The sequence below is a fragment of the Pseudomonas sp. Marseille-Q1929 genome, from assembly GCF_017316265.1.
Lineage (GTDB): Bacteria > Pseudomonadota > Gammaproteobacteria > Pseudomonadales > Pseudomonadaceae > Aquipseudomonas.
Genome location: NZ_JAFLWU010000036.1, coordinates 1 through 49,615 on the forward strand (window position 1 = coordinate 1; position 49,615 = coordinate 49,615).

At 62.1% G+C, this 49,615-nt stretch carries 34 protein-coding genes and 1 pseudogene; 26 read left to right on the top strand and 9 right to left on the bottom strand.

Annotated elements, in window-relative coordinates; genetic code table 11:
* Window positions 1-167 precede the first annotated feature (167 nt).
* Window positions 168-815: a two-component system response regulator NarL gene (narL, locus tag J1G37_RS25820; RefSeq protein ID WP_207046311.1), complete on the bottom strand. Its 648-nt coding sequence runs from the start codon at window positions 813-815 to the stop codon at window positions 168-170.
* Window positions 812-2,614, bottom strand: coding sequence for a HAMP domain-containing protein (locus J1G37_RS25825; protein WP_207046313.1), 1,803 nt, complete (start codon window positions 2,612-2,614; stop codon window positions 812-814). The genes narL and J1G37_RS25825 overlap by 4 nt, the downstream gene beginning before the upstream one ends.
* A gap of 310 nt (window positions 2,615-2,924) precedes the next feature.
* Here J1G37_RS25825 and J1G37_RS25830 point away from each other — a divergent pair, with 310 nt between their 5' ends.
* The 13 genes and pseudogenes from J1G37_RS25830 (at window position 2,925) to J1G37_RS25895 (ending at window position 20,439) form a co-directional block, all read left to right on the top strand.
* A complete protein-coding gene (locus J1G37_RS25830; protein WP_207046315.1) occupies window positions 2,925-4,175 on the top strand; it encodes a nitrate/nitrite transporter in 1,251 nt (416 codons plus the stop codon).
* A 2-nt stretch (window positions 4,176-4,177) separates the two neighbouring features.
* Entirely contained in the window at window positions 4,178-5,575 is a 1,398-nt protein-coding gene (locus J1G37_RS25835) for a NarK family nitrate/nitrite MFS transporter (RefSeq protein ID WP_207046317.1), read from the top strand.
* A gap of 57 nt (window positions 5,576-5,632) precedes the next feature.
* Window positions 5,633-9,406 (top strand): nitrate reductase subunit alpha, encoded by a 3,774-nt coding sequence (locus tag J1G37_RS25840; protein ID WP_207046319.1) that lies wholly within the window; start codon window positions 5,633-5,635, stop codon window positions 9,404-9,406.
* Window position 9,407: 1 nt separating this feature from the next.
* A complete protein-coding gene (narH, locus tag J1G37_RS25845; protein WP_017735786.1) occupies window positions 9,408-10,946 on the top strand; it encodes a nitrate reductase subunit beta in 1,539 nt (512 codons plus the stop codon).
* A 3-nt stretch (window positions 10,947-10,949) separates the two neighbouring features.
* Window positions 10,950-11,705: a nitrate reductase molybdenum cofactor assembly chaperone gene (gene narJ / locus J1G37_RS25850; RefSeq protein WP_207046321.1), complete on the top strand. Its 756-nt coding sequence runs from the start codon at window positions 10,950-10,952 to the stop codon at window positions 11,703-11,705.
* Window positions 11,698-12,378 (top strand): respiratory nitrate reductase subunit gamma, encoded by a 681-nt coding sequence (narI, locus tag J1G37_RS25855; protein WP_017735788.1) that lies wholly within the window; start codon window positions 11,698-11,700, stop codon window positions 12,376-12,378. The genes narJ and narI overlap by 8 nt, the downstream gene beginning before the upstream one ends.
* Window positions 12,379-12,388: 10 nt before the next feature.
* The gene (locus J1G37_RS25860) at window positions 12,389-13,282 is read left to right on the top strand and encodes a peptidylprolyl isomerase (protein WP_207046323.1); all 894 of its coding nucleotides are present in this window, start codon (window positions 12,389-12,391) and stop codon (window positions 13,280-13,282) included.
* 1 nt (window position 13,283) lies between these two features.
* The gene (moaA, locus tag J1G37_RS25865) at window positions 13,284-14,270 is read left to right on the top strand and encodes a GTP 3',8-cyclase MoaA (protein ID WP_207046324.1); all 987 of its coding nucleotides are present in this window, start codon (window positions 13,284-13,286) and stop codon (window positions 14,268-14,270) included.
* An 879-nt stretch (window positions 14,271-15,149) separates the two neighbouring features.
* Window positions 15,150-17,324 (top strand): annotated as a pseudogene (locus tag J1G37_RS25870) (ribonucleoside triphosphate reductase); the annotation flags it as partial.
* Window positions 17,324-18,019 carry an anaerobic ribonucleoside-triphosphate reductase activating protein gene (locus J1G37_RS25880; RefSeq protein ID WP_207046331.1) on the top strand — a complete coding sequence of 232 codons (696 nt, stop codon included), beginning with the start codon at window positions 17,324-17,326 and terminating at the stop codon, window positions 18,017-18,019. The pseudogene J1G37_RS25870 and the gene J1G37_RS25880, both read left to right, overlap by 1 nt.
* Before the next feature lie 67 nt (window positions 18,020-18,086).
* Entirely contained in the window at window positions 18,087-19,706 is a 1,620-nt protein-coding gene (locus tag J1G37_RS25885) for a methyl-accepting chemotaxis protein (RefSeq protein WP_207046333.1), read from the top strand.
* 232 nt (window positions 19,707-19,938) lie between these two features.
* A complete protein-coding gene (locus J1G37_RS25890; protein WP_124529372.1) occupies window positions 19,939-20,148 on the top strand; it encodes a DUF3079 domain-containing protein in 210 nt (69 codons plus the stop codon).
* A gap of 84 nt (window positions 20,149-20,232) precedes the next feature.
* Window positions 20,233-20,439 carry a PLDc N-terminal domain-containing protein gene (locus J1G37_RS25895; protein WP_017737271.1) on the top strand — a complete coding sequence of 69 codons (207 nt, stop codon included), beginning with the start codon at window positions 20,233-20,235 and terminating at the stop codon, window positions 20,437-20,439.
* A gap of 60 nt (window positions 20,440-20,499) precedes the next feature.
* On the opposite strand, the gene J1G37_RS25900 is transcribed toward J1G37_RS25895, so the two are convergent.
* Entirely contained in the window at window positions 20,500-21,285 is a 786-nt protein-coding gene (locus J1G37_RS25900) for a DeoR/GlpR family DNA-binding transcription regulator (protein WP_207046335.1), read from the bottom strand.
* Window positions 21,286-21,406: 121 nt separating this feature from the next.
* Between J1G37_RS25900 and J1G37_RS25905 the strand changes: the two genes are divergently transcribed.
* Window positions 21,407-22,567, top strand: a complete 1,161-nt coding sequence (locus J1G37_RS25905) for an alpha-hydroxy acid oxidase (RefSeq protein WP_207046337.1) — start codon at window positions 21,407-21,409, stop codon at window positions 22,565-22,567.
* Between the two features lie 192 nt (window positions 22,568-22,759).
* Here J1G37_RS25905 and J1G37_RS25910 read toward each other — a convergent pair whose 3' ends face one another.
* Window positions 22,760-23,686, bottom strand: a complete 927-nt coding sequence (locus J1G37_RS25910; protein WP_207046339.1) for an alpha/beta hydrolase — start codon at window positions 23,684-23,686, stop codon at window positions 22,760-22,762.
* 162 nt (window positions 23,687-23,848) lie between these two features.
* On the opposite strand from J1G37_RS25910, the gene J1G37_RS25915 reads away from it, so the two are divergent.
* Together J1G37_RS25915 and J1G37_RS25920 are read left to right on the top strand one after the other, a co-directional pair.
* Complete coding sequence (locus tag J1G37_RS25915) at window positions 23,849-24,706, top strand: SDR family oxidoreductase (protein ID WP_207046341.1); 858 nt, start codon at window positions 23,849-23,851, stop codon at window positions 24,704-24,706.
* A gap of 11 nt (window positions 24,707-24,717) precedes the next feature.
* Complete coding sequence (locus J1G37_RS25920; protein WP_207046343.1) at window positions 24,718-25,305, top strand: NUDIX domain-containing protein; 588 nt, start codon at window positions 24,718-24,720, stop codon at window positions 25,303-25,305.
* A 61-nt stretch (window positions 25,306-25,366) separates the two neighbouring features.
* Here the strand turns inward: J1G37_RS25920 and J1G37_RS25925 are convergent, their stop codons facing one another.
* Window positions 25,367-25,681, bottom strand: coding sequence for a hypothetical protein (locus J1G37_RS25925; protein WP_207046345.1), 315 nt, complete (start codon window positions 25,679-25,681; stop codon window positions 25,367-25,369).
* 1 nt (window position 25,682) lies between these two features.
* A complete protein-coding gene (locus J1G37_RS25930; protein ID WP_242551736.1) occupies window positions 25,683-30,386 on the bottom strand; it encodes an RHS repeat-associated core domain-containing protein in 4,704 nt (1,567 codons plus the stop codon).
* A gap of 201 nt (window positions 30,387-30,587) precedes the next feature.
* Between J1G37_RS25930 and lexA the strand changes: the two genes are divergently transcribed.
* The 7 genes from lexA (at window position 30,588) to J1G37_RS25965 (ending at window position 41,096) form a co-directional block, all read left to right on the top strand.
* Window positions 30,588-31,205 carry a transcriptional repressor LexA gene (lexA, locus tag J1G37_RS25935; protein ID WP_207046347.1) on the top strand — a complete coding sequence of 206 codons (618 nt, stop codon included), beginning with the start codon at window positions 30,588-30,590 and terminating at the stop codon, window positions 31,203-31,205.
* Window positions 31,205-31,819 carry a translesion DNA synthesis-associated protein ImuA gene (gene imuA / locus J1G37_RS25940; protein WP_207046349.1) on the top strand — a complete coding sequence of 205 codons (615 nt, stop codon included), beginning with the start codon at window positions 31,205-31,207 and terminating at the stop codon, window positions 31,817-31,819. The genes lexA and imuA overlap by 1 nt, the downstream gene beginning before the upstream one ends.
* Before the next feature lie 7 nt (window positions 31,820-31,826).
* Window positions 31,827-33,242, top strand: a complete 1,416-nt coding sequence (locus tag J1G37_RS25945) for a DNA polymerase Y family protein (RefSeq protein WP_207046350.1) — start codon at window positions 31,827-31,829, stop codon at window positions 33,240-33,242.
* Complete coding sequence (locus J1G37_RS25950; protein WP_207046351.1) at window positions 33,218-36,310, top strand: error-prone DNA polymerase; 3,093 nt, start codon at window positions 33,218-33,220, stop codon at window positions 36,308-36,310. The genes J1G37_RS25945 and J1G37_RS25950 overlap by 25 nt, the downstream gene beginning before the upstream one ends.
* Window positions 36,311-36,419: 109 nt before the next feature.
* Window positions 36,420-38,120, top strand: a complete 1,701-nt coding sequence (locus J1G37_RS25955) for an ATP-binding protein (protein WP_207046352.1) — start codon at window positions 36,420-36,422, stop codon at window positions 38,118-38,120.
* Between the two features lie 8 nt (window positions 38,121-38,128).
* The gene (gene uvrA, locus J1G37_RS25960; RefSeq protein ID WP_207046353.1) at window positions 38,129-40,636 is read left to right on the top strand and encodes an excinuclease ABC subunit UvrA; all 2,508 of its coding nucleotides are present in this window, start codon (window positions 38,129-38,131) and stop codon (window positions 40,634-40,636) included.
* A gap of 235 nt (window positions 40,637-40,871) precedes the next feature.
* Entirely contained in the window at window positions 40,872-41,096 is a 225-nt protein-coding gene (locus J1G37_RS25965; RefSeq protein ID WP_207046354.1) for a DUF465 domain-containing protein, read from the top strand.
* Window positions 41,097-41,247: 151 nt separating this feature from the next.
* On the opposite strand, the gene J1G37_RS25970 is transcribed toward J1G37_RS25965, so the two are convergent.
* Window positions 41,248-42,624 carry a VOC family protein gene (locus J1G37_RS25970; RefSeq protein ID WP_207046355.1) on the bottom strand — a complete coding sequence of 459 codons (1,377 nt, stop codon included), beginning with the start codon at window positions 42,622-42,624 and terminating at the stop codon, window positions 41,248-41,250.
* A 289-nt stretch (window positions 42,625-42,913) separates the two neighbouring features.
* Here J1G37_RS25970 and J1G37_RS25975 point away from each other — a divergent pair, with 289 nt between their 5' ends.
* Both J1G37_RS25975 and J1G37_RS25980 read left to right on the top strand, forming a co-directional pair.
* Window positions 42,914-44,323 carry an OprD family outer membrane porin gene (locus J1G37_RS25975; protein WP_207046356.1) on the top strand — a complete coding sequence of 470 codons (1,410 nt, stop codon included), beginning with the start codon at window positions 42,914-42,916 and terminating at the stop codon, window positions 44,321-44,323.
* Between the two features lie 68 nt (window positions 44,324-44,391).
* Window positions 44,392-47,028 (top strand): glucosidase, encoded by a 2,637-nt coding sequence (locus tag J1G37_RS25980; protein ID WP_207046357.1) that lies wholly within the window; start codon window positions 44,392-44,394, stop codon window positions 47,026-47,028.
* A 131-nt stretch (window positions 47,029-47,159) separates the two neighbouring features.
* Here J1G37_RS25980 and J1G37_RS25985 read toward each other — a convergent pair whose 3' ends face one another.
* Window positions 47,160-47,474 carry an SCP2 sterol-binding domain-containing protein gene (locus J1G37_RS25985; RefSeq protein WP_192300815.1) on the bottom strand — a complete coding sequence of 105 codons (315 nt, stop codon included), beginning with the start codon at window positions 47,472-47,474 and terminating at the stop codon, window positions 47,160-47,162.
* Window positions 47,475-47,530: 56 nt separating this feature from the next.
* Window positions 47,531-48,241 (bottom strand): histidine phosphatase family protein, encoded by a 711-nt coding sequence (locus tag J1G37_RS25990; RefSeq protein ID WP_207046358.1) that lies wholly within the window; start codon window positions 48,239-48,241, stop codon window positions 47,531-47,533.
* A gap of 194 nt (window positions 48,242-48,435) precedes the next feature.
* Between J1G37_RS25990 and sohB the strand changes: the two genes are divergently transcribed.
* A complete protein-coding gene (sohB, locus tag J1G37_RS25995; protein WP_207046359.1) occupies window positions 48,436-49,461 on the top strand; it encodes a protease SohB in 1,026 nt (341 codons plus the stop codon).
* The last annotated feature ends 154 nt before the right edge of the window (window positions 49,462-49,615 follow it).

Genomic DNA, 49,615 nt, shown 5'->3' on the forward strand with positions numbered 1-49,615 from the left:
CCCCCCAAATCCATGTCGGATTACGGGCATGCCGAGCCTAGGCGAGGCACCGAGTGTTGGGGCAAGAGCCCTTTGGTTACTTTGGGGCTCTTTTCCAAAGTGACCCGCCGTAAGGGCGGAACCAATATCAGCCGTTACCCAAATAACGGATATGTACCCAGGGCCACTCACCCCACCTGCCGCAAATGCTCCATAGCCCAAACCGCCGCCTCCACCCGCGACCTCAACCCCAGCTTGTGCAGCACATTCTTCACATGCACCTTCACCGTCCCCTCCGTAATCCCCAACTTATGCCCAATCACCTTGTTGCTATACCCACTGGCAATCGTGCGCAGCACCTGCCGCTCCCGCTCAGTCAATTCCACCGCCGCATGGGGCTGCGGCGAGCGCAACGCCTGAGCCAGCACACGGGTCAACCCGGGGCTGATCACCAGGGCGCCATGCAACGCATCACGAATAAACTCCACCACCAGTTCCGGCTCCATGTCCTTGAGCAAATACCCATTGGCATCCAGGCGCAATGCATCGCGCACATCGTCTTCAGCGTCGGACACGGTAAACAGCAACACCTTGCCCGCATAGTCCATGGCCCGCAGCCGACGCAGGGTTTCCAGGCCGTTCATGTGCGGCATGTTGTTGTCCAGCAACACCAGGTCCGGTTGCAGGCTGGCGATCTGGTCGAGGGCTTCCTGGCCGTTGCCGGCCTCGCCGACCACGTGCAGGTCGTCTTCCAGTTCGAGAATCTGGCGCATGCCGTGGCGCATCATCGGGTGATCGTCAACCAGCAGGATACGGTGGCGGGTGGCGGTGTTCATGGGGCGGTGCCTTGTAGGGAATGGCCGAGGAATTCCGGCTGGAAACGCAGCTGCACCCGGGTGCCCTGGGGCTCGCGGGGGCTGATGTCGAGGTGGCCGTGCAGGCTGCGCGCGCGTTCGTCCATGATGGTCAGGCCGTGGTGTTCGCGCCGGTCGACGTCGCCGCAAAAACCACGGCCGTCGTCGTCGATGCTCAGGCTGACGGTCTCGCCGACTTGGCGCAGTTGCAGCCAGGCATTCTGCGCATGGGCGTGGCGCAGGCAGTTGGACAGCGCCTCGCGGGTGATCTGCAACAGGTGGATCTGCTCGCTGGCCGATAGCTGGAACGCCAGCGCGTCCACATGCAGGTGCACCTGGAACTCGCCGCGCTGGGAGAATTCGGCGGCGGTGTCTTGCAGCTCTTGCACCAGCCCGGCGTCGTGGATCTGCAAGCGAAAGGTGGTGAGCAATTCACGCAGTTGGCGGTAGGCGTTGTTCAGGCCATCGCGCAGTTCGGCGGTGACGCTGGCCAGGCTCTCTACCGGTTCGCCACGGCGGATCAGGGTTTGCATGCGGCTCACTTGCAGCTTCATGTACGACAGCGCCTGGGCCAGAGAGTCGTGCAGTTCGCGGGCGATGATGGTGCGCTCATCCAACAGCAGCAGGCGGTGGTCCTGCTCGCGCTGGCGCTTGAGGGACAGCGAGGTGCCGATCAGGTTGGCCAGGGCCTGGATCAATTGTTGCTCCCAGTCCTGGGGCGCATGGCCGTCGAGGAAGTGCGCCTTGAGCTCACCCAGTTCGGCGCCCTGGTTGCTGATGCTGAACACCTGCGGCGGCGCGACGTGGGCGCGCTCGCAGGTGGCGCAATCGCCAATCGCGCAGACGTTGCGGCTGTGCTCGCCGTGCAGGGCGAGCATCTGCTGGGCCGGGGCGAGGAAGTGGCCTTGCAGGCACAGCGACAAGCGCAGCCCCGGCAAGCGTTTCTGGAAGCGCCGGATCAGTTCATCGAGGCCTTCGGCATTGGCCAGGCGCGTGGCCAGGCTGCTGCTGCTCTGGTACAGCAGTTCCAGGGCGGCGTTGGCTTGTTGCAGGTTGAGGGTCTTGAGCTGCACCTGGCTTTCGAGGGTGCGATGGGACGCTTCGATGGTCTCGGCCATGGCGTTGAAGCTCAGGGCCAGTTGGCCCAACTCGTCGTCGGAGCGGTGGTTGACCCGGGTCTTGTAGTCACCGTCACGAAAGCGCCGGGTGGCGTGCACCAGTTCTTGCAGCGGCGTGACCACGCCGTACTGCAACTCGTACAGGCCCAGCAGCAGGATGATCAAGGTGCTGAACAGCGCCAGGCCCTGGATCGCCTGCTGCCAGCCTTGCTTGTGCTCGCTCTGTTGCTGCAACAGGCTGACGAACCGGTTCAGTTGCTCGACAAACGCCGGTGCCTGGGCCTGGGACAGCGCCGCGTCGCCGCGCATTATCGCCGGGCGCAGTTCATCGTTCCAGCGTTGCTGGATCTGCTGGTAACTCTGCAACAGGGCGCTTTGCGGACCATCTTCGAGCACCGCCTTGAGGGATTGACTGTCGAGGCGCCGTTGCAGGCTCTGGCTGACCTCGGCGATTTCATCCGGGCGTGCGCCAGCGGCGAGTTTCCAGCTGAGGTGGTAGGTCTCCATGCGTACCGAACCGGCGGTGTTGATCGCGGCGGCGTCGCCCTGGCTGAACCAGGCGATCAGCCCGGCACTGAGGGAACTGGCCAGCGCCAGGATGGCGATCAGGATCACCGCCAGGCCGGCGCGGGCGGGCAGGGAGCTGCGCAGCCAGTCAAGCATGACGGCGCAATCGAACGGAGTGGGGGAGCAGCATGCTTGCACCTGGAGCGGGAAAGGGGGTTGAACGTGGCCTTCCCTGGCGCACTACCTCTAAAGAATTGCCGGCGAACCCTCCCACGGATAAAAGCCGGCACAAGAGAGCAATCCATTGATAAATAAAGGCTTTCTCTTGATTTTTTGACTACCTCCTTGGAGGTAGACGGGGCCAGCATAGCCCCATACCCACCCGGCCCACGTTGATCTGGGTCAAGTTCTGCGGGGGTGTCGCCCCTAACCTGCGCTCATGGAATCACTTTCTGGAGCGCATACCGTGACTCAACCCCGTCTGCGACAAGGCCTGGTGCTGGGCATGAGCACCTTGGCCTTCACCGTCTGCTTTATGGTGTGGATGATGTTCGCCGTGCTCGGCGTGCCGATCAAAGACCTGCTGCAACTCAACGAAACCCAGTTCGGCCTGCTGGCCGCCACGCCGGTGCTGACCGGTTCCCTGGTGCGCCTCCCGCTGGGCCTGCTGACCGATCGCTTCGGCGGGCGCATCGTGTTTTTCCTGCTGATGCTGGTCTGCGTACTGCCGCTGTACCTGATCACCTACGCCACCGCCTATTGGCAGTTCCTCGTGCTTGGCCTGTTTGTCGGCCTGGCGGGTGGCTCGTTTTCGGTGGGCATCGCCTACGTCGCCAAATGGTTCGACAAGGACAACCAGGGCTTCGCCATGGGCGTGTTCGGCGCCGGCAATGCCGGGGCGGCGGTGACCAAGTTTCTCGCCCCGGCGCTGATTGCCCTCGGTACCTGGCACCTGGTGCCCAAGGTGTTCAGCGCGATCCTGTTTATCACCGCGCTGCTGTTCTGGTTTCTCACCAGCGAAAACAAGGCGCACCGCAGTGCCGGTGGCGCGACCCTGCGTGAGCAGTTGGCCTGCCTGAAAGACCCGGCCGTGTGGCGCTACTGCCAGTACTACTCGATTGTCTTCGGCGGCTACGTGGCGCTGGCCCTGTGGGTGACCAAGTACTACGTGCAGGAATACGGTTTCAGCCTGCAAAGCGCCGCGCTGCTGGCGGCGTGTTTCTCCCTGCCCGGCGGTGTGCTGCGCGCGGTGGGCGGTTGGATGTCTGACCGCTGGGGCGCGCAAAGCGTGACCTGGTGGGTGCTGTGGGTGAGCTGGATCTGCCTGTTCCTGCTCAGCTATCCGCAGACCCAACTGCAAGTGATGACCGTCAACGGCCCCCTGGATTTCCACATCGGCCTCAACCCCACGCTGTTCACCGTGTTGCTGTTTGTGATGGGCATCGCCTTCGCGTTCGGCAAGGCCTCGGTCTTCAAATACATCGCCAATGACTACCCGCACAACATGGGCGCGGTGTCCGGCATCGTCGGCCTGGCCGGTGGCCTGGGCGGCTTTGTGCTGCCGATTATGTTCGGCGCCCTGGTGGACCTCACCGGCGTGCGCTCTTCCTGCTTCATGTTGATGTACGGCGTGGTCTGGGTGTCCCTGACCTGGATGTACCTCAGCGAAATCCGCAAACAGCCGTTGCTCGGCAAACGAGCCGGCAGAGGAGAATGATCATGTCTATCGCGCAAAAGCCCGACTCGGGCCCGGTGATCCACGACTGGCGCCCCGAAGACCCGGCGTTCTGGGGCGCCAGCGGCAAGAAGACCGCGACCCGTAACCTGTGGATCTCGATCCCCGCGCTGTTGCTGGCGTTTGCGGTGTGGATGGTGTGGAGCACGGTGATCGTGCGCCTCAACGCCATCGGCTTCAGCTTTACCACTGACCAGCTGTTCTGGCTGGCTGCATTGCCGGGCCTGTCGGGTGCGACGTTGCGGGTGTTCTATTCGTTCATGGTGCCGATCTTCGGCGGGCGCCGCTGGACGGCCCTGAGCACCGCATCCTTGCTGCTGCCGTCGCTGTGGATGGGCTTCGCGGTGCAAGACCCGAGCACCCCGTACAGCGTGTTTGTGCTGATCGCCTTGCTCTGCGGGTTTGGTGGCGGCAACTTCGCCTCCAGCATGTCCAACATCAGCTTTTTCTACCCCAAGTCCCAGCAGGGCACCGCCCTCGGCTTGAACGCCGGCCTCGGCAACCTGGGGGTGTCGGTGATGCAGTTCTGCGTGCCGCTGGTGATCACCTTTGCTGCGTTCGGCGCGCTCGGTGGCCAGCCGCAAACCCTGGCGGACGGCAGCCAGTTGTGGTTGCAGAATGCCGGGTTCATCTGGGTGCCGTTCATCCTTATCGTCACCGTGGCGGCGTGGTTCGGCATGAATGACCTGTCCAGCGCCCGCGCGTCGTTCAGCGACCAGGCGGTGATCTTCAAGCGCAAGCACAACTGGCTGATGTGCTGGTTGTACCTGGCGACCTTCGGCTCGTTCATCGGCTTCTCGGCGGCGTTCCCGTTGCTGATCAAGACCTCGTTTCCCGAAGTGGTCGCGCTGAAATTCGCCTTCCTCGGCCCGCTGGTGGGCGCCCTGGTACGCCCGTTGGGCGGCTGGCTGGCGGACAAACTGGGCGGCGCACGGGTGACCCTGTGGAACTTCGTGTTGATGATCGTGATGGTCTTCGGCGTGCTGCACTTTTTGCCGCAGCAGGGTGAGGCGGGCAACTTCTACGGCTTCCTGGGCCTGTTCATGCTGCTGTTCATTACCACCGGCATCGGCAACGGCTCCACCTTCCGCATGATCCCGGTGATCTTCCGCACCGTTCACGAAAACGCCAGCGCCGGCCAACCGGCCGCCGTGCGTGAACAAGCCTTGAAGGACGCCGGCAAGGAATCCGCCGCCGTGCTGGGTTTCAGCTCGGCCATGGGCGCGTTCGGCGCGTTTTTCATCCCCAAGACCTTCGGCACCTCCATGGCCGCCACCGGCAGCCCGGCCATGGCCTTCTACCTGTTTGTCGGTTTCTACCTGAGCTGCATCGTCGTGACCTGGTGGTGGTACGCCCGCAAAGGCTGCGCCACACCCTGCTGATCGACCACGAATTCGCGGGGCAACGCACCCCACGGCACGCCTGATGAGGAAAGCATCATGAGTCACTTACTGGATCAACTGCGGTTCTTCAACCGCAAGCAAGACGAGTTCTCCGACGGCCACGGCGAGACCCGCAAGGAGTCCCGCGACTGGGAAAACGTCTACCGTTCGCGCTGGCAGTACGACAAGATCGTGCGCTCCACCCACGGGGTGAACTGCACCGGTTCCTGCTCGTGGAAGATCTACGTGAAGAACGGCCTGATCACCTGGGAAACCCAGCAGACCGACTACCCGCGCACCCGCAACGACCTGCCCAACCACGAGCCCCGTGGCTGCCCGCGCGGTGCGAGCTACAGCTGGTACATCTACAGCGCCAACCGCCTCAAGTACCCGAAGATCCGCAAGCCGCTGCTCAAGCTGTGGCGTGAAGCGCGCCTGACCCTGGCGCCGGTGGAGGCCTGGGCGAGCATTGTCGAGGACAAGGCCAAGGCCGAGTCGTACAAGAGCAAGCGTGGCATGGGCGGGTTTATCCGGTCCAACTGGGAGGAGGTGAACGAGATCATCGCCGCCTCCAACGTCTACACCATCAAGCAATACGGGCCGGACCGCATTGTCGGCTTCTCGCCGATCCCGGCCATGTCCATGGTCAGCTACGCCGCCGGTTCCCGTTACCTGTCGTTGCTGGGCGGCGTGTGCCTGAGTTTCTACGACTGGTACTGCGACCTGCCACCGGCCTCGCCGATGGTGTGGGGCGAGCAGACCGACGTGCCGGAATCGGCCGACTGGTACAACTCCAACTACATCATTGCCTGGGGCTCCAACGTCCCGCAGACCCGCACCCCCGACGCGCACTTCTTCACCGAGGTGCGCTACAAGGGCACCAAGACCGTGGCCATCACCCCCGACTATTCGGAAGTGGCCAAGCTCACCGACCTGTGGCTCAACCCCAAGCAGGGCACCGACGCCGCGTTGGCCCAGGCCTTCAACCATGTGATCTTCAAGGAATTTCACCTCGACCACCCGAGCCCGTATTTCACTGACTACGCCAAGCGCTACACCGACTTGCCGGTGCTGGTGATGCTCAAGCCCGTCACCGGTTTTGCCCCGGGCGCAGGCTTCCAGCCCGACCGCTTCCTGCGCGCCTCGGACCTGATCGACAACCTCGGCCAGGACAACAACCCGGAATGGAAAACCATCGCCCTCGACGAAAGCGGCGCGCTGGTCTCGCCACAGGGCGCCATCGGCTACCGCTGGGGCGAGAAGGGCAAGTGGAACATCCTCGCCAAAGAGGGCGGTGAAGGCCGCGCCATCGACCTCAAGCTCAGCCTGATCGGCGACGACGTTGCCGAAGTGGCCTTCCCGTATTTTGCCGGTGAAGCCCACGAACACTTCCAGCACGTGGCCGGTGAAGCCGTGCAGTTCCGCCGTGTGCCGGTGCACAGCGTGGTGCTGGCCGATGGCAGCGTGGCCAAGGTCGCCACGGTGTTCGACCTGTCGGCGGCCAACCTGGCCATCGACCGTGGCCTGGGCGGCAGCAATGTGGCCAGGGACTACGACGACGCCAGCGTGCCGGGCACTCCGGCGTGGCAGGAGGCGATCACCGGCGTCAGCCGCGAGAAGGCGATCCAGATCGCCCGCGAGTTCGCCGACAACGCCGACAAGACCCGTGGCCGCTCGATGATTATCGTCGGCGCGGCGATGAACCACTGGTACCACATGGACATGAACTACCGTGGCCTGATCAACATGCTCATGCTCTGTGGCTGTGTCGGCCAGACCGGCGGTGGCTGGGCCCACTATGTCGGCCAGGAAAAACTGCGCCCGCAATGCGGCTGGCTGCCCCTGGCCTTCGGCCTGGACTGGAACCGCCCACCACGCCAGATGAACGGCACCAGCTTCTTCTACGGCCACAGCTCGCAGTGGCGCCACGAAAAAATGAACATGCACGACGTGCTCTCGCCCCTGGCAGACAAGTCCCAGTTCCCCACCCACGCCCTGGACTACAACATCCGCGCCGAACGCGCCGGCTGGCTGCCCAGCGCGCCGCAACTCAACCGCAACCCGCTGCATATCTGCCGTGAAGCGGCCGCCGCCGGTATGGACCCCAAAGACTACGTGGTCAAGTCCTGGCAGGACGGCTCCTTGCGTTTTGCCTGCGAGCAACCGGACAGCCCGGTGAACTTCCCGCGCAACATGTTTATCTGGCGCTCCAACCTGCTTGGCTCGTCGGGCAAGGGCCATGAGTACATGCTCAAGTACCTGCTGGGCACCAAGAACGGCGTGATGAACGAAGACATCGGCTTTGGCGGCGAAAGCAAACCCACCGAAGCCGAATGGGTCGACGACGGCGCCATCGGCAAGCTCGACCTGGTGACCACCCTGGACTTCCGCATGTCGTCCACCTGCGTGTATTCCGACATCGTCTTGCCGACCGCCACCTGGTACGAAAAAGACGACATGAACACCTCGGACATGCACCCGTTTATCCACCCGTTGTCGGCCGCCATCGACCCGGCGTGGGAGTCGCGCTCCGACTGGGAAATCTACAAAGGCATCGCCAAGACCTTTTCCGCCATGGCGGTCGGGCACCTCGGTGTGGAAAAAGACCTGGTCACCGTGCCGCTGATGCATGACAGCGTCGGCGAACTGGCCCAGCCCTTTGGCGGCACCGACTGGAAAAGCGCTGGCGTGGCGCCGGTACCCGGCAAGAACGCGCCGAACATGGCGGTGGTGGAGCGTGACTACCCGAACATCTACAAGCAATTCAGCTCCCTCGGCCCATTGCTGGAAAAACTCGGCAACGGCGGCAAGGGCATCAACTGGAACACCGAGGAAGAAGTCGAGTTTCTCGGCGAACTGAATCATCACGAAGGGGATGCGGGCATCAGCCACGGCCGGCCGAAGATCGACACGGCCATCGACGCGGCCGAGGTGATCCTGTCCCTGGCCCCGGAAACCAACGGCAAGGTCGCCTTGAAAGCCTGGGCCGCGCTGTCGGAATTCACCGGTATCGACCACAGCCACCTGGCGATTTCCAAGGCCCACGAAGCCATCCGTTTCCGCGATATCCAGGCGCAGCCGCGCAAGATCATTTCCAGCCCCACCTGGTCGGGCCTCGAAGACGAGCACGTGAGCTACAACGCCGGCTACACCAACGTCCATGAAAACATTCCATGGCGCACCATCACCGGCCGCCAGCAGTTCTACCAGGACCACCCGTGGATGCAGGCCTTCGGCGAGCAACTGATGAGCTATCGGCCGCCGGTCAACACCCGCACCATCGAAGGCGTGAAGGGCAAGCGCAGCAATGGCGAGCCGGAGATCGTGCTGAACTGGATCACCCCGCACCAGAAGTGGGGCATCCACAGCACCTACAGCGACAACCTGCTGATGCTCACCCTCAGCCGTGGCGGGCCGATTGTGTGGCTCTCGGAAATCGACGCCAAGCGCGCCGGCATCGAGGACAACGACTGGATCGAATGCTTCAACGTCAACGGCGCACTGACCGCCCGCGCGGTGGTCAGCCAGCGGGTCAAGGAAGGCATGGTGATGATGTACCACGCCCAGGAACGCATCGTGAACGTGCCCGGTTCGGAAACCACCAAGACCCGTGGCGGCCATCACAACTCGGTGACCCGCGTGGTGCTCAAGCCGACCCACATGATCGGCGGCTATGCCCAGCAGGCCTACGGTTTCAACTATTACGGCACGGTCGGTTGCAACCGCGACGAGTTTGTCGTGGTGCGCAAGATGGCCAAGGTCGACTGGCTCGATGGCTCCCACGGCGATGACCTGCCACGCCCATTGCCGACTGATATCGAGGAGAACTGAGATGAAAATCCGCTCACAAATCGGCATGGTCCTCAACCTGGACAAATGCATCGGCTGCCACACCTGCTCGATCACCTGCAAAAACGTATGGACCAGCCGCGAAGGCATGGAATACGCCTGGTTCAACAACGTTGAGTCCAAACCCGGCATCGGCTACCCCAAGGAGTGGGAGAACCAGGACAAGTGGAAGGGCGGTTGGGTGCGCAACGCCAACGGCAGCATCAACCCGCGTATCGGCGGCAAGTTCCGCGTGCTCGCCAACCTGTTTGCCAACCCCGACCTGCCGGGCCTGGACGACTACTACGAGCCGTTCGACTTCGACTATCAGCACCTGCATACCGCGCCGTTGGGTGAACACCAGCCCACCGCACGCCCGCGTTCGGTGGTGTCGGGCAAGCGCATGCAGAAAATCGAGTGGGGTCCCAACTGGGAAGAAATCCTCGGCACCGAGTTTGCCAAGCGGCGCAAGGACAAGAACTTCGACCAGATCCAGGCCGACATCTACGGCGAGTACGAAAACACCTTCATGATGTACCTGCCGCGCCTGTGCGAGCACTGCCTCAACCCGGCGTGCGCGGCGTCGTGCCCCAGCGGCGCGATCTACAAGCGTGAAGAAGACGGCATCGTGCTGATCGACCAGGAGAAGTGCCGTGGCTGGCGCATGTGCATCAGCGGCTGCCCGTACAAGAAGATCTACTTCAACTGGAAGAGCGGCAAATCCGAGAAGTGCATCTTCTGCTACCCGCGCATCGAAGCCGGTATGCCTACCGTGTGCGCTGAAACCTGCGTCGGCCGCATCCGCTACCTCGGCGTGTTGCTCTACGACGCCGACCGCATCAGCGAAGTGGCAAGTACCGCCAGTGAGCAGGACCTGTACGAGAAGCAGCTGGAGATTTTCCTCGACCCCAACGACCCCGCGGTGATCCGCCAGGCCCTGGCCGATGGCGTGCCGCAGTCGGTGATTGACTCGGCGCAGCGTTCGCCGGTGTACAAAATGGCCGTGGACTGGAAGCTCGCGCTGCCGTTGCACCCCGAATACCGCACCTTGCCGATGGTCTGGTACGTGCCGCCGCTGTCGCCGATCCAGAACGCCGCCGCTGCCGGCACCGTGGGCATGAACGGCGTGATCCCGGATGTCGACAGCCTGCGCATCCCCCTGCGTTACCTGGCCAACATGCTCACGGCGGGCGATGAAAAACCGGTCAAGCGTGCCCTGAAACGCCTGTTGGCCATGCGTGCGTTCAAGCGCTCCCAGCAAGTGGACGGCGTGCAGGACCTGCAAGTGCTCGAAGACGTCGGCCTGAGCGTGCCCCAGGTGGAAGAGATGTACCGCTACCTGGCCATCGCCAATTACGAGGACCGCTTTGTCGTGCCCAGCGCCCACCGCGAAGACGCCATGAGCGACGCGTTCGCCGAGCGTTCCGGTTGTGGCTTCAGCTTTGGCAGCGGCTGCAGCGGCAGTTCCGACACCAATATGTTTGGCGCGAAGAAGGCCAACCGCCGCGACGTGTTGAAAACCGTACAGATCTGGGAGGACTGAGCCATGCGCATTCTCAAAGTGATTTCACTGCTGCTGGACTACCCCACCGAACGCCTGGTGAACGGCCGCGATGAGTTGGAGCAGGCGATTATCGAATCGCGGGAAATCAGCCCCAAGCAACGCGGTGCGTTGTTCGAGTTGCTGGAGCTGATCTGCGCCAACGACCTGATGGACGGCCAGGAACACTACGGCGCGCTGTTTGGCCGTGGGCGCTCGTTGTCGCTGCTGTTGTTTGAGCACGTGCACGGCGAATCCCGCGACCGTGGCCAGGCCATGGTGGACATGATGGCCCAGTACGAGGCGGCCGGGTTTGCCATCGGCGTCAAGGAACTGCCGGACTACATCCCGCTGTACCTGGAGTTCTTGTCCACCCGCGAAGACATCGAGGCCCGTGAGGGCCTGGCGGATGTGGCGCACCTGTTGGCCTTGCTCGGCGCGCGTCTGGAAGAGCGCGAGAGCGCCTACGCCAGTTGCTTCCGCGCGCTGTTGCAGATCGCCGGCGCCGAGCCGCACCAGGCGGTGGCCGAGGTGCGTGCGCAGGTGGCCGCCGAGCCGCGTGACGACTCCCTTGAAGCCCTTGACAAGGTCTGGGAAGAAGAGGCGGTGGACTTTATGCAGGCCGAGCAGCAGGACCGTTGCAGCGCACTGCCGAGCACACCGGGCAAGGCCCGCGAAGAAAGCGCCGTGCCGTTGCACTGGGTGGATTTTCAGCAGCAAGGGCCGGCCGCCGTGCCGGCCGGGGAGGTGGGTAATGTCTAAGTGGAATTTGCTGGTATTCGGGGTTTATCCCTACGTCGCCCTGGCGATCTGCCTGTTGGGCAGCTGGGCGCGGTTCGACCTGGCGCAGTACACCTGGAAGGCCGGCTCCAGCCAGATGCTTAACAACCGTGGCATGCGCGTGGCGAGCAACCTGTTCCATATCGGCGTGCTGTTTGTATTGGCTGGGCATTTTGTCGGCCTGCTCACGCCGGCGTCGGTGTACCACCACGTCATCAGCACTGAGAACAAGCAGTTGCTGGCGATGGTCTCTGGTGGTTTTTTCGGCCTGCTGTGCCTGGTGGGTCTGTTGATGCTGGTCAAGCGCCGCCTCAGCGATCCACGGGTGCGGGCGACGTCGAGTGCGTCGGACATCCTCATCCTGCTGGTGCTGCTCGCGCAATTGCTGCTGGGCTTGCTGACCATCGTCGCGTCCACCGGCCATATGGACGGCTCGGTGATGGTGATGCTCGCCGACTGGGCGCAGAACGTGGTGCTGCTGCGGCCGGTGGAAGCGGCGGCGGCGATTGCGCCGGTGTCGCTGATCTACAAGGCCCATGTGGCGCTGGGCCTGACCTTGTTCGTGCTGTTCCCGTTTACCCGCTTGGTGCACGTGGTCAGCGCGCCGATCTGGTACCTGGGGCGGCGTTATCAAATCGTGCGGCAGAAGTCGTGAGGAGACGGTCATGACAACAGGATGCGGATGTGGCGGAGGTTGCGGTTCGTCGGTGCCAGTGCCGGACGTCGAGGTGGTGGAAGTGGCAGAGGTGGCGCCTGAATTGATCGCCAGCAGTGAACAGGAATGGCCCATCGTCAGCGTCAACGGCGTGCTGATCACGCCGGAGGCGATGGCCCTGGAGTTGCAATATCACCCGGCCGAAAGCCGCGAGTCGGCGGTGTACCTGGCCGCCCGCGCGCTGGTGATCCGCGAGCTGTTGCAGCAGCGCATCGGCGCACTCGGCCTGGCGGTGGACATTGCCCCCGGCGAGAACGAAGAAGAAGCGGCCACACGCTTGCTGCTGGAGCGTGAAATCAGCGTGCCGCAGTGCGACGAGGCAACCTGCCTGCACTACTTCGACAGCAATCGCGGACGCTTCCACAGCGCGCCGTTGCTGGCGGTGCGGCACATCCTCCTCGAGTGCGCTCCGGACGACGCCGAGGCGCGGCAGATGGCCCATGTGCAGGCGGAAATCCTCCTGCTGAGCCTGGCGCAAGCCCCCGGCAGCTTTGCCGAGTTGGCCCTCAAGTACTCGGCGTGTCCGTCCAAGGCCCAGGGCGGTTCGCTGGGCCAGATCAGCAAGGGCCAGACCGTGCCGGAACTGGAGCGCCAGCTGTTCACCCTGGCACCGGGCCTGGCCGACAAACCCCTGGAAAGCCGCTACGGCTGGCACGTGATCAGCATCGACCAGCGCGTCGAAGGCCAGCCGTTGCCTTATGAGGCAGTGGCTGGCGCGATCCGCACCCAGTTGCAGCAAGGCGTGTGGCAGAAGGCACTGGTGCAATACCTGCACACCTTGATTGGCGCGGCAGACATCCGTGGCCTCGCCTTGCAGGGCGCCGACTCGCCGTTGGTGCAGTGACATGAGCCTGGTGGATGGGCTTGGCCGTTCGATTGACTACCTGCGCTTGTCGGTGACCGATCGCTGTGATTTTCGCTGTGTGTACTGCATGGCGAAAACCATGACCTTCCTGCCGCGCCAACAGGTGCTGAGCCTGGAAGAGCTGGAACGCCTGGCTGCGCTGTTTGTGGGGCAGGGTGTGCGCAAGATCCGCCTCACCGGTGGGGAACCGCTGATCCGTCCGGGGATTGTCGGCTTGTGCCGCAACATTGCGGCACTGCCGGGCTTGCGTGAGCTGGTGATGACCAGCAATGGCTCGCAGCTGGCGCGGTTGGCGCAGCCGTTGGTGGAGGCGGGGGTCAAGCGGATGAATATCAGTCTCGACAGTCTTGATCCTGAGCGGTTTCGGGCGATCACTCGCAACGGTGATTTGCGCCAGGTGCTGGATGGGATCGATGCGGCCAGTGGGGCGGGGTTTGAGCGGGTCAAGCTCAACTGCGTGGTGATGAAGGGGCGCAACTTTGATGAGGTGCCGGGGTTGGTGCGGTACGCCGTTGAACGGGGGATCGATATCAGTTTTATCGAGGAAATGCCCCTGGGGGATGTGGGGCGGTCGCGGGGGGAGACGTTTTGTGCCAGTGATGAAGTGCGTGCGGTGATCGCGCGGGAGTATGAGTTGCTTGACAGCGCTGAGACGAGTGGGGGGCCGGCGCGGTATGTGCGGTTGGTGCGGCATCCTCAGACCCGGATCGGGTTTATATCGCCTAATTCGCATATTTTTTGTGGGAGTTGTAATCGGGTGCGGGTGACGGTGGAGGGGAGGCTTTTGTTGTGTTTGGGGCAGGAGGATTCGGTGGATTTGCGGGGGTTGCTTAGGGGGTCTCCGGTGGATGATGGACCGGTGGTTGAAGCGTTGGTGGGTGCATTGAAGGGGAAGCCGTTGCGGCATGAATTTACTGGGGCGGGGGAGGTGCAGGTGGTGCGGTTTATGAGTGTTAGTGGGGGTTGATTGGGTACATATCCGTTATTTAGGTAACGGCGGCTTATGGTTCCGCTCTTACAGCGGGTCACTTTGGAAAAGCCCCAAAGTAACCAAAGGGCTCTTGCCCCAACACTCGGTGCCTCGCCTAGGCTCGGCATGCCCTCGCTCCGGCTTGAATCCGTGGGCCGCCGCCATGCGCCATCCATGGCGCAGGGCGGCTAACCCGGCGTCCTGCCGGGTTGCCCACGGATTCAAGCCTGCGTTCGGCCAGCGTGTTTGACGGGGCAAGTAAGATCAAAGCAAAAGCGCGGCGGCCTTAAAGCCGACCGATTTTTTGTGTCGCTCACCCTTCAACTGTGGGAACCGGCAACTGTGGGAGCTGGCTTGCCTGCGATGCAGACAACTCGGTACATCAGGCAAACCCAGTTGATGCCATCGCAGGCAAGCCAGCTCCCACAGGGAAACGCGCACGCTTCATCAATCAGGTCGGCTACTAGGCCGCCTCGCTGTGTTTTTGATTTTGATCTTAGGCGCCCCGTTAAACACGCTGGCCGGAATTCGGCATGGATTTGGGGGGTAAACCGGCAGGGATGCCGGTTTAGCCGCCCCGCGCCATGGATGGCGCGTGGCGGCGGCCCCCCAAATCCATGTCGGATTACGGGCATGCCGAGCCTAGGCGAGGCACCGAGTGTTGGGGCAAGAGCGTTTTGCTTACTTTTGCGCTCTTCAAAAGTGAGCCGCCGTAAGGGCGGAACCATAAGCCGCCGTTACCAAAGAAACGGATATACACCCGATCTAAAAAAACTTGACCCCGATCAATGGTCCCCGAAACCAATCTCCGTACGATCACTGCATCTTGTGCCAAATCAGAAAAAAACATCTATATGTAGTGCTAGGAGCCCCCCAATGCAAACCGCTCTCACCCCGCTGGCCAGCACCCACCTCCACAAGCGCGACGGCACCCTGGCCCCCTTCGACGCCGAAAAAATCCGCCAAGCCCTGATCGCCGCCGGCAACGCCACCACCGAATACCAACCCACCGAAGCCGACTTACTACTGGGCGCCGTGTTGGCCCGCCTAAGAGGCATCGAACAACTGGACGTAGAACAAATCCAGGACAGCGTCGAACGCGTATTAATGGACGCCGGCCACTTCCGCTCAATGCGCGCCTACATCGTCTACCGCGAACAACACGGCCGCCTGCGCCGCGACCGCAAGACCCTGGTAGAAGTCGCCACCTCCATGAACGAATACCTCGACCGCGAAGACTGGCGCGTCCAGGCCAACGCCAACCAGGGCTATTCCCTCGGCGGCCTGGTACTCAATGTCGCGGGCAAAGTCACCGCCAATTACTGGCTGGACGAGGTCTACAGCGAACAGATCGGCCGCGCCCACCGTGAGGCCGACCTGCATATCCACGACCTCGACATGCTCGCCGGATACTGCGCCGGCTGGTCGCTGCGTTCGTTGCTGCACGAAGGCCTCAACGGCGTACCAGGGCGGGTCGAGGCGGGGCCGCCCAAGCACTTGAGCAGCGCGCTGGGGCAGATGGTCAACTTCCTCGGCACCCTGCAAAACGAATGGGCCGGCGCCCAGGCATTCAGCTCGTTCGACACCTACCTGGCGCCCTATGTGCGCAAGGATCAACTGAGCTACCCCGAAGTGCGCCAGGCGGTGCAGGAGTTCATCTACAACCTCAACGTGCCGTCGCGCTGGGGCACCCAGACGCCGTTCACCAACCTCACGTTCGACTGGGTGTGCCCCGAGGATCTGCGCGAGCAAGTCCCGGTGATCGGCGGTGAAGAAATGCCGTTCGCCTATGGCGACCTGCAAGACGAAATGGAGCTGATCAACCGCGCCTACATCGAAGTGATGCAGGCCGGGGACGCCAAGGGCCGGGTGTTCACCTTCCCGATTCCGACCTACAACATCACCCATGATTTCCCCTGGGACAGCGCCAACGCCGATCGCCTGTTCGAGATGACGGCACGCTATGGCTTGCCGTATTTCCAGAACTTCCTCAATTCCGATATGCAGCCCAACCAGGTGCGCTCGATGTGCTGCCGCCTGCAATTGGACGTGCGCGAGTTGCTCAAACGCGGCGGTGGTTTGTTCGGTTCGGCGGAGCAGACCGGCAGCCTGGGCGTGGTGACCATCAACTGCGCGCGCCTGGGTTATCTGTTCAAGGGCGATACCTCGGGCCTGCTGCAACGCCTCGACCAGTTGATGCAACTGGCGATGGAAAGCCTGGAGGTCAAGCGCAAGGTGATCCAGCACCATATGGACGCCGGCCTCTACCCGTACACCAAGCGCTACCTGGGCACGCTGCGCAATCACTTCTCCACCATCGGCCTCAATGGCATGCACGAGATGCTGCGCAATTTCAGCGGCGACGAGCAGGGCATGCACACCGCCCAGGGCCGTGAGTTCGCCCTCAAGCTGCTCGACCATGTACGTGCCACCTTGCTGCGTTTCCAGGAAGACACCGGCCACCTCTACAACCTCGAAGCGACGCCGGCGGAAGGCACCACTTACCGTTTCTCCAAGGAAGATCGCAAGCGCTACCCGCACATCCTGCAAGCCGGCAGCGACGTCGCGCCGTACTACACCAACTCATCGCAATTGCCGGTGGGTTTTACCCAGGACCCGTTCGAGGCCCTGGAGCTGCAAGACGAACTGCAATGCAAGTACACCGGCGGCACCGTGTTGCACCTTTATATGGCCGAACAGATTTCTTCGACCCAGGCCTGCAAGCAATTGGTGCGCAAGGCACTGGGGCGTTTCCGCCTGCCGTACCTCACGGTCACGCCGACGTTTTCGATCTGCCCGGTGCACGGCTATCTCGCGGGCGAACACGAGTTTTGTCCGAAGTGCGATGAGGTCTTGGCCGCGGCCCACTAAGTTTTTTCAACCCCAAGGAGATTCACCATGCAAACAACCCAGCCACAACGTCAGCGCTGCGAAGTCTGGACCCGGGTGATGGGTTATCACCGGCCAGTGTCGGCGTTCAACCCCGGCAAGCAGTCCGAACACAAGGAGCGCGTGCACTTCACCGAAACCGCCGCCGTGGCCGGGCGCCAATGAGTCGAGCGCTACGGGTCGGGGGCCTGGTGCCCCTGACCACCCTCGACTACCCCGGCATGCTCGCCTGCGTGTTGTTCTGCCAGGGCTGTGCCTGGCGGTGTCGGTATTGCCATAACCCGGACCTGATCCCGCCGCGCGCGAGCACGGAGATGGATTGGCGCCGGGTGTTGCTGTTTTTGCAGCGCCGCCAGGATTTGCTCGATGCGGTGGTGTTCAGCGGTGGCGAGCCGACCTTGCAGGAAGGCTTGCCGGCGGCCATGGATGAAGTGCGCGCGATGGGTTTTCGCATTGGCCTGCACAGCGCCGGGATCAAGCCCGCCGGTTTTGCCAATGCCCTGCGCCATGCCGACTGGGTCGGGTTTGACGTCAAGGCACTGGCCGAGGATTGCCCGTCGGTCACTCAGGTCAAGGGCAGCGGCACCGCCAATTGGCGCAGCCTCGACACCTTGCTGGCCAGCGGTGTGGATTACGAATGCCGCACCACCGTGCATTGGCACTTGATCGATCCACCACGTTTGCTGCTGCTGGCCCAGCGTTTGCAGGCCTTGGGTGTGCAGCGCTTTGCCGTACAGATGGTGCGCACGGCGAGCATGCTCGATCCGCAACTGGCGACTTCACCGGCGCAGGCCCGCTTGCCGGAATTGTGGGGCCGCTTGCACGAGTTGTTTCCCGCTTTTGTATTGCGAGGGTGATCAGCCCTCGGTTGGATTTTAAAGATGCTGCCCATCGTGGGCAGGCTTTCATCAAGGAACGTTAAGAATGACGCAGTTAACCACGGCACAACGCATTGTCATCGGCTTCGCGATTGCGCCGCTGGCCCTGGTGGGCTTGGTGTTTTACGCCTTGCACGACCTGGCAACCCTAAAGCTGCAATCCGAGCAGATCGTGCAGCAGGATTGGCCGCGCATCGCCCCGATCATGGTGATCGCCACCGGCGTGCGCGATAACGGGCGCAACACCCGCGACCTGCTGATCAACCAGGACAATCAGCAGGCCCAGGACGCCATTGGCACCACGCGCCAGCGCATCACCGAGGCCTTCGCCACCCTTGAACCGCTGCTCGACAGTGCCGAAGGCAAGGCCGCCTACGCGACGTTGAAAAGCCATCGCGAAGCCTATGTGGCGGCGTTCACCCAGGTGCAGGCGCTCATCAAGCAGGGGGACCGTGAACAGGGCCTGGCTCAGCTCAAGCAACAGGTGATGCCGGCCGAAGCGCAGGTGTTCAAGAGCCTGGACGCGCTGATGGCGATGCAAGGGCGGTTGTTCAGCGAGCGTGAACAGGCGGCGCAGATTCTGTATCACGAGGCACGACGCAACATGATCGGGCTGTTCCTGCTGTGCCTGGCCCTGGTGGTCACGGCCGCGGTGATCGTCACCCGCAGCGTGACCCGGCCGTTGGGCGGCGAGCCGGATGAGGTGGCGCGGGTTTTGAGCCACATCGCCGAGGGCGACCTGACCATCGACGTGCCGTTGGGCAACAGTGCCGACGGCAGCGTGATGCGCAACCTGCACCATATGCAGCAGAACCTCAACCAGATGGTGCGCCACATCGCAGCCTCGGTGGACGGCGTGGCCAGCTCTTCCGAAGAACTCAGCGCGGTCAGCAGCCAGACCAGCGGCAGCTTGCAGTCCCAGGGCCAGGAGATCGAACAGGCGGCCACGGCGGTCAACGAAATGACCGCCGCCGTGGATGAAGTCGCGCGCAATGCGGTGAGCACCAGCGAGGCGTCGCGCCTGTCGGAACAGACGGCCCAGCGCGGGCGGGCCCAGGTCCAGGAAACCGTGGCGTCGATCAACACCCTGGCCACCGGCGTGGTGGAAACCTCGGAGCGTATCCAGCAACTGGCCGGGCGCGTGCAAGACATCAGCGGCGTGCTTGAAGTGATCCGCAGCATTGCCGACCAGACCAACCTGCTGGCCCTCAACGCCGCCATCGAAGCGGCACGGGCCGGCGATGCCGGGCGCGGGTTTGCGGTGGTGGCCGATGAAGTACGTGCACTGGCCCATCGCACCCAGGCCTCGACCGAGGAAATCGAGCAGATGATCGGCAATATCCGCCAAGACACCGAACACGCCGTGGCGGCGATGCACAGCAGCAGCGAGCGCGTGCAGGCGACCCTCGGCGTGGCGCAACGCTCGGGGGAAGCGCTGGAGGAAATCACCCGCTCGATTTCGCAGATCAACGAACGCAACCTGATGATTGCCAGCGCCACCGAGGAACAGGCGCTGGTGGCGCGGGAGGTGGATCGCAACCTGGTGGGGATTCGCAACTTGTCGCAGCAGGTGTTGCAAGGTGCGTTGCATACCGAAACGGCGGGGCATGACCTGGCGGGGATGGCGAGTGCGCTGCACCAGACGGTGGCGCGGTTCAAGGTCTAGGACCACTAGCAAAATGTAGGAGGAGGCTTGTGTGGGAGCTGGCTTGCCTGCGATAGCGGTCTGCCAGGCGCTGACGTGCAAGCTGACAGGACGCTATCGCGGGCAAGCCCGCTCTCACATTTGGATTTGTATGTATCAGGTGCTTTGGGGCCGATCGGCTTGATGTCGGTCAAGGTCTGGCCCTGATGATAAGGGTAGGTTGCAATCATTGCTCGCCGCCAGGAATCCCATCATGGCCAAGCCTTTCCCACTGCACCCCAAGCATCCCGAGCGCATCTGCTGGGGCTGTGATCGTTATTGCGCCGCGACCGACCTGGCCTGCGGCAATGGCGCCGACCGCACCATGCACCCGGCGGAGATGCTCGGGGATGACTGGTACGAGCACGGCGATTGGGGACTTGCCCCAGAGCCGCCAGTGACCGATGAACCGTCAGTGGCCTGAGCGGGTTTTTTCCTTGTCGCAGAACTTTTAATGAACCCTCACGGCCGATGCTTGACCTAACCCATACGACCTGGGAGGTGAAGCATGGAAATTCAATATATCTGGATCGGTTTGGCCGTGATTCTGCTGGTGTTGGAGTTGTGGGCGATCAATACCGTACTGCGTAGCACGGGGGGCTGGGAGAGCAAGGGCTTGTGGCTGGTGATCCTGATCTTCGTGCCGCTGCTGGGCTTGATTGCCTGGGCGATGTTCGGACCCAAGCGCCAGATGCCGGAGCATCGCAAGGGCTGAGACAGGCATGAAAAAATACCGGCGCCTCTGAGGCGCCGGTTTTCATTCTGGAGTGATGACCTACTCGACTTCCACCCGCAGCACTTCCAACCCCAACTGTTCATAGGCCTCCACACTGGGCACATGCCACTCGGTAATTAGCGTGTGAATGCGGCTGCAGGGCGCCACCACAAAGGGTTCCACCGCGCCGAGCTTGTCGGCCATGGTCACCGCAATCACCTGGGAGGCGCTGTCGAGCAAGGCTTGTTTGACCGCCACTTCATCAAAATGCAGGGAGGTGATGCCAACCTGCGGGTGCAGCGCGCACACGCCGGTAAACAGCAGGTCGGCCTTCACGCTTTGAATCAGGCGCACGGCTTCGTGGCCGCTGGTGGACAAGGTCGCCGGGTTGAGCTGGCCGCCCGCGAGGATCACTTTCACCTCGGGATGGTCCGCCAGCGCGATGGCGATCATCGGCGACGGCGTGACCACGGTCAGGCGGATCGAGCGCGGCAGTGACTGGGCGATCTGCAAGGTGGTCGAGCCGGAATCGAACAGCACGATCTGGCCGTCTTCGACCCGGTCGGCGGCCAGTTGCGCGAGGTGGCGCTTGGCTTCGTTGGTCTCGCCCACGCGGGTGAAGAAGTCCTTGCCGGTGTCCTTGGGCCGGGGCAGGGCGCCACCGTGTACCCGTTGCAACAGGCCTGCGGCGGCGAGTTCGCCGAGGTCGCGGCGGATGGTGTCCGGGGACACCGCAAAGTGCTCCACCAAGTCGGCGGCAGTGACTTTGCCGTCGCGCTCCAGCAGCAACAGTATTTTCTGTTTGCGCAACGAAGGCAGGTCGATGGCGGCATGGGTGTCGTGCATGTTTGTGCGCCTTTATGCGGTTTTGTGCGAGATTAGTCGCCCGCCGATGTAAACGCAATGGCTGGTTGCGCCGCCGATGGGCGGTTACTCTCTGTGTTCAGCCTAGGGAGAGGTCACTCAGATGTCGTTGATCACCACCATCGAAGATTTACGCAAGCTCGCGCAAAAACGTGTGCCCAGGATGTTCTACGACTACGCCGATTCCGGCTCCTGGACTGAAAGCACTTACCGGGCAAATGAAAGCGATTTTGCCCGCATCAAATTCCGCCAACGGGTGGCACGCAATATCGATGAGCGCTCGATCCGCGCCACCATGATCGGCCAGGACATGGCGATGCCCGTGGCCCTCGCGCCCACCGGTTTGGCCGGTATGCAGCATGCCGATGGCGAGATTCTCACCGCCCGCGCTGCCGCCGCGTTTGGCCTGCGTTATACCTTGTCGACCATGAGCATCTGTTCGCTGGAAGACATTGCCGAACACGTCGGCCAGCCGTTCTGGTTCCAGCTGTATGTGATGCGCGACCGCAGCTTTATCGAACAACTGATCGAGCGGGCCAAGGCTGCTGGCGTGGACGCATTGGTGTTGACCCTCGACCTGCAAATCCTCGGGCAACGCCACAAGGACCTGATCAACGGCCTGTCGGCGCCGCCCAAGCTGACCCTGGCGAATATCCTCAACATGGCCACCAAGCCGCGCTGGGTGATGGGCATGCTCGGCACCCAGCGCCGTGGGTTCGGCAATATCGTCGGGCATGTCAAAGGCGTGGCGGACATGAGTTCGCTGTCGTCGTGGACCGCCCAGCAATTCGACCCGCGCCTGAGCTGGGACGATGTGGAGTGGATCAAGAAGTGCTGGGGCGGCAAGCTGATCATCAAGGGCATCCTCGATGTGGAAGACGCGCGGCTGGCAGCCAATGCCGGCGCGGACGCGCTGGTGGTGAGCAATCACGGCGGTCGTCAGTTGGACGGCGCGCCGTCGAGCATCAGCCAATTGCCGGCGATTGTCGAAGCGGTAGGGGAACGCATTGAAGTGTGGCTCGACGGTGGTATCCGTTCCGGCCAGGACGTGCTCAAGGCCATGGCACTGGGGGCCAAAGGCACCATGATCGGGCGCCCGCACTTGTATGGTTTGGGCGCGATGGGCGAGGCGGGCGTGACCAAAGCCCTGGACATCATTGCCCGCGAACTGGACGTGACGATGGCCCTGTGTGGCTATAACGATATACGCGATGTGAATCGCGAGATTTTGCTGCCGGGTACATTTCCCGAAAGCATTTACTGAGCAAAAAAATCGTAAAAAAGTAAAAAGAGTTGTCCACGAAAACCGTGGGTATCTCTGTGGATAACTTTGCAAGACCCCGGCAGGTATGGCGATTTAACCAAAGGTCAATATTTGATCAACTTTCCACGCGGGCCAGTATGGCCAGGGTTTGCGCTTGACACGCAAGCGCGAACCCAGTGCCGAAAAGCGCTTTTACGAGTCGCCGTTGCGGCCTGTGGAGTGCGTCACCACCTGGGCCGGCATCTGCGCTTGCATCAGTTTGTCCAGCGCCTGGCCATAACTGCGACCGGCCAGGCTCATGCTGTTGTTATGGCTGGCGCCGGGCACCAGCAACAAACGCTTGGGTTCCTGGGCGGCTTTGAACAATTGCTCGCTGAAACGCGGCGGCACATAGCGATCATCGAGGCCATGCACCACCAGCAGCGGCATATGGATATCGGCGATCTTGTCGATGGAATCGAACTTCTGCGACAGCAACCAGCGCACCGGCAGCGAGGTATTCGCCACGGCGGTGGCCACATCCGCCAGCGACGTAAAGGTGGATTCGATCACCAACCCACGCACCGGCAACGGCACCTGCTTGCCCAGCTCGGCTGCGAGGTCGATGGCCACTGCACCGCCGAGGGAATGTCCATAGATCAGGCGTTTGCTCGGGTCAGGTTGCAGGGTCTGGAAGCGTTCCCAGGCGATGCGCGCATCTTCGTACACCGTGGTTTCCGACGGCAGCTCGCCGTGGCTCTGGCCGAAACCGCGATAGTCGATGGCCAGCACCGAGTAGCCCAGGGCGTGCAATTGCTCGATGCGAAACAGCTGCCCGGTGAGGTTCCAGCGCACGCCGTGCAGGTAGAGGATCGCGGGCGCGTCCTTCTTGGCCGCCGGGTACCACCAGGCATGGATGTTCTGCCCTGACTTGAAACTGGCGGGCTTGAGTTCGAACTCCTGCACGGCCTTGGGCAGGCCGGTGTACCAGCCGGCGGTGCCCGGTTCGATACGAAATACCAGTTCGCGTTCTTTTTGTTGCAGCACGCTGCAACCCACCGGCAGGCCGACGATCAACAGCGCCATGCACAACAAGGGCAACCAGCGCAGGCGCAGGCGCGAGAGAAAACGTGAAGACATGAAGGTTCCAGGGCAAAGGTGAAGCAGGGTTTTTAACAGAAGGCCCGCCGCCGAAGGAATTAATTCGACGGCCGTTCATGGGCATTGCTTGCAAAGTGTTACAGCATTGAACAATGCATGCAGGGATTGTTAGGGTGGTCGGCCAAACAGGAGGGCAAGCACATGGATTTCACCGGCAAGACAGCCATCGTCACCGGCGGTGCACGCGGATTGGGGCTCAGCTATGTACGGGCGTTGGCCCAGGGCGGGGCGCGGGTGGTCATCAGTGATATCGGCGCCGACACGGTGGGCTCCGGCAACGATGGGACGGTGGCCCAGGCCGCTGCCGCTGCACTGCAGGCCGAAGGCCTGAATGTGATCGGCCACAGTGGCGACCTGTCCACGGATGACGGTTGCCGGCAACTGGTCCACGCGACGATCGAAGCCTTTGGCCAACTCGACATCCTGATTCACAACGCTGGCTGGGTGGGTTACCAAAGCATCGAAGACCTCGACGCCGCGTTCCTGCAACGCGCCATGGACATCAACCTCTACGCCCCGCTGTGGCTGTGCAAGCACGCCTGGCCACACCTGCTGCAATCCAGCGCGCCGCGCATCATCCTCACCACCTCCGACCGCGCCATGTACGCGCAGTACGAGCAGACTGGCCTGGTGGCCTACAGTGCCGGCAAGATGGCACAACTGGGGATCATGAATGCGCTGGGCCATGAAGGCGCGCAAGCGGGGATTCGGGTCAACGCGATCTCACCGGTGGCCAAGACACGCATGTGGGGCGTGACCGAGGCGCCGGACGAACTCAAACCCGAGTGGGTGACGCCGGGCGTGGTGTTCCTGGCATCGGCGCAGTGCGAGGACACGGGTTATATCCTGCGCGCCAGCAACGGCCAATTCACCGCCACGCGCTTCACCGAAAACCCCGGCGTGGACTACCCGCGCGACCTGGCACGGATCAAAGCGGGCACTGCGCAAGAAGTTGCAGCCGCCTGGGATAGCATCAAACAAGCGCTTCCCCTTTCGTGAGAAAACCAACCATGAACCAAAGCCCCGTTCGCATCACCGCCGAAGAGACCCTCTCGGACAACTGGTACCTGCTGAAAAAATACAGCTTCGACCTGCGCCGCCGCGACGGCACCTGGCAAGCCCAGACCCGCGAGGTGTACGACCGCGGCAATGGCGCGACGATCCTGCTGTACAACCGCGAGCAGCGCACCGTGTTGCTGATCCGCCAGTTCCGCATGCCCACTTTCGTCAACGACTACCCCGGCTACCTGATCGAAACCGCCGCCGGGCTGCTCGACAACGCCAGCCCCGAAGAACGCATTCGCCTTGAAGCGGAAGAAGAGACGGGCTATCGCGTGGGGCATGTGGAGAAGGTGTATGCCGCGTTCATGAGCCCGGGGTCGGTGACGGAGCGGATTCATTTCTTTTTGGGGGAATATCAGCCGGGGGACCGAGTGGGATCGGGTGGTGGGTTGGTAGAGGAGGGTGAGGATATCGAGGTGCTGGAGCTGGGGTTTGAGCAGGCGCTGGGGATGGTGCAGAGCGGGGAGATTGTGGATGGGAAGACGATTATGTTGTTGCAGTGTTTGGAGTTGAGGGTGTTGAAGGAGGGGTGGTAGTGCGGGTTTTGTGGTGAGCGAGCAAGCTTGCTCACCACAGGCTTTTGGGCACTAGGAAGGTTTAAATCTCCATTGCACTGTAGCCGCCAGCAACCACTATAAATATCACCTCTCCACCGTTGCTTGATGTGAAGCAGTAGCTGATTCCTGTCTCACCTAGCTCCAGCCGTTCTGCCTCTTTGGAAAGAAACGAGTTTTTCTCTTCGTACATATCGCATATTTCTGCGCCAACAGCGCTCACACCTTGAAATGCGATGAGACCGTCAAAAGTTATCACCCATGATTTTTCTTGCCAGTCTGTGAACTCCATCAACAGGGTATTTCGGTTGCAGGTTATTTTTTCAATTGTTCCATCAGAGACGGGGAATTTTGTCATGTCAGATTCCTGGGTGTCGTTCGCCCGGCAAGAAGCCTGTCCCGTGCCCGGGGTCATAATTTTCGGGTTTTACCTTCAATAACAGTTTTTGTTTTTCAGCCTGATTCCAACTCAAATTATTTGGTTTGAGTTCTATGTGGTAGTGCTCTCCATGATGTCTTGGCGCATAGGGGCCTTTATCTCCTGGATGGCTTTCAAACCTTATTCGAGTATCGCTGTTGGGTTTCCATTCCATTCTTTGAGTATCGTGCTTCGTCTTGGAGGCTTTAGGGTCTACGCCCAAGACAGCTGTTAAATCATTCGGATCACTTGGGAAGCGGTAGTGTGCAGCCGGTAAAGGTGGTGCATCCTCATCGGCGTTATGTTGTCGTGCAGGATTTTCAACTCCGAGTAATTGCGTGCACCCTTTTTCACCCGGACAAGTGCTTAAACCTAACGGATCAACCCACCCCGTTGGATTAAGCGTGTACTGGTAAGCATTGATCCCACCCGCCAACTTCACCGGATCCGGCGTCAGGTAGCGACCAATATCCGGATTGTAGTAGCGATGCCGGTTGTAGTGCAGCCCGCTTTCCGCGTCGAAGTATTGGCCCTGGAAGCGCAGCGGGTTGTCGACTTTACCTACGTCGAGACGGGTGATTTCTCCGTAGGCACGGTAGTGGGCGGACCAGACGATTTCGCCGTCAGGGGTTGTCAGTTCCTGGGGTGTGCCGAGGTGGTCCAGTTGGTAGTGGTAGGGCTGGGTGGCTTTGGGGCCGAAGCGTTCCAGCAGGGCCAGCGGGCGGAAGCTGTTGGGTTCGTAGAGGTAGCTGCGATGGCGATCTGCGTGGTGTTCGGCGATCAGTTTGTCGCCTTGCCAGAAGAATTCGGTCGTCAGGCCGTCAACGGTTTTGCTGATGCGTCGGCCAAACGGGTCGTAGCGGTAGCTGGCGGTTTGTCCGGTGGGGGTGGTGACGGCGATCAAGCGGTGCTGACAGTCGTAGCGGTATTCGGTGACGAGTTGATGGCCCTTGCCGCGCCGTTCACGGATCAGGTTGCCAAATGCGTCATAGTCGTAGTGCCGGTCCCCCTGGATCATCAACCGATTGCCCGCGACGATGTCTGGACCGGGGCGGTTTTGCATCAGTAGATTGCCGGCCGGATCGTGGGCGAAACGTTCCTGGTGATCCTGGGAATGGTCGGCGCGGGTTAGGCGATTTAGTGGGGCATAGCTGTAGTGATGTTCGCCTTTACGCGTGTCGAGGATGCGGGTCAGGTTGCCGGTTTTGTCGTAGTCGTATTGACGACGGTAGAGGTGGTTTTGCTGTTGGGTGACGGTGTGGGCGTGCAGGCGCTGCTGGTCGTCGTAGTGGTAGTGGCTGAGCAGTTGGCCTTGCTGGCGCTGGTGTTCCTGGCCGGCTTTGAACAGGTGGGAGGTGAGGGTTTCGCCGTTGAGTTCGACGGTGGTGAGGTGGCCGCCCTTGCCGTGGTTGAAAGTGACGCGGTTGTTGTCGGGCAAGCGCAGGTGTTGCAGTTGGCCGCAGGCGTCGTAGCCGTAGCGCAAGGTGCCCCAGCCTTGGTGCTCGGCGGTGAGGCGGTTTTGTCGGTCGTATTCGTAGGCCAATGACCAGTGGCCGTCTTCGACGCTAAGGAGGTTGCCTTGGCGGTCGTAGGTGTAATCGACGGTGTTGCCGTCGGGCAGGTTTTTTCGTACGAGGCGCCCGGCGAAGTCGCGCTCGTAACGGGTGACGAGTTGACTGCCGTCATCGCCGTGCTCGGTTTTTTCCTGCAGGTTGCCGTTGAGGTCGTAGACGTAGGCCGTGCGTTGGCCGTCGAAGCCGGTTTCCTGTTGGATCAGGCCGTTGGGGTGGTACTGCAATCCATAGATTTCGCCGACTTCGTTTTCGATCTCGGTCAGCAGTAGCCGCACGTTGTCGTAGCGGTATTTGACCTGGGTGCCGTCAGCGTTAATCCGCCGACTGATGAGGTGTAGGCCATCGGCGTATTCGTAGCGGGTGATATGCCCCAATTCATCGCATTCAGCGGTGATTTTTCCGTAGGCGTTGTAGCTGTATTCCCGCGTGGCACCGCCCGGCAGGACCACACGAATCAACCGACCCAGGCTGTCCCACTGGTACTGGGTCAGCGCACCGTGTTCATCCTCGCGGGCAACCTGGCGTCCAACATCGTCATAGCGAAAACGCTTGATACCGCCATCCGGCAGTTGTTCCTCAACCAACTGCCCACGTTCATTCCACACCAGCCGATGGCAGCTGTGATCGGGATACCAAACCCCCGTCAGTTGCCCGTATTTGTTGTAGCTGTAGTCCGTGACATTGCCGTCTGGATCAGTCCTACGCGTAACGTCACCCTGATCATTACGCTCGTACTTCCAAACCGCTTCACCCCGCCGCACAACCCGTACGAAGCCGTTGTCATGCTCGTAGGACGTCGGCTCATCATCCCCCGGAAACAACGCCACCAAACGTCCGGCGTCGTCGTACTGATACGCCGTCACCGCGCCCAGCGGGTCTTGCTCGACCGTCAGCCGGCCCTTGTCATCGTAGGACTTGAAGTGCGTCGCGCCATCCGGATCAACCCGCTGCACCAACCGCGCCCGTTGATCGTGGGCGTAAACCTCCTGGCTACCATCGGCGTTAAACACCGTGACCCGCCCGTCGTCCCCCCAGGCATAGCGCGTATCCATCTGCGCAAAGCTTGCCCAATGGCGGACGCACCGCGCCGCCTTGCCAGACCGTTCCCACTCCCAAAAGAAACTCGCCCCACCGGCCAACCCACGCTCAAGAATCACGTGCTGATCGTCGTAGCGATAAACCTCGCTTTCGCCTACGGCATTGGTCGCCGAAACCAACCGGCCAAGGTCGTCATAGGCGTAGGAAACAACGCTGTACTCGGTTACCCAGACGTAGGGATCAGAACCCTCGGCCCGCTGAATCTGGTAATCCACCGCCACGATGCGGTCAGCCGAATAGCGCAAAAACAGCGAACGCCCGACACCGTTGTCCAGCCGCTCGATGCGCCCCAACAGATCCCGGGAAATGCGCAGCCGGTTGTCATACGCATCGCTGATGGCTGTCAGCAAACCCTCACGGAAGTGGTAGAAACGCGACGCCTGGGCCAGTACCAACTCGTCAGGCAAAGTACCGAGATAAATCGCCGCTTCGGCCAGGCTATTGGTAATCGCCGGCCGAGACATCGTAGGCAAGGGAAAAACCGTTGAGCGATTCTCATGATCCGTCCACTCCACCGAATCGCCCGAAACACAAAGCCTGTGGGCCAGCGCATGACTCCAGCCAAACCCCAGCCCGCAATCCACGTCCACCGCACTGGTGCGATACAACCGTGTCCACTCGAACGGCAAGATCCCGTCGAGCGTGCCGTCAGTGAGGGTGAGCAATTCCTCCCCGGTGACCATCGACACCGGGCAACCGTTGGTGACGGTTTTGTCCGCAGAAGCAGCCGCATCACCGTTGGCATTCCTGCCGGAAGCAGGCACATCATCAACATGTTCCTGCCGTACCAACACGGTCTGCTGTTTAACCTTTCCCCGCACTACCGGCACCGGATTCGAAACCAACTGATCCCCAGCCTTCAACGGCGCATCCGGGATCGTCTTGATCGCCGTCGCCGGCCCCCCCAGCAACAACGGCTTCGACGCCTCGACATGCGCGTCCAACTTCGGCCCCACTACCTGATCAGCCAACATCTGCAACCACTTACGCGCTTGAGCAGACTTGATGCGCTCCAATACCTGGGCACCCAGACGTATCTGCACCCCCATGCCCCGCGTTGCCCACACCAGAAGCAGATTGATCAGCACGTCGCCGGTGATCTTGCCCAGCAATTCGTACATCTGCGGCGGCGGCAGCATGCGTATCCAGCTGACCGCCGCTGACAGATAGATGAACAGCAGCGGTTCATCACTGAGCACCAACAGCCCCTTGGCGAGCGCGTCCTTGCCCAGTGCCAGCAGCTGATTCAGTTCGCTTGCGGACATGTATTTCAGCAACTTCTTGCTGTTGGCCTTGAGGTCACTCAGCAGTTCATACAGTTGTGTGAAATTGCTCCAAAGGTTGTAGAGCGCAATGCCAAACCCCTTCGTAAACCCAATGCCTTGCTTCACACTGCGCTCTAAAGGCGTGGCGTTGGCAAAGGCGTCCCATTGGGCTTTGAAGGTCTTTGTCCACTCATCGCGCAGCTGACTTTCCAGCCCGCTGATCACCGACTGATAAGACGCATACAGCGCCTTGACGTGATCCTTGGAAACGTTGGGATAAAAGGTGATTTGGTAGAGCTGGTCGCGGGTGCAGTCCTTGATTTCAAGAATCCCGCTGGGGCCGATGGTGTGTGGGATAGGCGCACCTATCGGGCTTTTGTCCTGCGCAAGCGCTTGCAGCATCACCGGTGTGTTGCCGATGGGCACGAACCGCGTGCTTTCGAACATGTGCACCAGGGTCAGCGAGCCTTGGGCCTTGCAGACGGCAGTCGTACTACTGGGCTTTTCTGACGACGCCGGTGCGACGAGAGTGACCTCTTCGCCAACCTTGAATACCTGCTCGACTTCCAGCGCCGAGCGAGTCCAGTAGTTATCAGCCCATTTATCGAAGGTGTTCAGGCAATTGCGGAAATCGCGCAGGACGCTTTCGACATCCGGCTTTTCGCCATCCATTGGGGCCAGGACAAAGCTGGCGATGACCGGAGTCAAGTGACAGCCCCAGTAATCAGTGCATTCACAACAATATCCATCTGCAATCCCTCGCACGGTGAAATCAGGCGAAGGACTTTGCAGAGGTTTTCAGGGCAGGTGAGTAGAGCTAATCCGGCGGTCACGTGGGATGTTTCGACAGCCCTTGTGTGCCGCCATACGACTGGCGGCTATTGTCAGAAATTTCCCACAGGAGTACAAATGTACTCCATGACGACTCTAACCCCCCGCCGTACCGCCATCCTGACCTTTATCCGCGACCGTATCGCGCAGCAGGGCCAGCCCCCCAGCCTCGCCGAGATCGCCGAGGCGTTCGGTTTTGCCTCGCGCAGCGTGGCGCGCAAGCATGTGCTGGCGTTGACCGAAGCCGGTTTTATCGAGGTCAACCCCAACCAGGCGCGTGGCATTCGCTTGCTCAACCAGCCGGTGCGGCCGGAGTGGCTGGATGTGCCGGTGCTCGGCCGTGTCGCGGCGGGCTTGCCGATTGGCGCCGATGCCGACGTGCACAGCCGCCTGCAACTGGACCCCGCCACCTTCGCGAAAACCCCGGACTACCTGCTGCGGGTGCAGGGCGATTCGATGATCGAAGACGGCATCCTCGACGGCGACCTGGTGGGCGTACGCCGCAGCGCCGAAGCCTTGAACGGGCAGATTGTGGTGGCGCGCCTGGACGGCGAAGTGACCATCAAGCGTTTCGAACGCCATGGCGACAGCGTGCGCTTGCTGCCGCGCAACCCTGCGTATCAACCTATCGTGGTCAAGCCTGATCAGGACCTGGCAATCGAAGGGGTGTTCTGCGGCCTGGTGAGGCAAGGCTGATGGGCGCCGTCGTTGCACTGGACACGCTGTTCAATGGCGGCCGCATCTGGAAGGGGCGGCCCGCCGCGCCGCCAGCCAGTTTGCACCCCACGGGGCTCAAGGCGCTGGACGCGGTGTTGTCCAGCGGCGGTTGGCCGGAGGCGGCCTTGAGCGAAATTCTCATGGCCAAGGAGGGCGTCGGCGAGTTGCAATTGGTACTGCCCACATTGGCGCGCTTATCCAAGGCCGGCGAGCGCATTGTGTTGGTGGCGCCGCCCTACACGCCGTACCCCCATGCCTGGCAGAACGCCGGGGTGGATTTGCGCCTGCTCTCGGTGATCCAGGCCGAGGAACGTGATGCGCTGTGGGCGGTGGAGCAATGTCTGCGCTCCGGCAGTTGCGGCGCGGTGTTGTGCTGGCCGCGCAAGGCCGATGATCGCGCGTTGCGCCGCTTGCAGGTGGCGGCGGAAACCGGGCAGACCCTGGCGTTTGCCTGGCGTTCTATAAGTGAGGCGATCAATTCATCGCCCGCTGCCTTGCGTCTGGCGGTCGAGGCCAAGCCCGCGCAAGTGCGGGTGCTCAAGTGCCGTGGCGGCCTGGCCCATCCGGCGCCGATTGCCCTGGCCGGGCACTGAGGTTGGCATGCGCTGGGTGTGTATTGTCTTCCCGCAATTGGCGCTGGACGGGGTGCAGCGTGCGCACCCCGAACCGGACCAGCCCCTGGCCCTGCTGGCTGGCACGCCGCAACGCCGCGTGCTGCAAACCGTCAATGACGCCGCCCGCGCCCTGGGCCTGCGTCCAGGCCAGTCGCTGACGGCGGCCCATGCCCTGGCCAAGACGTTTGCCAGCGCCGAATACGATCCCGCCGAGATCGAGCGCTGGCAGCAATTCCTCGCGGCCTGGGCCTATCGTTTCAGCTCCCAGGTCAGCCTGTATTACCCGCGCGCCTTGTTGTTCGAGATCGAGTCGAGCCTGGGCTTGTTCGGCCCGTGGCCGCAGTTCGAAGCGCGTTTGCGCGCAGAACTGACGGAACTGGGCTTTCGTCACCGCATCGTCGCCGCGCCCAACCCGGCCGCAGCGCGGGTGCTGGCCAATCTCTACGACGGCCTGGCCGTGGCCGATGATGAACGCTTGATGCAAGCCCTGGCGCCGCTGCCCATCGACCGCGCCGGCCTTGACCCGCAGGCGGCCACGGCGTTGTCGCGCATGGGCCTGCGTACCCTGGCCCAGGTGCAGGCGTTGCCCCGGCATACGCTGGCGCGACGCTTTGACGCCAGCCTGCTCAAGCACCTGGACGCCCTGAGCGGGCAGCGTCCGTTGGCCTTGGCGTTTTATCAGCCACCGGATCAGTTCGATGTGCGCATCGAGTTGAATTTCGATGTGCAATCCCATCAAGCGCTGCTGTTTCCCTTGCGCCGCTTGACCGGCGATTTGTCCGCCTTCCTCTGCGGGCGCGACAGTGGCGTGCAGCGTTTCGACCTGCACCTGGAACACGCCCAGGCCCCCGACAGCGTGATCAAGGTCGGCCTGCTCAGCGCCGAGCGTGAACCGGCGATGCTGTTTGAACTGGCCCGTGGGCGCCTGGAGCAAGTGCAGGTGACCTCACCGGTGCGCGGCTTTCGCCTGGTGGCCGAGGATTTGCCGGTGTTTGTGCCGCAACGCCAGGACCTGTTCGACGACCGCCCGCACCAAACCCTGCCCTGGGAGCAATTGCGTGAACGCCTGCGCGCACGGTTGGGGGATGACGCGGTGCAGGGCCTGCGTTTTCATGGCGACCACCGCCCCGAATGCGCCTGGCAAGCAGCGGCCGACAGTCGCCCCAGCCCAACCCTGGATAACGTCCAGCGCCCCGGCTGGTTGCTGAGCGAACCGACCTTGCTCGCCGAGCAGGGCCTCCAGATCCTCATGGGCCCGGAACGTATCGAATCCGGCTGGTGGGACGGTGCGGATATCCGCCGCGACTACTACCTGATCCAGACCCGCGCCGGCCAACAAGGTTGGGCCTATCGCACCGTGGGTCACAACGATGGGCTGTGGCTGCAAGGCTGGTTTGCATGAGTTACGCCGAGCTGCATTGCCTGTCCAATTTCAGCTTCCAGCGCGGTGCGTCCACGGCGCTGGAGCTGTTCGAGCGGGCCAAGCATCAGGGCTACAGCGCCCTGGCGATCACCGATGAATGCACCCTGGCGGGGATTGTGCGGGCGTGGCAGGCAGCGAAAGCGGTGGAGTTGCCGCTGATTATCGGCAGCGAGATGCGCATCGAGAACGGCCCGAAAGTGGTGCTGCTGGTGGAAAATCTCAGCGGCTACCAGCAGCTGTGCCGCTTGATCACCCTGGCCCGGCGTCGCGCCGAAAAGGGCAGTTATCGCCTGCTGCGAGAGGACTTCGACCAACCGTTGCCCGGCCTGTTGGCACTGTGGATCGCCGCAGACAACGACACCCAGGCCGATATCCAATGGCTGCGCCACACCTTCGCCGACCGCCTGTGGCTGGCGGTGCAGCTGCATTGTGGCCAGGACGATGCGCGTCACTTGCACCAACGCCTGCAACTGGCCGCCAGCCTGCAACTCCCGGCCGTGGCTTGCGGCGATGTACACATGCATGCCCGTGGCCGCCGCGCCCTGCAAGACACCATGACCGCCATCCGCCATCACGTGCCGGTGGCCGAAGCCGGCACGCGCCTGCATCCCAACGGCGAGCGGCACCTGCGCAGCCTCGACGCCCTGGCCGCGTTGTACCCGCAAGCCTTGCTCGACGAAACCGAAACCATCGCCCGCCGTTGCACCTTCGACCTCAGCCAGTTGCGCTACCACTACCCGCGCGAGCTGGTGCCCGCCGGCCATGACGCCAAATCCTGGCTGCGCGCCGTGACCGAAGAGGGCATCGCCCAGCGCTGGCCCCAGGGCGTCGATGCAAAGACCTCGCAGCAGATCAACAACGAACTGGAGCTGATCAGCGAGCTGGGCTACGAAAGCTACTTCCTCACCGTGCACGATATCGTGCGCTTCGCCCGCAGCCGTTCGATCCTGTGCCAGGGCCGGGGCTCGGCGGCCAACTCGGCGGTGTGTTTTGCCTTGGGCATCACCGAGATCAACCCGAGCCTGATGAACATGCTGTTCGAGCGCTTCCTGTCGCGCGAGCGCAACGAGCCGCCGGACATCGACGTGGACTTCGAACACGAGCGCCGCGAAGAAGTGCTGCAGTACGTGTTCCAGCGCTACGGCCGTACACGCGCGGCGCTGACCGCGGTGGTCAGCAGCTACCACGGCGCCGGCGCGGTGCGCGACGTGGCCAAGGCTCTGGGCTTGCCACCGGATCAGGTCAACGCCCTGGCCGAGTGCTGCGGGCGCTGGAGCGATGAGGCGCCGCCCCTGGAGCGTCTGCGTGAGGGCGGCTTCGACCCTGACAGCCCGATCCTGCGCCGCGTACTGACGCTGACCCAGCAATTGATCGGTTTCCCCCGGCACCTGTCCCAGCACCCCGGCGGCTTCGTGATTTCCGAATACCCGCTGGACACCCTGGTGCCGGTGGAAAACGCGGCCATGGCCGAACGCACCATCATCCAGTGGGACAAGGACGACCTCGACGCCGTCGGCCTGCTCAAGGTGGATATCCTCGCCCTCGGCATGCTCAGTGCGATCCGCCGCTGCTTCGACCTGTTGCGCCGCCATCGTCATCTGGACCTGGCGTTGGCGAGCATTCCCAAGGAAGACCCGGCCACCTACGCGATGATCAGCAAGGCCGATACCATCGGTGTGTTCCAGATCGAGTCGCGGGCGCAGATGTCGATGTTGCCGCGCCTGAAGCCGCAGACGTTCTACGACTTGGTGATCGAAGTGGCGATTGTGCGCCCGGGGCCGATCCAGGGCGGCATGGTGCATCCGTACCTGCGACGGCGGAATAAAGAGGAGGAGACCACCTATCCCTCGCCGGAGTTGAAAGCGGTGCTGGAACGCACCCTGGGCATCCCGCTGTTCCAGGAACAGGTCATGCAGATCGCCATGGTTGCCGCCGATTACGGCCCCGGCGAGGCGGACCAGTTGCGCCGCTCCATGGCCGCGTGGAAGCGCCACGGTGGCCTGGAACCGCATCAGGCGCGCCTGCGCACGGGCATGCTGAAAAACGGCTACAGCGAGGCTTTTGCCGCGCAGATCTTCGAGCAGATCAAGGGCTTTGGCAGTTATGGCTTTCCCGAGTCCCACGCGGCCAGTTTCGCCTTGCTGACCTACGCCAGTTGCTGGCTCAAGTGCCACGAACCGGCGGCGTTCGCCTGTGCGCTGATCAACAGCTGGCCCATGGGCTTCTACAGCCCGGACCAGATCCTGCAAGACGCGCGGCGCCATCACTTGCAGATCCGCCCGGTGGATGTGCAGGCCAGCGACTGGGATTGCAGCCTGGAGCCTATCGACGGCGCGCAACCGGCGATTCGCATGGGCTTGCGCATGATCGCGGGGTTTCGCGAGGAAGATGGGCGGCGCATCGAGGCGGCGCGCCAACGTCGCCTGTTCAGCGACATTGCGGACCTGGACGAACGCGCCGGGTTGGATGCCCGCGCCCAGGCCTTGCTGGCGGATGCCGGTGCCTTGCGTGCCTTGGCGGGCAACCGGCATGCAGCGCGTTGGGAGGTGGCCGGGGTGCACAAGCAGCTCGGGCTGTTTGCCGGCCTGCCCAGTCCCGACGAAGCGCCGGTCGAACTGCCAGCGCCGACGGTGGGCGAGGACGTGCAGGCGGATTACGCGACGGTCGGCACCACCCTGGGCCCGCATCCGCTGGCGTTGCTGCGCGATGAATTGCGCAAACGGCGCTGCCGTAGCTCCGAGGAGCTGATGGCGGTGGCGCATGGGCGCAATGTCAGCGTGGCGGGGTTGGTCACCGGTCGTCAGCGGCCCGGCACGGCAAGCGGTGTGACCTTTGTCACCCTGGAGGACGAGTTCGGCAACCTCAATGTGGTGGTCTGGCGCGACCTGGCCGAGCGCCAACGCCAGGCACTGGTGGGCTCGCGGCTGCTGAAAGTGGATGGGCGCTGGGAAGCGGTGGGCGAGGTGCGGCACCTGATCGCCGGACGCTTGACCGACCTCACGCCGCTGCTGGATGGGATCAATGTGCGCAGCCGGGATTTTCACTGAGGCCGGTGGTGGCTGCGCGGTTTTGCGCCTAACGTAGATGCGGTGAAACCATCTGCGTTTGCAGTGCTCCAAAACTTGACGATGTCTTCTTTGCGCACAGAGCCAATCGATGCAGTTTTTATCCAACCCTCACGGCTGTGAAGGCTGGGCCGGCGAAATGGCCCAGCGCATCCGCGCGTTCGATTGGTCGGCCACCGACCTTGGGCCGATTGACCGCTGGTCCCCCAGCCTGGCCTGCAACGTGCAAATGCTGCTGGCGTCCCCCGTGCCCATGGTGATGCTGTGGGGGCGGCTGGGCTACATGATCTACAACGACAGTTATTCGCGGTTTGCCGGCGGCCGCCACCCGTACCTGCTGGGCACGCCGGTGGAACTGGGTTGGCCGGAAGTCGCTGATTTCAACCGGCATGTGGTGGACACGTGCCTGGCGGGCGGCACCTTGTCGTTCAACAACAAGGACCTGGTGCTGCTGCGCAACGGCCAGCCGGAAACCGTGTGGCTTGACCTCTACTACAGTCCGGTGGCCGGTGATGACCAGCAGCCGGCCGGGGTGTTGGCGATTGTGGTGGAGACCACCGAGCATGTGCATTCCGAGCGCCTGCGCCAGGAACTCACCCACAACCTGGAACAGCGCGTGGCCGCGGAAGTGCAGGCACGCTCCGCCGCCGAGGAGCAGTTGCGCCAGTCGCAGAAACTGGAAGCCATCGGCGGGCTCACTGGTGGCGTGGCCCACGACTTCAACAACCTGCTGCAAGTGATTGCCGGCAACCTGCACTTGCTGGCGCGCCATGAGCCGGACAACGCCCAGGTGCAGCGCCGTGTGGCGGCGGCGATTGCGGCCGTGGAACGCGGGGCCAAGCTGTCGGCGCAACTGCTCGCGTTTGCCCGGCGCCAACCGTTGTCGCCCGCCGTGTACAACCCGCAACGTATCTATGCGGGCTTGGGAGAGTTGCTGCAACGGGCGCTGGGGGAAACCATCCATATCGACGTGCAAATGCCCCAGGATGCCTGGTTTATCAATGTCGATCGCAACCAGCTGGAAAACGCGCTGCTCAACCTGGCGATCAATGCCCGTGATGCGATGAAAGGCGAGGGCGTGATCCGTATCACCGGCGAAAACATCATCCTCAACCCCGCCGATTGCGCGGGTAAAAGCATCAAGCCCGGCGAGTATGTGCGCCTGGCGGTCACTGACACCGGGGTGGGCATGTCCCCGGTCACGCTCAAGCGTGCGTTCGAACCGTTCTTCACCACCAAGCGCGAAGGCCACGGCACCGGCCTGGGCCTGAGCATGGTGTTTGGGTTTGTGCGCCAAAGCGGCGGGCATGTGGAGATGTGGAGCGAGGAGGGCAAGGGCACGGTGGTGCAGATGTATTTCCCCCACAGCCTGGAGCCGGAAAGTCTCGATGTGCACATTGACCAGGTGCTGCACGCCGGCGGCCAGGAAACCATCCTGGTGGTGGAGGACAACGAAGGCGTGCGTCTGACCGTGGTCGAACTGCTGCAACAATCGGGCTACACCGTGCTCACCGCCGAAGACGGCGACCGCGCCATGCAGGCGTTGCAGGGCGGGTTGCAGCCGGACCTGATTTTTACCGACGTGGTCATGCCTGGCCGCGTCAAAAGCACGGACCTGGCTGACTGGGCCCGTGCACAGAACCCGCCCGTAGGGGTACTGTTCACCTCGGGCCATACCCGCGACATTCTTTCCAGCAACCATCTGCTGAGCCCCGACATTCACCTGCTGAGCAAACCCTACAGCCCCGAAGCCCTGACGCAACGGGTACGCAGCGTGCTCACCGCGCGATAAGGTTGACCATGACTTCACAGCGCAACATCCCTCAATTCCACGGTTTCGTGCGGGTGCGCGGCGCCCGCGAGCACAACCTGCGCAACGTCGATGTGGATATTCCACGGGATGCCCTGGTGGTGTTCACCGGCGTGTCGGGTTCGGGCAAGTCGTCCCTGGCGTTTTCCACGGTGTATGCCGAGGCGCAGCGACGTTATTTCGAGTCGGTGGCGCCGTATGCGCGGCGGCTGATCGACCAGGTCGGCGTACCGGATGTGGACAGCATCGAAGGTCTGCCGCCCGCCGTGGCCCTGCAACAACAGCGCGGCACGCCGAGTGCGCGCTCATCGGTGGGCAGCGTCACCACCTTGTCGAGCCTGATCCGCATGCTCTATTCCCGCGCCGGCAGCTACCCGCCGGGGCAGGCGATGCTGTACGCCGAGGATTTTTCGCCGAACCAGCCCCAGGGCGCGTGCCCGCAATGCCACGGCCTCGGCCGCGTGTATGAAGTGACTGAGGCGCTGATGGTGCCGGACCCTTCGCTGACCATCCGCCAGCGCGCAGTCGCGTCCTGGCCGTTGGCGTGGCAGGGCCAGAACCAGCGCGACATCCTTGTGACCCTGGGCTATGACGTGGATATTCCCTGGCGCGAGCTGCCGAAAAAACAGCGCGACTGGATCCTGTTCACCGAAGAAACCCCCACCGTGCCGGTGTACGCCGGTTTTACCCCGCAGCAGACCCGCGATGCGCTCAAGCGCAAGTTGGAGCCGAGCTACCAAGGCACCTTCAGCGGTGCGCGGCGCTACGTCTTGCATACGTTCACCCATAGCCAAAGTGCGCTGATGAAAAAGCGCGTCTCGCAGTTTATGCAGGGCAGCGCCTGCCCGTTGTGCGAGGGCAAACGCCTGAACAAGGCGGCGCTGTCGGTGAAGTTCGCCGGGGTGGACATTGGCGAGTTGTCGCAGTTGTCGTTGACGCAGCTGGCTGACCTGTTGCGACCGGTGGCGGCGGGGCAGGACACGATGCAGCTGTCGGTGGAAAAGCGCCTGGCCGCGCAACGCATCGCCCAGGACCTGCTGGAGCGGGTCAGCACCTTGACCGAGCTGGGCCTGGGCTATTTGTCCCTGGAGCGCAGTACGCCGACGTTGTCGTCCGGCGAATTGCAGCGCTTGCGCCTGGCGACCCAACTGGGTTCGCAGCTGTTTGGCGTGATCTATGTGCTGGATGAACCGTCGGCAGGGCTGCATCCGGCCGATGGCGAAGCGTTGTTCACCGCGCTGGAGCGGTTGAAAGCGGCGGGCAATTCGTTGTTTGTGGTGGAACATGACCTGGAAACCATGCGCCGCGCCGATTGGCTGATCGACGTGGGGCCAGCGGCGGGTGAGCAGGGCGGGCAAGTCTTGTACAGCGGGCCACCGGCGGGGTTGGCGCAGATTGAAGCGTCACAGACCCGTGAGTATCTGTTTGCCGAAAAAAGCGGCTTGCCTCGGGTGTGTCGCGAGCCGCAGGGTTGGCTGAAGCTCGAAGGCGTGACGCGCAACAATCTCAAGGAGCTGAGCGTGGATTTTCCCTTGGGCTGCTTTACGGCGGTCACCGGGATTTCTGGCTCGGGCAAGTCCAGCCTGGTCAGCCAGGCGCTGCTGGAACTGGTGGGCAGCGGCCTGGGTCGCGTGGTCGAAAACGATGAAGAGCCGAGCCTGGAAGACGACGCCCCGCAAACCAGCGGTGGGCGTATCAGCGCCGGCCTGGAGCAGATCCGGCGGCTGGTGCAGGTGGACCAGAAACCCATCGGCCGCACGCCGCGCTCCAACCTCGCGACCTATACCGGGCTGTTCGACCACGTGCGCAAACTGTTTGCCGCGACACCGGCGGCGAAACAGCAGGGTTACGATGCCGGGCAATTCTCCTTCAACGTTGCCAAGGGCCGCTGCCCCAACTGCGAGGGTGAGGGCTTTGTCAGCGTGGAACTGCTGTTTATGCCCAGCGTGTACGCGCCGTGCCCAACCTGCCACGGCGCGCGCTACAACCCCGAGACATTGGCGATCCAATGGCAAGGCTTGAGCATCGCCCAGGTGCTGGGGCTGACGGTGGAGCAGGCCGTCGAAGTGTTTGCCGAACAACCCAGCGTGCTGCGCTCGTTGCAGGTGCTGCGCGACATCGGCCTGGGCTACCTGCGCCTCGGCCAGCCGGCCACCGAACTGTCCGGCGGCGAGGCGCAGCGGATCAAACTGGCGACGGAGTTGCAACGCAATGCGCGGGGCGCCACGTTGTACGTCCTGGACGAGCCGACCACCGGCCTGCATCCCCGGGATGTGGACCGCTTGCTCAGCCAGCTCAACCACCTGGTGGACGCCGGGCATACGGTGATTGTGGTGGAGCATGAGATGCGCGTGGTGGCGCAGAGTGACTGGGTGATCGACATCGGGCCGGGGGCGGGGGATTTGGGTGGGAAGGTGGTCGCACAGGGCACGCCACACGCGGTGGCCAAAAACAAAACCAGCCGCACTGCGCCTTTCCTTTCCCGAGAACTGCCCTGACAGACAGCACAAATCAACCTGTGGGAACGAGCCCCTGTGGGAGCGGGCTTGCCCGCGATGGCGGAGTGTCAGTCACCGATATTTTGAATGAAATACCGTAATCGCGGGCAAGCCCGCTCCCACAGGGGCCTGCGTCCACATTTAGAGCAGTGACATGACCTCAAACATGACAAGACCCCGTTCAATGGTCTAGCTTCAAGGGCGTAAGCCATTGATCAACTTGCGGAGGTACGCCATGCCAGTGAAACACGACCTGTATCAGGACTTGGGGTTGAGCAAGGACGTCATTCACGAACGCAGGGCGAGCGACAAACGTCTGGACTCGCTGCTCACTCAATACGACGACGCCGACAAAGAGGTGCTGAAGGCGGAGTCGGCCAGTGCCAGCGATGAGGATGTGGAGAAGCTGAAGAAGAAGCGGCTGTTGATCAAAGACAAAATTGTGGAGCAGCTGGATTAACTGATACTCCTGTAGGGGAAAGGTCATATTTGTTCAGAATTGTCATAGGGACAGTGCCCGGCGCAGTCCCTATGATGCCCACCGCCCACCCGGCTCTTGGGGGCTTTTACGGTGTAAGGATTACGCCGGTGAGCTGGGTGGGTATCTTGTTTCAGGCATGCAGCGCTTTAATGCATGCATCTATCGACCGCTGCTGCGTCTCTTCATACAGCGTCAACTCATCAATCGTCCGCCGCCCCAGCGCGTTCTCAAACTCGACCCTGTTCGAGTTGGCCGCGTAGTGACTCTGCGCCGCATCCCCCAGGTTTGACTGAAAAATCCCCGCCGCACTCACCGGCAGGAAATCTTCGTACACCAACGGCTCCACCGCCACATGACCTGCTGCGATCAGCGCGTCCAGTGTGCGCGGTTGATCGGCTCTGCCGCGTGCCGCCAGGCCTTGTGCGGTGGCGAAGTAGCGGAAGTACGCCAGGCCCTGCTCGCGCATTTGTGCGTAGTTGTCGGGGAAGGCTTGGAAGTGCTGTTCCATCAATTGCACATAACGCGCGGCGTTGCCTTCAGTGGGGAACGTGCCCAACTCGTCGCGGGCGGCATTCAGTAATTGGTCATACAGGGCGCGGCCTTTGGGGGTGAGTGCCACGCCGCGCTGTTCGATCTCGCCGAAGCGGGCGCTGTGGCTGCCTTGGGCGTCGGTGAAGGCGATGGCTTCGTCGAGGGCCTTGAAGCTGGTCTGGCGCAGCAGGATCGGGCATTGGCGGCGCGGCGGGCCTTCGATCACGGCCTTGGGCGTGATGCCTTTGCCGGGCATGGCGGCCTGGACCTGATCGATGTCCAGGGTGCGCGGCGTCAGGTGGTTGATGTGCGGGCCCTTGAAGGCCACCACGTCGGCGATCAGGCGGTGCTGGTCGCTGAGTTGCTGGTATTGGGCTCGCGTGACGGTGGCAGCGTGGTGCCAGCGGAAAGTTTCCAGGGCCTCGCGGATAAATTCCTCGGCGTCCACGGCGTTGAGTCCGTCAGCCTTTTCCGCCTGTTCGATCAGCGCCAGGGCGCGGGGGGTGAAAATTGAACGCTTGGCCAGGGCGGTTTCGGCAAAGGCGCGCAGTTCGGGGTTTTCGATCAGTTCCAGGCGCAGCAGCGAGGTGAATACGCGAAACGGGCTGGTTTGCAACGCTTGCTCATGCACCGCACGAAACGCGGTGGAATGCACCGGCACGCCGGCCGGGGTCAGGTCGTAGTAGCCCACCGGTTGCATGCCCATCACCGCAAACAGGCGGCCGATGGTGGCCAGCTCGAAGGCGGTGCCCAGGCGGATGGCGCCGTGGCGTTCCATATCCAGGCGCTGGATTTCGCCAGTGCGTTGCAGCTGTTGCGCCAGCGCTGGCTGGGCGTCGAGCACGTGGGTGTTGGTCTCGGCCACCAGCGCCATCAGCGCGCCATAGAGTGGAACTTCATCTCGGTACATGTCGGACATCGCCTTGGAAAAGCCCTTGCGGATCTCGTCAGGGCTGACATGTGCGGTGGTAGGCATAGAAAAATTCCTGATGACGGTGGCGATGAAAGTGGCCTTGTTCTGGATTTTGTTGAGCGCCCGCCGCACTTGCAAACGAAGAATCCTCTGGACTTCATTCCTTGGATGAATGAGATGACGTGAATGTGACAAAAAACAGCCGACTGAAAATTTCATTTTCCGGCGTTTTTCCTAACTAATTCTTCACGCAGTCGCCCCCACCCGGCATGAAAGAATCGTCACGTTCGCAAGGATGAAAACGCCGTTTTGCACATCACACACATAAAAAAATGTTTAGGGGCCGTCGTTAATGAAAATTTCTACACTGGCGTTGTCGATCACCGCCGCCGTTCTTGCACAACACGCATTAGCTGATGATTTTGGGCTCGGCTCCCTGGGCACTGGCACCGGTCACAGCGGTTTCCTTGAAGACAGCCATGCGTCCGTCAGTTCGCGGACCATGTACTACAGCACTGACAACCGCTCGGGCAGCAACAACGATTTGCGCGAAACCGCCACCGCGCTGCGGTTTGACTACAAATCCGGTTTCACCCAAGGCACCGTGGGCGTCGGTTTTGACGTGATGGCGTTCGGCGCCCTGCGCCTGGACGGTGGCGATGGCCACACCGCAGGCGCGGGCCTGTCGGGTAACGGCAACAGCTTCTTCCCGACCAAGAACAACGGCACCGAACCGGCCGACTCCTTTGGTCGTGCAGCGGGTAATGTGAAGTTCCGCATTTCCCAGACCGAGTTGCACGTCGGTGGTGGCTTGGCGCCGGTGTTGCCGATCCTGGTGTCCAACGACAGCCGCGTGGCCCCGCAAACCTTTGATGGCGGCATCCTGACGTCGAGCGATATTCCCAACGTGACCTTCACCGGCGGTGAACTGAACCGCGCCGAAGGCCGTGCCTCCAGCAACTCCACCGGTTTGAGTGTGGCTGGCGGTCAGCGCGACAGCGACAGCTTCAAGTTCGGCGGGGTGGACTACAAGCCGTTTGGTTCTTCCGACAACGTCATCGCGAAAAACCTGACGCTGCAGTACTACTACGCCCAACTGCAAGACTTCTACAAACAGAACTATTTCGGCCTGGTCCACGTATTGCCGCTGGGCAATGACCAATCGTTCAAGACCGACCTGCGCTACTTCGACAGCAGCAGCGATGGCAAGAATGGCCAGAGTGGCTACCAGTTCAACAACAACGGTGGCTATGCCAGGCACGCCAACGAAGTCGACAACAAAACCTACAGTGCGGCCTTCACCTACCAACTGGGCGGCAGCAGCTTGATGCTTGGCCATATCGGCGTGGGTGACGACGGCGGCTTTGTGTGGGTGAACCAGGGCAGCCTGGCCGATCCGCACGCACAAGGTGCCGGTGGCAGCGACTTCTACCTGTTCACCGATGCCGTGGTCGGTCAGTTCTCCCGGGCGGGCGAGCAGGTCAACTTTGGTCAGTACTCGTACGACTTCAAGGCCTACGTGCCGGGTCTGAAGGCGTCCGTGGCGTACCTGGATGGCCGGGACATCAAGGCGAAGGTGGCCGGTGGTCCTGACCAGAAAGAAAACGAAGCCGACTTCCGCCTGGACTACGTGGTGCAGGCCGGTCCTCTGAAAGGCTTCGGTACCACCTTCCGTACCGGTACCTACCACGGCAAGAACACCGGCACTGCCGATCAGGATCAAACCCGCCTGATCTTCAACTACACCTACGCCATCTTCTAAACCTTCATGTGCACACGGGCGTGGATGGGTCCTACACTGCACCTCACCTTGTAGGCGCAGGAGGACCCATGACGGCCACGCCCGTAACGCGGATTTCTGACACGATCGAAGGCCAACGCCTGGCAACCGGAGATGCCGAGCCCTGGCGCGAGTGGGGCCCGTACCTGAGTGAACGCCAATGGGGCACGGTGCGCGAAGACTACAGCGCCGATGGCGATGCCTGGGCCTACTTCCCCCATGACCATGCACGCAGCCGCGCCTACCGCTGGGGCGAGGACGGCCTGGCGGGGTTCAGTGACAAGGCGCAACGCTGGTGCCTGGGCCTGGCCCTGTGGAACGAGCGCGACGGGATCATCAAGGAACGCCTGTTCGGCCTGAACAATGCCGAGGGCAACCACGGTGAAGACGTCAAGGAACTGTACTTTTTCGTCGATGGCGTACCGAGCCATGCCTACATGCGCATGCTCTACAAATACCCCCACGCTGCCTTTCCGTACGCAGACCTGATCGCCGAGAACGCCCGCCGTGGGCTGGCTGACGCCGAGTACGAAATCCTCGATACCGGGGTATTCGAAGACAACCGCTACTGCGATGTCAGTGTCGAATACGCCAAGCATCAACCCGATGATATTTTCATGCGCATCACTGTGCATAACCGTTCGGACCAGCCGACGCGGTTGCAGGTGTTGCCGCAGTTGTGGGCGCGTAATGATTGGAGTTGGACCCAGGGCGCGCCCAAGCCACAGCTGACCCAGGACGGCGACCACGTACTGGCACGCCATCATGAATTGCCTGACCGCCACCTCAGCGCGTGGGGACAAGAGGGCGTCGAGTGGTTGTTCTGTGAAAATGAAAGCAACCATCCCCGGCTGGAGAGGCAACCGGCGCCGGGGCCGTTCAAGGATGGGATCAACGATTATGTGGTGGAGGGTGTCCAGTCGGCGATCCGCCGTGACTGCGGCACCAAGGTTGCCGCGCGGTTCATCCTCGAGTTGGCGGGCCTGCAAAGCAAAATCCTCTACCTGCGGTTTGCGCCGGTGGACGCTGTGCAGGTCAACGCGCGCAAGCTGTTTGAGCTGCGTCGCCAGGAGGCCGACGATTTCTACGCAGCCTTGCAACAGGGTATGGCGTCTGAGGACGCACGCAACGTACAGCGTCAGGCATTGGCCGGTTTGCTGTGGTCCAAGCAGCTCTACTATTTCGATGTGAACCAATGGCTCGATGGCGACCCGGCCCAGCCCGCGCCACCGCCCGAGCGTTTGCATAGCCGCAATACCCATTGGCGGCACCTGTCCAACTTCGACATCCTTTCCATGCCCGATACCTGGGAATACCCGTGGTATGCCTCCTGGGACCAGGGCTTCCAGGCCGTGGCCATGGCGCTGATCGATCCGGCTTATGCCAAGCAACAGCTGTTGCTGCTGGTGAAGGATCGTTTCATGCATCCCAATGGCCAGTTGCCGGCGTATGAATGGCGTTTCGACGACGCCAACCCGCCCGTGCACGCCTGGGCCAGTTGGCGCGTGTATCAGCAGGACAAGGCACTGACTGGCGTAGGCGACATGGACTTCCTGGAGCGCATATTCCACAAGCTGCTGCTGAATTTTTCCTGGTGGGTCAATCGCAAGGATGCCGAGGGGCGCAACCTGTTCCAGGGCGGCTTCCTTGGCCTGGACAATATTGCCTTGTTCGACCGCTCGGCCGCGTTGCCGCCGGGTTACCAGTTGGATCAGGCCGACGGCACGGCGTGGGTCGCCGCGTATGCGCTGGACCTGATGCGCATCGCCCTGGAACTGGCCAAGCGCAACGCGGTGTATGTGGATATCGGCGTGAAGTTTTTCGAGCACTTCTTGTACATCGCCGGGGCCATCAACCGCGTGGATGACAGCGCCGAAGGCTTGTGGGATGAACAGGACCAGTTTTTCTATGACGTCCTGCACCGTCCCGACGGCCAGAACGAACCGGTGCGCCTGCGCTCCATGGTCGGGCTGATGCCGCTGTTTGCCGTGCTGGTGTTGGAACAGCACGAGCATGAAGGCCTGGAAGGGTTGCGCGAGCGTTTGCTGGGATTTATGCAGCACCGGCCCGACTTGGCCAAATTGGTGTCGCGCTGGAACGAGCCGGGCCAGGGTAATCGCCTGTTGCTGGCGTTGCTGCGCGGTGAACGCACCAAGGATCTGTTGCGGCGCATGCTTGATGAGGAGGAGTTCTTGTCGGCGTTTGGTGTGCGCTCATTGTCCAAGGCGTTTGCCGAGCAGCCGCTGGCATTGAAGATGAACGGCAATACGTTATGTGCGAGCTACCAGCCCGGCGAATCCGATTCGCGCTTGTATGGCGGCAACTCCAATTGGCGCGGGCCGTTGTGGATGCCGGTCAATTACATGCTGATCGAATCGCTGCGCGAATTTCACCGTTACTACGCCGACAACTTCTCCGTGGAGTACCCAACGGGCAGTGGTTATCTGGCATCGCTGGAGGACGTGGCTGACAGTCTCAGTGCGCGGCTGACGGGGTTGTTTCTAAGGGATGAGAATGGGCTGCGGCCATCGATGGCGGGGTATGCGCAGTTGGAAGCGGACCCGGCGAGTCGTGACCTGGTGTTGTTCCATGAGTATTTCCATGGTGAGACCGGACGTGGCTTGGGTGCGTCGCATCAGACGGGATGGAGTGCGTTGGTGGCGTTGTTGCTACAACCCAAAACCTGAGGTCTGTGATGGAACAAAATGTGGGAGCGGGCTTGCCCGCGATTGCAGTGTGCCAGTCACTGAATCTATTAACTGATACTCCGCAATCGCGGGCAAGCCCGCTCCCACAGGGATTCAAGGTGGCCCTTGAATCAGGAAGGGAACAGCTCGCTCAGCTTCATCGCCAGCATCATGTCGCCTTCGGTGCGCAGTTTGCCGCCCATGAAGGCCTGCATGCCGTCGGTGGAACCGTCAACGATGCCTTCCAGGGTTTCGCTGTCCATGACCAGGGTCACTTGGGCGTCTGGGTTTTCGCCTTCCTGCAGTTCGCAGGTCTTGTCTTTGACGATCAGGGAGAAATTCTTGGTGTCGTCGATGCGGAAACCGAATACCAGGTCCAGGCCGTCAGCGGCGCTTGGGTTGAATTTGGCTTTCATTGCTTCTACAGCTTTGGCTACGTCAGTCATGGTTTCGATCCTTTTATGGTGAGTCCAGTGACCTTGGGGTCACGGTTGGCCGCAGTTCATCGGAAGGTGATGAGCTGCGGCGCCTTCAACAGTTGCAAGTGGGTGTGGCTGTTGAAGGAAGCCAGGGCCACCTCGCGACCGCGAAACTTCAGCTGGTTGAGCGAGGTGTTAACAATTTGCCAGTTCAGTTCGAAGGCCTGGGCAGCGGGCATCCGGGTAATCAGGTGGAGCAGGGCAGTAATGGTGCCGCCGGAGGTGAACACGGCGATTTTCTGCGTGTTGTCCGCCACTTCAAGAATGCGTTGCAGGCCACCCTGGACCCGCTCGACAAACCCCAGCCAGCTCTCCAGCCCCGGTGGATCATAGGTGCCGGCCAGCCAGCGCTCGATGATCAGGGCGAAAATGCGCTGGAACTCGCTGCGGTTCTGCGCGGCATTGCGCAGGATTTCCAGGGCTTCGGGTTCGGTGGTGAGCAGGTCGGGGAGCAGGGCGCGGATGATCGCATCGGCGTCGAACTCGTTGAAGGCGCTGTCCACTTCCACCGTTGGAACGGCTAAACCGAGGGCGCTGTACTGCTCGAACGCGGCGCTGGCGGTGTGCTGCTGGCGGCGCAGGTCGCCGGCGATGCAGCGGTCGAACGTCACGCCCAGGTCGGCCAGGTGGCGGCCGAGCACGTGCGCTTGTTCCACGCCGACGGGCGACAGGACGTCATAGTCGTCTGCACCGAAGGAGGCTTGGCCATGTCGAATCAGATAGATGCTGCCCACGTCCGTTTTCCCGGTACGTTGAAAGTCTGGCGAGGTTATGGGGATGCCTGCGAGCTGTCAATGGAAAAACATACGCTTGTTTTAAAAGCCCGTTGGAGGCCTGCTTGCTGGCGGTTTGATCACTGGCCCCGACGCGGTGCCGCCGGTATGCTTGGGCAATCCGCGCCTGGCGCACTGCACTTGTAAGGAGCAACATGGATTTTCTGGCCGAATACGCGAGCTTCTTAGCGAAGACCGTCACCCTGGTGGTCGCTATTCTGGTGGTACTGATCAGCTTCGCCGCCTTGCGCAGCAAAGGTCGTCGCAAATCCGCTGGCCAATTGCAGGTCAGCAAACTCAATGATTTCTACAAGGGCCTGCGCGAGCGCCTGGAATCCACCCTGCTCGACAAGGACCAGCTCAAGGCCTTGCGCAAGTCCGAAAGCAAAGCCGAAAAGAAGAACAGCAAGAAGAAACCCGAGGCCAAGCCACGGGTATTCGTGCTGGATTTCGACGGTGACATCAAGGCCTCGGCCACCGAAAGCCTGCGCCATGAAATCACCGCGCTGCTCAGCCTCGCCACGCCCAAGGACGAAGTAGTGCTGCGCCTGGAAAGCGGCGGCGGCATGGTCCACAGCTACGGCCTGGCCTCGTCGCAACTGGCGCGTATCCGCCAGGCGGGCGTGCCGCTGACCGTGTGCATCGACAAGGTCGCGGCCAGCGGCGGCTACATGATGGCGTGCATCGGCGAGAAAATTATCAGTGCCCCGTTCGCCATCCTTGGCTCGATTGGCGTGGTTGCGCAGTTGCCCAACGTCAACCGCCTGCTGAAAAAGCACGATATCGACTTTGAAGTGCTGACCGCCGGTGAATACAAACGCACCCTCACGGTGTTTGGCGAAAACACCGAGAAGGGCCGGGAGAAGTTCCAGGAAGACCTGGATATCACCCACCAGCTGTTCAAGAACTTCGTCTCGCGCTATCGCCCGCAGTTGGCCATCGATGAAGTGGCGACCGGAGAAGTGTGGCTGGGTGTTGCAGCACTCGACAAGCAACTGGTGGACGAGCTGCAAACCAGCGACGAATACCTGGCGACCAAGGCCAAGACCGCCGAGGTGTTCCACCTGCACTACGCCGAGCGCAAAAGCTTGCAGGAGCGTGTGGGCCTGGCGGCCAGCGGTTCGGTAGACCGGGTATTGCTGACCTGGTGGAGCCGATTGACCCAGCAGCGCTTCTGGTAACCCGATCCTTCAGATGTCAGCGGGCCCTTGTGGGAGCGGGCTTGCCCGCGAATGCGGTAGATCAGTCACTCATGTATCGACTGACACCCTGTAATCGCGGGCAAGCCCGCTCCCACATTGATTGGGTAGCGCATCAGCAGCCCCACCACCAACG

What these genes read in the sequence shown, in the direction of transcription:
- narL (WP_207046311.1), bottom strand. Translation starts at nt 815, where the DNA reads ATGAACACCGCCACCCGCCACCGTATCCTGCTGGTTGACGATCACCCG.
- J1G37_RS25825 (WP_207046313.1), bottom strand. Translation starts at nt 2,614, where the DNA reads ATGCTTGACTGGCTGCGCAGCTCCCTGCCCGCCCGCGCCGGCCTGGCG.
- J1G37_RS25835 (WP_207046317.1), top strand. Translation starts at nt 4,178, where the DNA reads ATGTCTATCGCGCAAAAGCCCGACTCGGGCCCGGTGATCCACGACTGG.
- J1G37_RS25840 (WP_207046319.1), top strand. Translation starts at nt 5,633, where the DNA reads ATGAGTCACTTACTGGATCAACTGCGGTTCTTCAACCGCAAGCAAGAC.
- narH (WP_017735786.1), top strand. Translation starts at nt 9,408, where the DNA reads ATGAAAATCCGCTCACAAATCGGCATGGTCCTCAACCTGGACAAATGC.
- narJ (WP_207046321.1), top strand. Translation starts at nt 10,950, where the DNA reads ATGCGCATTCTCAAAGTGATTTCACTGCTGCTGGACTACCCCACCGAA.
- narI (WP_017735788.1), top strand. Translation starts at nt 11,698, where the DNA reads ATGTCTAAGTGGAATTTGCTGGTATTCGGGGTTTATCCCTACGTCGCC.
- J1G37_RS25860 (WP_207046323.1), top strand. Translation starts at nt 12,389, where the DNA reads ATGACAACAGGATGCGGATGTGGCGGAGGTTGCGGTTCGTCGGTGCCA.
- moaA (WP_207046324.1), top strand. Translation starts at nt 13,284, where the DNA reads ATGAGCCTGGTGGATGGGCTTGGCCGTTCGATTGACTACCTGCGCTTG.
- J1G37_RS25880 (WP_207046331.1), top strand. Translation starts at nt 17,324, where the DNA reads ATGAGTCGAGCGCTACGGGTCGGGGGCCTGGTGCCCCTGACCACCCTC.
- J1G37_RS25885 (WP_207046333.1), top strand. Translation starts at nt 18,087, where the DNA reads ATGACGCAGTTAACCACGGCACAACGCATTGTCATCGGCTTCGCGATT.
- J1G37_RS25890 (WP_124529372.1), top strand. Translation starts at nt 19,939, where the DNA reads ATGGCCAAGCCTTTCCCACTGCACCCCAAGCATCCCGAGCGCATCTGC.
- J1G37_RS25895 (WP_017737271.1), top strand. Translation starts at nt 20,233, where the DNA reads ATGGAAATTCAATATATCTGGATCGGTTTGGCCGTGATTCTGCTGGTG.
- J1G37_RS25900 (WP_207046335.1), bottom strand. Translation starts at nt 21,285, where the DNA reads ATGCACGACACCCATGCCGCCATCGACCTGCCTTCGTTGCGCAAACAG.
- J1G37_RS25905 (WP_207046337.1), top strand. Translation starts at nt 21,407, where the DNA reads ATGTCGTTGATCACCACCATCGAAGATTTACGCAAGCTCGCGCAAAAA.
- J1G37_RS25910 (WP_207046339.1), bottom strand. Translation starts at nt 23,686, where the DNA reads ATGTCTTCACGTTTTCTCTCGCGCCTGCGCCTGCGCTGGTTGCCCTTG.
- J1G37_RS25915 (WP_207046341.1), top strand. Translation starts at nt 23,849, where the DNA reads ATGGATTTCACCGGCAAGACAGCCATCGTCACCGGCGGTGCACGCGGA.
- J1G37_RS25920 (WP_207046343.1), top strand. Translation starts at nt 24,718, where the DNA reads ATGAACCAAAGCCCCGTTCGCATCACCGCCGAAGAGACCCTCTCGGAC.
- J1G37_RS25925 (WP_207046345.1), bottom strand. Translation starts at nt 25,681, where the DNA reads ATGACAAAATTCCCCGTCTCTGATGGAACAATTGAAAAAATAACCTGC.
- lexA (WP_207046347.1), top strand. Translation starts at nt 30,588, where the DNA reads ATGTACTCCATGACGACTCTAACCCCCCGCCGTACCGCCATCCTGACC.
- imuA (WP_207046349.1), top strand. Translation starts at nt 31,205, where the DNA reads ATGGGCGCCGTCGTTGCACTGGACACGCTGTTCAATGGCGGCCGCATC.
- J1G37_RS25945 (WP_207046350.1), top strand. Translation starts at nt 31,827, where the DNA reads ATGCGCTGGGTGTGTATTGTCTTCCCGCAATTGGCGCTGGACGGGGTG.
- J1G37_RS25955 (WP_207046352.1), top strand. Translation starts at nt 36,420, where the DNA reads ATGCAGTTTTTATCCAACCCTCACGGCTGTGAAGGCTGGGCCGGCGAA.
- uvrA (WP_207046353.1), top strand. Translation starts at nt 38,129, where the DNA reads ATGACTTCACAGCGCAACATCCCTCAATTCCACGGTTTCGTGCGGGTG.
- J1G37_RS25965 (WP_207046354.1), top strand. Translation starts at nt 40,872, where the DNA reads ATGCCAGTGAAACACGACCTGTATCAGGACTTGGGGTTGAGCAAGGAC.
- J1G37_RS25970 (WP_207046355.1), bottom strand. Translation starts at nt 42,624, where the DNA reads ATGCCTACCACCGCACATGTCAGCCCTGACGAGATCCGCAAGGGCTTT.
- J1G37_RS25975 (WP_207046356.1), top strand. Translation starts at nt 42,914, where the DNA reads ATGAAAATTTCTACACTGGCGTTGTCGATCACCGCCGCCGTTCTTGCA.
- J1G37_RS25980 (WP_207046357.1), top strand. Translation starts at nt 44,392, where the DNA reads ATGACGGCCACGCCCGTAACGCGGATTTCTGACACGATCGAAGGCCAA.
- J1G37_RS25985 (WP_192300815.1), bottom strand. Translation starts at nt 47,474, where the DNA reads ATGACTGACGTAGCCAAAGCTGTAGAAGCAATGAAAGCCAAATTCAAC.
- sohB (WP_207046359.1), top strand. Translation starts at nt 48,436, where the DNA reads ATGGATTTTCTGGCCGAATACGCGAGCTTCTTAGCGAAGACCGTCACC.